52 protein-coding genes and 2 riboswitches (2 of these 54 only partly in view) are annotated in these 56,311 nt (G+C 70.8%); of the genes, 27 read left to right on the forward strand and 25 right to left on the reverse strand.

What is annotated here, in order from left to right; genetic code table 11:
- On the reverse strand, nt 1-662 hold the beginning of the coding sequence (locus MED15_RS32840; RefSeq protein ID WP_112737856.1) for an acyl-CoA dehydrogenase. Its footprint begins 1,141 nt before the window's first position; only the first 662 of its 1,803 coding nucleotides appear in the window; its start codon is at nt 660-662; its stop codon lies off the left edge, out of view.
- A gap of 148 nt (nt 663-810) precedes the next feature.
- Between MED15_RS32840 and MED15_RS32845 the strand changes: the two genes are divergently transcribed.
- The 5 genes from MED15_RS32845 (at nt 811) to MED15_RS32865 (ending at nt 4,317) form a co-directional block, all read left to right on the forward strand.
- On the forward strand, nt 811-1,233 hold the full coding sequence (locus MED15_RS32845) for an MmcQ/YjbR family DNA-binding protein (RefSeq protein ID WP_112737858.1): 423 nt from the start codon (nt 811-813) through the stop codon (nt 1,231-1,233).
- A gap of 153 nt (nt 1,234-1,386) precedes the next feature.
- Nucleotides 1,387-2,424, forward strand: coding sequence for an SMP-30/gluconolactonase/LRE family protein (locus MED15_RS32850; protein ID WP_112737860.1), 1,038 nt, complete (start codon nt 1,387-1,389; stop codon nt 2,422-2,424).
- Between the two features lie 101 nt (nt 2,425-2,525).
- Entirely contained in the window at nt 2,526-3,125 is a 600-nt protein-coding gene (locus tag MED15_RS32855) for a DUF4291 domain-containing protein (protein ID WP_112726408.1), read from the forward strand.
- A 75-nt stretch (nt 3,126-3,200) separates the two neighbouring features.
- On the forward strand, nt 3,201-3,581 hold the full coding sequence (locus tag MED15_RS32860) for a VOC family protein (RefSeq protein ID WP_112589736.1): 381 nt from the start codon (nt 3,201-3,203) through the stop codon (nt 3,579-3,581).
- A 40-nt stretch (nt 3,582-3,621) separates the two neighbouring features.
- Nucleotides 3,622-4,317 carry an alpha/beta fold hydrolase gene (locus MED15_RS32865; RefSeq protein WP_112726270.1) on the forward strand — a complete coding sequence of 232 codons (696 nt, stop codon included), beginning with the start codon at nt 3,622-3,624 and terminating at the stop codon, nt 4,315-4,317.
- Between the two features lie 217 nt (nt 4,318-4,534).
- Here MED15_RS32865 and MED15_RS32870 read toward each other — a convergent pair whose 3' ends face one another.
- From MED15_RS32870 to MED15_RS32880, 3 genes are all read right to left on the reverse strand, one after another.
- Nucleotides 4,535-5,800: an MFS transporter gene (locus tag MED15_RS32870; protein ID WP_112726269.1), complete on the reverse strand. Its 1,266-nt coding sequence runs from the start codon at nt 5,798-5,800 to the stop codon at nt 4,535-4,537.
- The gene (locus MED15_RS32875) at nt 5,797-6,417 is read right to left on the reverse strand and encodes an ArsR/SmtB family transcription factor (RefSeq protein WP_112726268.1); all 621 of its coding nucleotides are present in this window, start codon (nt 6,415-6,417) and stop codon (nt 5,797-5,799) included. The genes MED15_RS32870 and MED15_RS32875 overlap by 4 nt, the downstream gene beginning before the upstream one ends.
- A 64-nt stretch (nt 6,418-6,481) precedes the next feature.
- A complete protein-coding gene (locus MED15_RS32880; protein WP_112737862.1) occupies nt 6,482-8,059 on the reverse strand; it encodes an LLM class flavin-dependent oxidoreductase in 1,578 nt (525 codons plus the stop codon).
- 113 nt (nt 8,060-8,172) lie between these two features.
- Between MED15_RS32880 and MED15_RS32885 the strand changes: the two genes are divergently transcribed.
- Nucleotides 8,173-8,775 (forward strand): MarR family winged helix-turn-helix transcriptional regulator, encoded by a 603-nt coding sequence (locus MED15_RS32885; protein ID WP_112602536.1) that lies wholly within the window; start codon nt 8,173-8,175, stop codon nt 8,773-8,775.
- A gap of 91 nt (nt 8,776-8,866) precedes the next feature.
- Here the strand turns inward: MED15_RS32885 and MED15_RS32890 are convergent, their stop codons facing one another.
- Both MED15_RS32890 and MED15_RS34430 read right to left on the reverse strand, forming a co-directional pair.
- Complete coding sequence (locus tag MED15_RS32890) at nt 8,867-10,378, reverse strand: CehA/McbA family metallohydrolase domain-containing protein (RefSeq protein WP_112589753.1); 1,512 nt, start codon at nt 10,376-10,378, stop codon at nt 8,867-8,869.
- Nucleotides 10,379-10,612: 234 nt separating this feature from the next.
- Nucleotides 10,613-11,275 carry a hypothetical protein gene (locus tag MED15_RS34430; protein ID WP_244220659.1) on the reverse strand — a complete coding sequence of 221 codons (663 nt, stop codon included), beginning with the start codon at nt 11,273-11,275 and terminating at the stop codon, nt 10,613-10,615.
- Between the two features lie 421 nt (nt 11,276-11,696).
- Here MED15_RS34430 and MED15_RS32900 point away from each other — a divergent pair, with 421 nt between their 5' ends.
- The gene (locus tag MED15_RS32900) at nt 11,697-12,659 is read left to right on the forward strand and encodes an AraC family transcriptional regulator (RefSeq protein WP_112602537.1); all 963 of its coding nucleotides are present in this window, start codon (nt 11,697-11,699) and stop codon (nt 12,657-12,659) included.
- Between the two features lie 42 nt (nt 12,660-12,701).
- On the opposite strand, the gene MED15_RS32905 is transcribed toward MED15_RS32900, so the two are convergent.
- Nucleotides 12,702-14,090 (reverse strand): aminotransferase-like domain-containing protein, encoded by a 1,389-nt coding sequence (locus tag MED15_RS32905; protein ID WP_112737864.1) that lies wholly within the window; start codon nt 14,088-14,090, stop codon nt 12,702-12,704.
- On the opposite strand from MED15_RS32905, the gene MED15_RS32910 reads away from it, so the two are divergent.
- A complete protein-coding gene (locus MED15_RS32910) occupies nt 14,089-15,045 on the forward strand; it encodes a DMT family transporter (protein ID WP_112697707.1) in 957 nt (318 codons plus the stop codon). The genes MED15_RS32905 and MED15_RS32910 overlap by 2 nt on opposite strands.
- Here MED15_RS32910 and MED15_RS32915 read toward each other — a convergent pair.
- Nucleotides 15,042-15,437: a winged helix-turn-helix transcriptional regulator gene (locus MED15_RS32915; protein WP_196924914.1), complete on the reverse strand. Its 396-nt coding sequence runs from the start codon at nt 15,435-15,437 to the stop codon at nt 15,042-15,044. The genes MED15_RS32910 and MED15_RS32915 overlap by 4 nt on opposite strands.
- 96 nt (nt 15,438-15,533) lie before the next feature.
- Here MED15_RS32915 and MED15_RS32920 point away from each other — a divergent pair, with 96 nt between their 5' ends.
- Nucleotides 15,534-16,391 (forward strand): SDR family oxidoreductase, encoded by an 858-nt coding sequence (locus MED15_RS32920; protein WP_112737866.1) that lies wholly within the window; start codon nt 15,534-15,536, stop codon nt 16,389-16,391.
- Nucleotides 16,392-16,568: 177 nt separating this feature from the next.
- Nucleotides 16,569-17,033 carry a GNAT family N-acetyltransferase gene (locus MED15_RS32925; RefSeq protein ID WP_208646763.1) on the forward strand — a complete coding sequence of 155 codons (465 nt, stop codon included), beginning with the start codon at nt 16,569-16,571 and terminating at the stop codon, nt 17,031-17,033.
- A 92-nt stretch (nt 17,034-17,125) separates the two neighbouring features.
- Here MED15_RS32925 and MED15_RS32930 read toward each other — a convergent pair whose 3' ends face one another.
- Nucleotides 17,126-17,812 (reverse strand): TetR/AcrR family transcriptional regulator, encoded by a 687-nt coding sequence (locus MED15_RS32930; RefSeq protein WP_112737868.1) that lies wholly within the window; start codon nt 17,810-17,812, stop codon nt 17,126-17,128.
- 220 nt (nt 17,813-18,032) lie between these two features.
- On the opposite strand from MED15_RS32930, the gene MED15_RS32935 reads away from it, so the two are divergent.
- From MED15_RS32935 to MED15_RS32950, 4 genes are all read left to right on the forward strand, one after another.
- A complete protein-coding gene (locus tag MED15_RS32935) occupies nt 18,033-18,980 on the forward strand; it encodes an ion transporter (RefSeq protein WP_112737870.1) in 948 nt (315 codons plus the stop codon).
- Nucleotides 18,981-19,058: 78 nt separating this feature from the next.
- Nucleotides 19,059-20,228: an acyl-CoA dehydrogenase family protein gene (locus tag MED15_RS32940; RefSeq protein ID WP_112737872.1), complete on the forward strand. Its 1,170-nt coding sequence runs from the start codon at nt 19,059-19,061 to the stop codon at nt 20,226-20,228.
- Nucleotides 20,228-21,073, forward strand: a complete 846-nt coding sequence (locus MED15_RS32945; RefSeq protein WP_112737874.1) for a phosphate/phosphite/phosphonate ABC transporter substrate-binding protein — start codon at nt 20,228-20,230, stop codon at nt 21,071-21,073. Before MED15_RS32940 ends, MED15_RS32945 begins: the two co-directional genes overlap by 1 nt.
- Nucleotides 21,070-22,281 (forward strand): ferritin-like domain-containing protein, encoded by a 1,212-nt coding sequence (locus MED15_RS32950; protein ID WP_112737876.1) that lies wholly within the window; start codon nt 21,070-21,072, stop codon nt 22,279-22,281. Before MED15_RS32945 ends, MED15_RS32950 begins: the two co-directional genes overlap by 4 nt.
- Nucleotides 22,282-22,344: 63 nt before the next feature.
- Here the strand turns inward: MED15_RS32950 and MED15_RS32955 are convergent, their stop codons facing one another.
- The gene (locus tag MED15_RS32955) at nt 22,345-22,695 is read right to left on the reverse strand and encodes a DUF1330 domain-containing protein (RefSeq protein WP_112697721.1); all 351 of its coding nucleotides are present in this window, start codon (nt 22,693-22,695) and stop codon (nt 22,345-22,347) included.
- 122 nt (nt 22,696-22,817) lie between these two features.
- Nucleotides 22,818-23,408 (reverse strand): TetR/AcrR family transcriptional regulator, encoded by a 591-nt coding sequence (locus MED15_RS34610; RefSeq protein WP_112697723.1) that lies wholly within the window; start codon nt 23,406-23,408, stop codon nt 22,818-22,820.
- A gap of 118 nt (nt 23,409-23,526) precedes the next feature.
- On the opposite strand from MED15_RS34610, the gene MED15_RS32965 reads away from it, so the two are divergent.
- The gene (locus MED15_RS32965; RefSeq protein WP_112602549.1) at nt 23,527-23,880 is read left to right on the forward strand and encodes a TraR/DksA family transcriptional regulator; all 354 of its coding nucleotides are present in this window, start codon (nt 23,527-23,529) and stop codon (nt 23,878-23,880) included.
- A gap of 195 nt (nt 23,881-24,075) precedes the next feature.
- Here the strand turns inward: MED15_RS32965 and MED15_RS32970 are convergent, their stop codons facing one another.
- Together MED15_RS32970 and MED15_RS32975 are read right to left on the reverse strand one after the other, a co-directional pair.
- The gene (locus tag MED15_RS32970; RefSeq protein WP_112602785.1) at nt 24,076-25,470 is read right to left on the reverse strand and encodes an FAD-dependent oxidoreductase; all 1,395 of its coding nucleotides are present in this window, start codon (nt 25,468-25,470) and stop codon (nt 24,076-24,078) included.
- A gap of 45 nt (nt 25,471-25,515) precedes the next feature.
- Nucleotides 25,516-26,013, reverse strand: coding sequence for a GNAT family N-acetyltransferase (locus MED15_RS32975; protein ID WP_112737878.1), 498 nt, complete (start codon nt 26,011-26,013; stop codon nt 25,516-25,518).
- A gap of 95 nt (nt 26,014-26,108) precedes the next feature.
- On the opposite strand from MED15_RS32975, the gene MED15_RS32980 reads away from it, so the two are divergent.
- The 3 genes from MED15_RS32980 to MED15_RS32990 are packed head-to-tail and all read left to right on the forward strand — an operon-like array spanning nt 26,109 to nt 28,008.
- On the forward strand, nt 26,109-26,462 hold the full coding sequence (locus MED15_RS32980) for an ArsR/SmtB family transcription factor (protein WP_112589799.1): 354 nt from the start codon (nt 26,109-26,111) through the stop codon (nt 26,460-26,462).
- The gene (arsB, locus tag MED15_RS32985; RefSeq protein ID WP_112726255.1) at nt 26,459-27,550 is read left to right on the forward strand and encodes an ACR3 family arsenite efflux transporter; all 1,092 of its coding nucleotides are present in this window, start codon (nt 26,459-26,461) and stop codon (nt 27,548-27,550) included. The genes MED15_RS32980 and arsB overlap by 4 nt, the downstream gene beginning before the upstream one ends.
- Nucleotides 27,551-27,567: 17 nt before the next feature.
- On the forward strand, nt 27,568-28,008 hold the full coding sequence (locus MED15_RS32990; protein ID WP_112737880.1) for an arsenate reductase ArsC: 441 nt from the start codon (nt 27,568-27,570) through the stop codon (nt 28,006-28,008).
- On the opposite strand, the gene eno is transcribed toward MED15_RS32990, so the two are convergent.
- Nucleotides 27,990-29,255 carry a phosphopyruvate hydratase gene (gene eno, locus MED15_RS32995; RefSeq protein ID WP_112602553.1) on the reverse strand — a complete coding sequence of 422 codons (1,266 nt, stop codon included), beginning with the start codon at nt 29,253-29,255 and terminating at the stop codon, nt 27,990-27,992. The two genes, MED15_RS32990 and eno, sit on opposite strands and share 19 nt — an antisense overlap.
- A 118-nt stretch (nt 29,256-29,373) precedes the next feature.
- Between eno and MED15_RS33000 the strand changes: the two genes are divergently transcribed.
- Nucleotides 29,374-30,288: a MerR family transcriptional regulator gene (locus tag MED15_RS33000; RefSeq protein WP_112737882.1), complete on the forward strand. Its 915-nt coding sequence runs from the start codon at nt 29,374-29,376 to the stop codon at nt 30,286-30,288.
- Here the strand turns inward: MED15_RS33000 and MED15_RS33005 are convergent.
- Both MED15_RS33005 and MED15_RS33010 read right to left on the reverse strand, forming a co-directional pair.
- Complete coding sequence (locus MED15_RS33005) at nt 30,285-31,280, reverse strand: ribonucleotide-diphosphate reductase subunit beta (protein ID WP_112589854.1); 996 nt, start codon at nt 31,278-31,280, stop codon at nt 30,285-30,287. The genes MED15_RS33000 and MED15_RS33005 overlap by 4 nt on opposite strands.
- Before the next feature lie 59 nt (nt 31,281-31,339).
- The gene (locus MED15_RS33010) at nt 31,340-33,661 is read right to left on the reverse strand and encodes a ribonucleoside-diphosphate reductase subunit alpha (protein WP_244220663.1); all 2,322 of its coding nucleotides are present in this window, start codon (nt 33,659-33,661) and stop codon (nt 31,340-31,342) included.
- Between the two features lie 192 nt (nt 33,662-33,853).
- Nucleotides 33,854-34,070, reverse strand: a riboswitch (cobalamin riboswitch).
- A gap of 430 nt (nt 34,071-34,500) precedes the next feature.
- On the opposite strand from MED15_RS33010, the gene MED15_RS33015 reads away from it, so the two are divergent.
- Both MED15_RS33015 and MED15_RS33020 read left to right on the forward strand, forming a co-directional pair.
- On the forward strand, nt 34,501-35,898 hold the full coding sequence (locus MED15_RS33015) for an enolase C-terminal domain-like protein (RefSeq protein ID WP_112602554.1): 1,398 nt from the start codon (nt 34,501-34,503) through the stop codon (nt 35,896-35,898).
- A gap of 11 nt (nt 35,899-35,909) precedes the next feature.
- Entirely contained in the window at nt 35,910-36,632 is a 723-nt protein-coding gene (locus MED15_RS33020; protein ID WP_112589820.1) for a FadR/GntR family transcriptional regulator, read from the forward strand.
- 10 nt (nt 36,633-36,642) lie between these two features.
- Here MED15_RS33020 and MED15_RS33025 read toward each other — a convergent pair whose 3' ends face one another.
- The 5 genes from MED15_RS33025 to MED15_RS33045 all read right to left on the reverse strand — a co-directional run bounded on the left by MED15_RS33025 (nt 36,643) and on the right by MED15_RS33045 (nt 41,776).
- Nucleotides 36,643-37,662, reverse strand: coding sequence for an aldo/keto reductase (locus tag MED15_RS33025; protein ID WP_244220660.1), 1,020 nt, complete (start codon nt 37,660-37,662; stop codon nt 36,643-36,645).
- The gene (locus MED15_RS33030; RefSeq protein WP_112589823.1) at nt 37,659-38,477 is read right to left on the reverse strand and encodes an ATP-binding cassette domain-containing protein; all 819 of its coding nucleotides are present in this window, start codon (nt 38,475-38,477) and stop codon (nt 37,659-37,661) included. Before MED15_RS33030 ends, MED15_RS33025 begins: the two co-directional genes overlap by 4 nt.
- Nucleotides 38,477-39,529, reverse strand: coding sequence for an ABC transporter substrate-binding protein (locus MED15_RS33035; RefSeq protein ID WP_112589826.1), 1,053 nt, complete (start codon nt 39,527-39,529; stop codon nt 38,477-38,479). Before MED15_RS33035 ends, MED15_RS33030 begins: the two co-directional genes overlap by 1 nt.
- Nucleotides 39,530-39,569: 40 nt before the next feature.
- On the reverse strand, nt 39,570-40,577 hold the full coding sequence (locus tag MED15_RS33040) for an ABC transporter permease (protein ID WP_091406814.1): 1,008 nt from the start codon (nt 40,575-40,577) through the stop codon (nt 39,570-39,572).
- Between the two features lie 320 nt (nt 40,578-40,897).
- Nucleotides 40,898-41,776, reverse strand: a complete 879-nt coding sequence (locus tag MED15_RS33045; RefSeq protein ID WP_244220661.1) for an amidohydrolase family protein — start codon at nt 41,774-41,776, stop codon at nt 40,898-40,900.
- Between the two features lie 273 nt (nt 41,777-42,049).
- A riboswitch (cobalamin riboswitch) is annotated at nt 42,050-42,193 on the forward strand.
- A gap of 35 nt (nt 42,194-42,228) precedes the next feature.
- Between MED15_RS33045 and MED15_RS33050 the strand changes: the two genes are divergently transcribed.
- Genes MED15_RS33050 through MED15_RS33060 form a run of 3 tightly spaced genes read left to right on the forward strand, consistent with a single transcriptional unit; the run spans nt 42,229 to nt 43,786 of the window.
- The gene (locus tag MED15_RS33050; protein ID WP_112589832.1) at nt 42,229-42,432 is read left to right on the forward strand and encodes a CbtB domain-containing protein; all 204 of its coding nucleotides are present in this window, start codon (nt 42,229-42,231) and stop codon (nt 42,430-42,432) included.
- Nucleotides 42,423-43,193 carry a CbtA family protein gene (locus MED15_RS33055; RefSeq protein ID WP_112589835.1) on the forward strand — a complete coding sequence of 257 codons (771 nt, stop codon included), beginning with the start codon at nt 42,423-42,425 and terminating at the stop codon, nt 43,191-43,193. Before MED15_RS33050 ends, MED15_RS33055 begins: the two co-directional genes overlap by 10 nt.
- Complete coding sequence (locus MED15_RS33060; RefSeq protein ID WP_208646764.1) at nt 43,190-43,786, forward strand: histidine phosphatase family protein; 597 nt, start codon at nt 43,190-43,192, stop codon at nt 43,784-43,786. Before MED15_RS33055 ends, MED15_RS33060 begins: the two co-directional genes overlap by 4 nt.
- 79 nt (nt 43,787-43,865) lie before the next feature.
- Here MED15_RS33060 and MED15_RS33065 read toward each other — a convergent pair whose 3' ends face one another.
- Complete coding sequence (locus MED15_RS33065) at nt 43,866-45,368, reverse strand: MFS transporter (RefSeq protein WP_112602558.1); 1,503 nt, start codon at nt 45,366-45,368, stop codon at nt 43,866-43,868.
- Between the two features lie 180 nt (nt 45,369-45,548).
- On the opposite strand from MED15_RS33065, the gene MED15_RS33070 reads away from it, so the two are divergent.
- A complete protein-coding gene (locus MED15_RS33070; RefSeq protein WP_225854949.1) occupies nt 45,549-46,181 on the forward strand; it encodes a TetR family transcriptional regulator in 633 nt (210 codons plus the stop codon).
- Between the two features lie 25 nt (nt 46,182-46,206).
- Here the strand turns inward: MED15_RS33070 and MED15_RS33075 are convergent, their stop codons facing one another.
- The 3 genes from MED15_RS33075 to MED15_RS33085 form a co-directional block, all read right to left on the reverse strand.
- Nucleotides 46,207-46,866: a phosphotransferase gene (locus MED15_RS33075; protein ID WP_112737886.1), complete on the reverse strand. Its 660-nt coding sequence runs from the start codon at nt 46,864-46,866 to the stop codon at nt 46,207-46,209.
- 95 nt (nt 46,867-46,961) lie between these two features.
- Nucleotides 46,962-52,577, reverse strand: a complete 5,616-nt coding sequence (locus tag MED15_RS33080; protein WP_112737888.1) for a GH92 family glycosyl hydrolase — start codon at nt 52,575-52,577, stop codon at nt 46,962-46,964.
- A 276-nt stretch (nt 52,578-52,853) separates the two neighbouring features.
- Nucleotides 52,854-53,933 (reverse strand): glycoside hydrolase family 19 protein, encoded by a 1,080-nt coding sequence (locus MED15_RS33085; protein ID WP_112737890.1) that lies wholly within the window; start codon nt 53,931-53,933, stop codon nt 52,854-52,856.
- A 441-nt stretch (nt 53,934-54,374) separates the two neighbouring features.
- On the opposite strand from MED15_RS33085, the gene MED15_RS33090 reads away from it, so the two are divergent.
- Both MED15_RS33090 and MED15_RS33095 read left to right on the forward strand, forming a co-directional pair.
- Complete coding sequence (locus MED15_RS33090; RefSeq protein WP_112697745.1) at nt 54,375-55,397, forward strand: polysaccharide deacetylase family protein; 1,023 nt, start codon at nt 54,375-54,377, stop codon at nt 55,395-55,397.
- Between the two features lie 90 nt (nt 55,398-55,487).
- On the forward strand, nt 55,488-56,311 hold the 5' portion of the coding sequence (locus tag MED15_RS33095; RefSeq protein WP_112730954.1) for an acetamidase/formamidase family protein. The gene runs 115 nt beyond the window's last position; 824 of the gene's 939 nt are visible here — the first part of the coding sequence; its start codon is at nt 55,488-55,490; its stop codon lies off the right edge, out of view.

A 56,311-nucleotide genomic window follows, 5' to 3' on the forward strand; every position in this document is an offset into this window, starting at 1 on the left:
GGCGGCGCGCCCGGAATGCGCGCCAGCACCAGGTGGACGATGTTCTCGGCCAACTCGTGGTCGCCACCGGAGATCCACATCTTGGTGCCGAAGAGCCGGTACGTGCCGTCCGCCTGCGGCTCGGCGCGGGTGGTGATGTCGGCCAGCGAGCTGCCGGCGTGCGGCTCGGACAGGCACATGGTGCCGAAGAACCGGCCGTCCAGCATGGGCCGGACGTAGGTGTCCACCTGCTCGGGGCTGCCGTGCGCCAGCAGCAGGTTGGCATTGCCCAGGGTGAGGAACGGGTAGGCCGAGGTGGCCACGTTGGCGGCCTGGAACCAGGTGAAGCAGGCGGCCGCGACGGCGTGCGGCAGTTGCAGGCCACCGACAGTGGCGTCCAGCCCGGCGGTCAGCAGACCCGTCTCGGCGAAGCTGTCCAACGCCGCGCGGACCTGCGGGATCAGCCGCACCCGCTGCCCGTCGAAGGTGGGCTCGGCCAGGTCGGCGGCGCGGTTGTGCGGGGCGAACTGCTCGGTGGCCACCCGCTCGGCGAGATCCAGGGCGTCGTCGAAGGTCTCCCGGGAGTGCTCGGCGTAGCGGGGGCGCTCGACGAGCTCGGACACCCGTAGCCACTCGTGCAGCAGGAAGTCGAGGTCACGGCGGGAGAGCAGGGTTGACGGCACGGCACTCCTCAGCGGGCACGGGGTCGGGCCGGGGCGACGGCCCACTGTCGCCCCGCCCATCCTCGCGGATCGGCAGGGCGGGCACCACCGGCCTGGGTGGCGTTCGAGGAGCGGAACTTGTCACACCGACCGGTTAGCGTCGTTGTCCGTGACCGCACCCGGAGACGTCCCGCCCGAGGTCCTCGACCGGCTGCGGCCGATCTGTCTCGGGCTGCCGGAGACCTACGAGGAGCCCGCCTGGGTTGGCATCCGCTGGCGGATCCGCAAGCGGACCATCGCCCATGTGCTCACCGTCGACCCCGATCGCCAGCCGGTGCACGCGCGGGCTGCCGCAGTCGACCAGCCCGCCTGCCTGCTGACCTTCCGGTCACCACTCGACGAGATCGCCGGGCTCCTCGCCACGGGGCACCCCTTCTACAAACCGGACTGGAGCCCGAACGTGATGGGCATGGTCCTGGACGGAAACACCGACTGGGAGGAGGTGGGTGAGCTGCTCACCGAGAGCTACTGCGTCATGGCCCCGAAGCGGCTCGCCGCCCGGGTCGGCCCCCCGGCACCGCCGACTGGCTGAGCGCCAAGGGCACCCTGCCGCCGGTTGAGCGCCGGCGGTGTCCTGCGACCGGCGGTTTCGGCCGGCACGCTCCGGGGATACCGCGCCGGACGGCCGTAGCCGTCGGTTACCGGCTGAAGCCGAGGCGCCGCCGGGCGGGTGAGGAGCAGGTCGATGTCGTCGCTGCCCACCGAGAAGGATCACCGGTTGACGCCGGTGTTCCAGGAAGACCGGGTGTGCACGGGCGTGACCACAGTGCGCGGGCGGGTGTTCCTGAGCTACCCGTCGGCGGATCGGCCCGGCGTGCAGGTGGTGGAGGCGCTGCCGGACGGCCGTCGTGTCCCCTACCCCGACGCCGCGTGGAACCGTGCCGACCAGCCGCCGAGCGGGGCGTTCGTGCACGTCAACGGGTTGCGCGCCGGCCCGGATGGTCGGTTGTGGATCGTCGACTCGGGTTCGCCGCGGATCGGCGGCGCGCAGGTGCCGGGCGGTGCTCGGCTGATCGCGGTCGACCCGGACGACGACCGCGTGGAGCGGGTCTACCACCTCGACGAGGCGGTGCACCCGGGCAGCTACGTCGACGACGTCCGATTCAACGGCCGGGTGGCGTATTTCAGCGACGCCGGGGCGGCCGGCCTCATCGTGCTCGACCTCGACTCCGGTCGGGCGAGACGGGTGCTGGACGGGCATCCGAGCACGGCGGGCGGCCCGGTGGTCGCCGACGGTCGCGCGCTGCATGACCCGGACGGCACCGAGGTACGCCTGCACGTGGACCAGCTGGAGGTGTCACCGGACGGTCGCTGGCTCTACTACCAGCCGGCCTCCGGCGGGATGCCCCGGATCGCCACCCGCTGGTTGGACGACCCGTTGGCGCCCGCCGACGAGCTGGCCCGGAGGGTCGAACGCTGGTGTGACACACCCAGCACCGGCGGCACGGCCATCGACGCCGCCGGCAGCATCTACCTCAGCGACCTGGAACGACGGCGCGTCCTCGTCCTCGCACCCGACGGCGGCCTACGGACGCTCGTCGCCGACCCCCGACTGGCCTGGGTGGACGCGATGTGGCTCGACGCCGATGCCCGGCTGTGGATGCCGGCGGCCCAGCTGCACCTGACCGCCGGGCTCAACGGCGGGATCTCGACCGTCGAATACCCGGTCCAGATCTACCGGATGCCCGTTGGGATCGGGCCGCCCGCCCGGGACCACGCCTGAGTGCTCAATCCGGCAGCCGCCGGATCCGCACCGCGTCTCCCCCGGCCCGGGGTACGAAATCCCGGTGGAGAGGGTGCGGTCCGATGGGTGAAGATCGCATGGTGTCCGTTCCTGCCCGCCAGATCCGTGCTCGATTCTCGGCCGACACGATCACCGTGTACCAGGCGTACCCACCGGAGATCGCGCTGCCGGCGGTGGCCGCCGGTCGCTTCGTCGCCCCCTTCAAGCGTGAAAGGATGACCTGGATCAAGCCGTCGTTCCTGTGGATGATGTACCGCTGCGGTTGGGCCACCAAGCCCGGGCAGGAGCGCGTGCTGTCCATCGACATCACGCGGGAGGGCTTCGAGTGGGCGCTGGCGCGAGCCTGTCTGAGTCACTACGACCAGGACCTGCACGGTGACCGGGCGACGTGGTCGCGGCAACTCAAGGCCAGCCCGGTACGGGTGCAGTGGGATCCGGAACGGACACTGCACCTGAGCGCGTTGCCCCACCGGTCGTTGCAGGTCGGACTGTCCGGCGAAGCCGTCGCCCGGTACGTCGACGACTGGACGGTCAGCGTCACGGACATCACCCCCACTGTCCACCGCGTACGGGAACTGGTGCGGGCCAAGGACGTGCGGGCGGCCGCGGACCACCTGCCGGCCGAACGAAGCTATCCGCTGCCCAGGCAGATCGCGGCCCACCTCGACGCCACCGGCTGAGTCCGCGCGGTCAACGGCCCTCGGATGCCACGCGCCGTCCAGCAACACATTCACATTCTCGATATCCTGGCCGGCATGCACCGAAGCCGCGTGTACGCGCTACTGATCGACGCTCCCAAGGCGGAGGCCGCCCGGGCGGCGGAGTTCTGGTCGGCGGCGCTCGGCGTCAGCACCCGGTCCGATCCCGCCGAGCCGCAGTTCGTCGGCCTGCACGAGGCGCTGCCAGGGCTGGTCACCGCGGTCCAGGCGGTCGACGATACGCCGCGCTTCCACCTCGACATCGAGACCGACGACGTGCCTGCTGAGACCGAACGGTTGATGGCCCTGGGTGCCACCGAGGTGGCGCAGTGGCTGGAGTGCCGGATCCTGCGGGCGCCCGGTGGCCACCTGCTCTGTGTGCTTCCGGTGGAGAGTCCACCGGAGGTGTTCGCGGCCGAGGCCCGCACCTGGTCCTGACGCACCGGGGCTGTCGGAGGGTGCGGCTAGGGTCCCGCCCATGGCTGAATTCGTACTGGTGGCGGGGGCGTGGCTGGGATCGTCGGCATGGGACGAGGTGGTGGCACCACTTCGGGCGGCCGGCCACGGCACCCACGCGTTGACCCTCTCCGGCCTCGCCGAGAAGCGGGGTGTGCCCGCCGGGCAGCAGACCCACGTGCAGGACATCGTCGACGAGATCGAGCGCGGCGACCTGCGCGACGTGGTGCTGGTGGGGCACAGCTACTCGGGCATTCCGGTGGGTCAGGCCGCCGAGCGGATCGGCGAGCGGTTGGCCCGGGTGGTCTTCGTGGACTCCGAGGTGCCGGTCGACGGTGGGTCGTTCGCCTCCGGCTGGTGGCAGGGTCAGGCGGCCTTCGAGGCGCAGATCGCCGGCAACAACGGTTACTGGGCTCCGCTGGGTGCGGCCGACTTCGACGGTCAGGGTCTCACCGACGAGCAGGTCGCCCGGCTGATCGAGGGCTCCACGCCGCATCCGGGGGCCACGCTGACCGAGCCGGCCGTGCTGACCCGGCTGTTGGGTGAACTGCCGGCGACGTACGTCAAGTGTCTGCTCGACGGGCCTGAGCCCAACGACACTGTGGCGAAACTGCTGACCAGCGATTACTGGCGGTTGGTCACCATGGACACCGGCCACTGGCCGATGTTCTCCCAGCCCGCCGAGCTGGCCCGGATCCTGTTGGCCGAGGCCGCCTGACCCGCGCCGCCTGACCCGGGGCCGGCAGGGCCGCGCTGCCTGACCCGCGCCGGCTGGGCCGCAGGGCCGGGCCGACATGGAGCGAGCTGCTGACAGGGCAGCCGCACGATCAGTCCAACGAGCGGTATACCTCAGTGGCATATTTATGACTCTGAGGTATGTCGCTCGTCCGGGTGGGTGCCGCCCACCGCGGCGCGGTCGAGCGCCGCCGCAGCCCTCAGGCGGCGTCGAGGGTCTGGATGTGGCGCACCGGTGACGCGAGCAACCACAGCACGGCGAGCACGCCGCCCAGGCCGGCGATGGCCAGGGTGGGTCGCAGCCCGATGGTGGTGCCCAACGCACCGCCGACCAGCGCGCCGAGCGGTCGGATGCCGTAGTTGACGGCACTGTAGGCACCGGCCCGGCGTGCCAGCGCGTCTTCGGGTGTCACGGCGATGAGCAGGGCGTTGAGGTTCACGTCCATGAGCATCACGCCGATGCTGGAGACCAGCTCGATGGCCGCCAGCATGGCCACCTTCGTCCAGGTCGGTCCGGACACCAGCGCGGTCAGCGCCAGCGGCGCGGGGAAGAGCACCGCGCCGATCATGGCGGTACGGCCCAGGCCGATGGCGCGTGAGATCCGAGGTGCGAGCGCCGCGCCCGCGAATCCGCCGAGCGCTCCGAAACCGAGGGCGATGCCGATCGCGCCGGCTGACAGGTCGAGTTCGCGGCTGGCGTAGAGCACCAGCAGCGCGCCGGCGATGAAGGTGAAGAAGTTGACAGTGCTGGTGCAGCCGAGGGCGGCCCGCAGCACCGGGTGCCGCAGCACCAGCACGAGCCCTTCGCGGACCAGGCCGAGAGTGGACGTCCGACGCGGCGGGGGCGGGGGCTCGGTCACCGGGATGCGGCTGAGCAGCAGCGCGGAGCCGAGGAATGAGACCGCGTCGACGACGATCGCGACCGGCGCGCTGAGCGCCTGGACCAGCCCACCGCCGACGGCCGGGCCGGCGATGAAGGAGAGCGAGCGGCTCATGCTCAGCTTGCTGTTCGCGTCCACGTACGCCGATCGCGGCACCAGGCCGACGAAGAACGCCTGACGCGCCATCGCGAAGAGCACCGCGCCGAAGCCGGTGAGCAGTGCCACCAGGTAGAGCTGGGTGAGGGTGATCGCGTCGAACAGGTAGGCCACCGGCAAGCTGAGCAGCACCGCGGCGCGGATCAGATCCGCGATGATCAGCAGTCGCCGCTTGTGGGTGCGCTGGTCCACCCAGGCGCCCAGGAACAGGCCCAGCAGGTTGGGCAGCCAGATCAGCGCGGTGAGGACGCTGACCTGCACGGGTGTCGCGGTGAGCAGGGTGACGGCGATCAGCGGTAGGGCCAGCTCACTGATCCGATCGCCGAAGTGGGAGATCGTCTCGCTGATCCAGAAGGTGCGGAACCGCCGGTCACGGTGCAGGGCCGGCGGGGGCCCGGTGTCGGTGGCGGCGTCGGTGGCGGCGGTCACGACGTGGCCGTGTCGTCGTCGCCGGGCTCGGCCGGGGCTTCGTCCCCCGGCTCGGGCAGCAGGTAGCGCAGCATCCGGACGATCCGCGCGTCGGGCGGAGCCGACCCCTCCTTGCGCCGCACGTACGGGGCGATCAGCTCTTCAATGGACTCCTCCAGTTGCCGCAGCTCGTCGGCGGTGGCCACGAACCGCGTGTCGGCCATGCCGGCCAGCGTGCGCCACTCGGGGTCCAGTCGGGGCTCCTCATGCAGCAGCCACTGCTGCGGTGCGTCGGCGTTGCGGGCGAACATCTCGCCGCGTAGCTGCTGGCTGGCGGACTGCCCCTCGGTGCCCTCCGGCACCGTGAAGCGGAAGCCTCGGGCTACCGCCTGCCACCAACGTTCCCGCTTGCTGGTGGCACCGTCCCAGTCGAGGACCAGGCCGAACGTCGCGAGGTGCCGCAGATGCCAGCTGACCACCGACGGTGTGGCGCCGACGTGCGGCGAGAGCCCGGTGGCCGTGGCCGGGCCGTGCCGCTGAAGGTGCTCCAGGATCGCCAGCCGGACCGGGTGGGCCAACGCCCGAAGCGCCTGCGGCTCGCTGATCTCGAAATCCCCATACGGATTCTTGAGAGACATGTTTCGAGAGTAGTCTCTCAGATTGGATCGGGGCAACCCCGAGCCACCGCCTCCGGCGCGTTGATCAGGCGATGCCCAACCGCGCCAACGGCTCGACCAGCTCCCGCTCCTCGTAGCTGAGGTGCGACAGGAGGGCGTCGGTCAGCAGGTCCACCGCGGCCCGCAGCTCGGCGAGGCCGTCCGGAGACCCGACGTACGCGACCAGGGCCCGGTCGACACCCTCCAGCACGTCGTGGATGACGTGATGCTCCTGCTCCAGCCGGTCGACCACCGGGCCGAGTCGGGGGTCACGTGCCCGCAATCTGGGGAAGAACGACTGGTCCTCGATCGTGTGGTGGGTGGTGACGATGCGGCAGTACGACTCGCAGTAGACGCCGAGGGTCCACCGGTTCTGCCTCATGGTCATCGTGTTGATGTGGGACCGCGCCGCGCCGGCGTCGATCTCGCCGGCCGCCACCTGCTCGATCAGGTCGTGAATCTGGGCCAGCTCGGCGCGCAGGCCGTCGTGGATCTGCACGAGATGCGCGCCGGTGGCCTGCTCCTGCGGGGTGTAGGTGCGCTCCGGGTCGGGCGCGGGCCCGGTCGGCCGGGTCGACTCGTCCCACACCTGCTGCTCGCTTCGCCGTACGCCGTCGTCCAGGGTCGGCACCACGGCGAACGCACTACCGGTCGCGGTGGCGCGGCTCGCCCGGACCGGCGGCGCAACGACCGGCTCCGGCTCCGGTTCCGGCGTACGCTCCGGAGTCGCGCCCCGATCACGTTCGGCGGCGACCAGCTCGCGGACGGCAGGGGCCACCTCGCCGGCGAAGCGGCGCAGGTCGTCGGGGTCGTCGCTGCCCAGGATGAAGGTGCCGACGCCCTCCTCCAGTGCCAGTTCGGCCAGTTCCTCGGCCCACTGCTCGGCGGGCCCGTTCAGCGGGCCGCGCCCGACGGTCGAGAACTCTCCGGCGATGTTGAGCAGCCGACGCACGTCCCGCGGGGATCGGCCGGCCTGCTGCGCGGCGTCGTCGATGATCGCGTTGCCCTTGGTCAGGTCACCGGGCTGGAGGTAGCCCAGCGTGGGCAGCCAACCGTCGGCCCGACGACCGGTGAGCTGGAGCATCCGGGGCTTGTACGCACCCAGCCAGATCGGCACCGCGTGGGCCGGAGCGGGACCACGCTTGGCGCCGACGACCCGGTAGAACTCGCCGTCGACCCGCACTCCGCCGCGCGTTTCGACGTCCCAGAGCTGACGGACGACCTCGATGGCCTCCTCCAGCGCTCGAACGCCCTGGCCGGGGGTCAGCCGCCGGCCGCCCATCGCCTCGATGGCATCCCAGAACGCCCCCGCTCCGAGGCCGAGGTTGACCCGGCCACCGCTGAGCAGGTCCAGGCTGGCCACGCTGCGCGCGAGCACCGCCGGCGGACGCAGTGGCAGGTTCGTCACGTTCGCCGCCAGGTGCACCCGGTTGGTGCGGGCCGCCACGAAGCTCAGCAGCGTCCAGGTGTCGAGAAACGCCGGCTGGTAGGGGTGATCCTGAAAGGTGACCAGGTCCAACCCGACCTGCTCGGCCAGGACGGCGACGCCGACCGCACGGCCCGGATTGTCAGCGCTGGGCGTGACGAAGGAGCCGAAGACCAGGTCGTGGCCGTAGTCGCTCATCTGCGAGCCTCCCCATAACTCGACGCCTCGGACGATGCGTCGCAACCGTAACCTTATGCCACACAGAACATCTTCTGCCAACAAGGTCTGCGTCACTGCGCTATTGTCGGGGCATGACGGGTGCCACTCACCGGCCGGACCGGCCCGATCCGCTCGACGACGACCTGGGCTGGATGCTCGGGATCGTCTTCCGCGGCTACGTCCGGGCGGCCGAGCACGCGCTCGCCGACTTCCCCGGTGGCCCGCGCGGCTACCAACTGCTCACCGCGGCCAGCAACGGGCCGGCCCGAAACCAGGGCGCGATCGCCGAGGAGATCGGCATCGACCGCACCGTCCTCACGTACCTGATCGACGACCTGGAGCGGCCCGGGTTCGTCGCCCGGCGCGCGGACCCGGCCGACCGACGCAACCGGCTGGTCGAGGTCACCGACGCCGGCCGTGCTGCCTGGGAGCAGCGGCGGTTGGCACTGCGGCAGGTCGAGTCGCACCTGCTGGGGGCGCTCACTTCAGCCGAGTCGGCGACATTGCGCTCACTGCTTCAGAAGGTCGCCTGCTCGGCCCAGGCGGTGGACCCGTTGCGCGACCTCTGCGAGGTGGTGACACAGGTGCAGGCCGATTCGGCGACGGCGGCGCCCGCTGCCCGCCGGACCGGCGCCGCGACGGTGCGGAGCGGGCGAACCGCCACCCCCCGAGCCCGCCGCAGCAGGCCCGACTGACCTGGATGCAGCGGGGCGGGCCCGCCCGTACCGCCCGACGTCGTCCGTCGAGCGGTGCCGGACAGGCCCGCGATGTCGCTACCGCGCCCGGTCAGCGCACGTGCACGAAGACCGGGTTCGAGTAGAACCACAGGTCGTCCCACGGGCTCTCCAGCCCGTCGGCGAGCGGCTCGGCCTCGTCGGTGCTGGTGCCACGCACCCGCGCGTAGGTGTCCGCCTCGACATTGCGCAAGGTGTGCCGGATGACGTAGCTGTCGCCCTGCCGACGCCAGTCCCGCGGGCCGAACCGCGCCGCCACCTTCGTGGTGGGGTTGGTGTCGGCGTCCAGGCTGGCGCTCGGGCCGGTGATCTGGCCGACGATCAGGTCGACCCTGCGGACCTCGGGCCGGTCGCCGTTCGCGTTCACCCCACCCAGCGGGCGGAAGGTGATCTCGATCTCGACATCGGTACGGCTACGACGGCTCACCGTGATCGTCTCGCCCACCTCGGCGGTCCTGCCCTGGGACGTGGCGGTGACGTCGAGGCTGCGGATCAGGTCACCGGTGGTGACCCAGATCCGGCCGTTGCGCAGGCCGTCCATGATGTCGCCGTAGTCCTGGCGGGCATGCACGTAGGTCTTGCTGTACTCGCCCGGCCAGAAGTCGGAGCCGCCCCGGGTCCAGTGCACGTGCGAGTCCGAGGTCGCGGTGATCCACCAGCGCCGGCCCTCGCCGAGCAGTGAGTCCCACAGGCCGCCGACCCGGGCGGTCATCTGGTCGAAGCCGCCGTAGGTGGGGTGGTTGCCGTAGCCGCCCCGCTTGCCACCGTTGAGCGGGCCGGCCTGGTGACCGGGCGCGCCCTCGAAGCCGATGTAGACGTCCGGCGCGGCGTTGTTGCCGTTGCGGAACTCTCGCGGGGTGTCCTGGCCGTAGACGCCGAGACCCGGCGCCGAACGGGACGCGTGGTGGGCGATCACCAGCGGCTTGTGTGGCATGCCCCGGGCGACCTTGAGGAACTCCACCATCTTGGCCTCGGTGTCGCGGGCCGGGTCGGTGGGGAACGCGTCGTACTTGGCGAACCGGCTCTCCAGCTCGAAGAGCTGCTTCGCCTCGTCCTCGTGGCGCGGGATCATCAGCGTGTGGTGGTCCAGCGAGGGCGCGTCGAACTCCATGCCCCAGAACTGGAGCACCTCGGGGACCAGCTTGCGCGACCGCAGCAGGTCGGGGTACGCCTGCTCGATGTTCACCTTCGAGTGGGTCGGTCCACCGTGGTCGGTGCACATCGCCCAGGTCAGGCCGAAGTTCTTCGCCATGATGGCGTTGGTGACGATCGGGTAGACCGCGTCCGCGCCCTTGTGGAAGACGATCGGGGACTTCGTGGTGTCGAACTCGCCGCTGTACTCGGAGTGGATGTGGTGGTCGCCCGCACGCCACGCCCGGTTCTTGGAGTTGCCCCGGTCGGTCTTGTCGTCGTCACCCGGCCGGCGGTCCTCGTCGGCCCAGGCCGCGCCGGCCCCGACCAGTGGGCTGGCCGCGGCCAGCGTCGCGCCGACGCCCGCGTACTTGACCAGCTTGCGCCGGGACAGCTGCGCGTGCTCGGTCTCTTCGGGATGCTTGTCTCTCACCTGAGAGCCTCTCCTCGATCAAGCGAATGCTCTTTCGATCAAGGAGCCTCGGAGAAGGCGGTGAACAACCGCCGTACGCAGCGGGTGCGCACGATGAACACCCTGCCCCGACCTGCGGGCGACGCCGGGTCGGGCAGCAGCGGGTCACCCCGTGCTCGCGCAGTGTCCAGGCGGCATCGGCAGCGAGCTGTCCGGTTCAGGGCACCGGACGACCGGTGCCCGTCGACGGCCCGGTCAGATCCGGGCGCGCGGCAGCCAGCCCAGGAATCGGAGCCGGACCCGGGGCAGCGGCAACGTGGGCAGGTCCTCAGCGGCGGCGACGAGGCAGGAACCGAGATAGACCGCGAGGGAGGCGCGCGCGCCACCGAACTCGGCGAGCAGTTGGCTCTGCTTGGTGGCGCAGGGCCACTCTCGGCCGCATCCGGTGCAGGTCCAGCTCGGCGGGTTGGGGAGGTGCTCCGGCAGCTTGGTCCGGCGGTACCGACCGACGACGCTGTTGTCCGAGCGCACGTCGCGTCGCCGTGCCGCGGGACTTTCGTTGTGGTGGGCCACCGGACGGGCACCGGGCAGGTAGCGCCCGACGGTGCCGAAGAGCACCCCGACGCGGATCAGGGCGTCCGGTCCGACGTGCTGGGTCAGCAAAGCGGTCATCAGATAGTGCCCCAGCAGGTCGAAGGCGTCACGGTGCAGACCCAGGTCGCGGCAGAGGTCGACGAACTCGGGTGTGGTCACTGGCACCCGGTCGTCGAGTGCGCGGCGCAGCACCTCACGGAGCCCACGCCCGAGCCTCTCCAGCGCGTCTCCCTCGCCCAGACCCAGGCTGTCCTCGTCCGCCACCCGGGCCAGCGCCTCGGCGACGGCCAGCCGAACGACGCGGTCAGGATCGGTACTGTCCAACGCTTCCCCCTCCGTGGGTCGGCCTCCCGGCAGTGACCCGGGTCGTCCTCCGACGAATCATGAACAAGATTTCGCTGTCGGCCACGAGGGTGGCTAGGACAGCAGACGTAGAACCATTTGGCGCGCTAGCCGGAAAACGAAGTCGAGCTGCCGACACAGCACAGTGATTCGCAGGACGGCGCGTCGGTGATTGTCGTATGGTGACATTCCCATCTACAGATATTGCGTCTCAGTCGCTTAATGGTCAGACCAGATCCGACACGCTCAACCGGTCGCTGCCGTCCCGCTCGCGACGTTCCATCCCACCGCACCGCCGGCCAACGATGTGCCGGGTCACCGCCGAGCACCCCGGCACGTCCCGAACCTGCCGTCGGCACCCGTTCCAGCACCCGGCGGCACCTCCACCGGACGGAGACAGCGGATGACGTCATCGCCAGTGCAGACCCACGAGTTCGACAGCCGTGATCCGGCGACGATCCAGGAATTCCTGTCCGCCACGTACGACCCGAAACTGCGTATTCAGAGCAGGAACGGATACCGGCTCACCCACCACCGCGTCGACGCCGGCCCCTTCGCCATCGCGACCACCCGCCAGACCGGGCACCTCGAGATCGATGCCAGTACCCTCGGCGGGCTGGTCATCGCTCACAACCGCACCGCGCACGGCGATCGTTCCTGCGCCGGATCGGCCCACCGGTTCGGCCCCGGCGACGTCTTCCTCGTCACCAGGCCGGAGGAGCCGTGCACCGTTCACTGGCATCCCGGCGAGGTGGAGCTCTGCGTACTGGACCTGTCGGTGCTGGCGCAGGTGGCCACCACCGCGCCGGCCCGTCGGCCGGGTCGGATCGAGTTCACCGAGCTGAGCGCCGCCAGCACTGCCCTCGCCCAGCAGTGGCGCAACACCACCAGCTTCGTCCGCGACGTCGTGTTGAACAGCCCGGCCGCCGGGGCACAGTCGCTCGTGATCGGCAACGCCGCCCGGATGCTGGCCGCGGCGGCGCTCGCGGTCTTCCCCAACACCGCGTTCACCGAACCGACCGCCGCGGACCGGAACGACGCCACCACCGCCACGCTGCGACGGGCGATCACGTTTCTGGAGGAGCACGCCGACCGGGACATCAGCGCTGCCGACATCGCCGGCGCCGCCGGCGTCTCCCTCCGGGCCGTGCAACTCGCCTTCCGCCGTCACCTCGGCACCACCCCGATGGCCTACCTGCGTCGGATCCGGCTCGTCCGGGCACACCACGACCTGGTACGCGCCGATCCGAGACAGGAGACGGTCTCGGCGATCGCCAGTCGGTGGGGATTCGCCAGCCACAGCAGGTTCACCGCGCGATACCACGCCAGCTTCGGTGTGCCGCCACGCGAGACGCTGAACACCTGAGACCCGCCCGCACGACGCCACCCAGCCGGGCGTGCCCAGTGTTCAACGGAGGACGCGGGCGAGGCGTCGAACGGCCTCGTCCATGAGTTCGGGTGCGGCTGCCGCGTAGGTGAGGCGTAGGTGCGGGGCCGGGGGTTCGGCCGCGTACCAGGGCCGGCCCGGAAGGACGGCGACGCCTTCGGCCGCCGCGGCAGCGGCCAGTGCCGCGTCGTCGGTGCCGTCGGCGAGGCGCACCCAGAGGTGCATGCCGCCGCGTGGGATCGACTGTGGAGCAAGGCTTGGCAGATGCCGGCGTAGTGCGGTCAGCAACGCGTCACGGCGCGTCCGGAGGGCTGTGCGCAGTGCCCGGCGATGCCGCGACCACGCCGGAGAGGTGAGGAAGTCGATCGCCGCCTGTTGCAGTGGTCCGGCGACGAAGAAGTCGTCGAGCAGCCGGGCGGCGCGCAGTCGCGCCCCGGCCGGGCCACGGGCTCCGATGGCGGCGACGCGCAGCCCGGGGGCGGTCGACTTGGTCAGCGAACGCAGGTAGATGACGTGACCGTCGGGATCATCGCTGGCCAGTGGTGGCGGAGCCGGATCGTCGATGGTGAGGTCACGGGCGTAGTCGTCCTCGATCAGGAACGCCCCGGCGTCGCGTACGGCCTCGGCGACCTGCGCCCGACGGTGCTCCGCCAGCGTCGCGCCGTGCGGGTTGGCGTACAAGGGCTGGCAGTAGAAGAGCCGGGCGCCGGTGGGGGCGAACGCGGCGGCGAGTTGGTCGGGCCGTACCCCGTCGGCGTCAGCCGGCACGGGCACCACCCGCAGTCCGGCCGCGCGGGCGGCGGCCAACGCACCCAGGTAGGTCGGCGACTCGACGAGCAGGGCGTCGCCGGGCGTGGTGAGCGCCCGCAACGCCGACGACAGGGCGGCCTGCCCACCGGGGCAGATCACCATGTCCTCGGCGTGCAGCCCCGCCCCGGCCTCGCGGGCGAACCAGGCGCGCAGGTCCGCGCGACCCTCGATGGGCCCACGCTGCCAGCTCGCGGGCTGGCGGGCGGCTCGGGTGAGGGCGGCGCCGAGCGCAGCCGCAGGCTGTAGGTCCGCGTGGAGGTAGCCACCGGACAGCGGGATCGTTCCGGCGGGCGTCAGCGCCAACAGCGCCTGCATCTCATCCTGACCGAACCGGCGGGGCCCGAGCGCGACGGTCTGCCAGGACAGGTCGGGTACGCCCGGCTCGTCCGGAGGAGTGGCCACAAAGGTGCCTCGGCCGGGTCGCGCCTCGATCAGCCCCTCGGCCGCCAACTGACGGATCGCCTCGGCGACGGTGACCGGCGAGGCCTGATGTCGGGCGGTCAGCTCGCGTACCGAGGGCAGCCGCGCACCGGGACCGGCGGCGGCCGCGAGACTCCGCAGATCTTGGATAACGCGCTGAGCTGCGTTACCGTTTTCCATGAGGGACAAGAGTAGCGCTACTGCCAGAACCACGGTAACAGCGGATCGGATCTTCGGGCTCGGCCTCGGCGCCCTGGGCGTGCTCGGCTTCAGCCTGTCGCTTCCCGCCACCCGCATCGTCGTGCAGCAACTCGACCCCTGGTTCGTCGCCTTCGGCCGGGCTGTCGGCGCGGGGCTGCTGGCATGGGCGTACCTGCGTGTCACCGGCGCACCGCGGCCTACCCGCGGTCAGTGGCAACGGCTGCCGATCGTCGCCCTCGGAGTCATCGTCGGCTTTCCCCTGTTCACCTCGATGGCGCTTCTCACCCAGACCTCCGCGCACAGCGCTGTCGTCATCGCCGCGCTGCCCGCGATGACGGCCGTGTTCGCGGTGCTGCGGGCCGGCGAACGCCCGCCGCCGCTGTTCTGGATCGTGAGCGCCGGCGGACTGCTGGCGGTGCTCGCCTTTCTTGGCGCCAGCGGCGCGGTAGGCGGGGCCCTCACCCTGCCCGACCTGTTCCTGCTCGCAGCGGTCGTGCTCTGCGGCCTTGGCTACGCCGAGGGCGGCGCGCTCGCCCGCGAGTTGGGCGGCGCTCGGACGATCTGCTGGGCGTTGCTGCTCGCGCTGCCCATCACCGTTCCCATCACGGCCGTTGCCGCCGCCGCCAGTCCGCCCCGGGCCGACGCTCTCGGCTGGTCGGCGTTCGGCTATCTCACCGGGGTCTCGATGTTCCTGGGCTTCTTCGCCTGGTACGCGGGCCTGGCCCGGGGCGGCATAGCGCAGGTGGGCCAGGTCCAACTCGCCCAGCCGGTGCTGACCCTGGGGTGGTCCGCGCTGCTGCTCGGCGAGGTGGTCTCCCCCGCCTCGATCGCGGCGGCGCTGGTGGTGCTGGGATGCGTCGTGGCGAGCCAGCGCATCCGCCAGAGCCCACGGACGGTCGTGGCGCGACGCGAAGCCGGCGCGGGAGCGTCCTAGCCCCGGTCGCGCTCGCGGCTGTCGCGGGCGGTCTGCAACTCGGGCACCGAGGCCTCCAGCAGATCGGCGAGGCCACGCAGTTGCTCGGCGACCCGGGCGCCGAGCGGTGTCAGCGAGTATTCGACGCGCGGTGGGATCGCGGTGAGCACCTCGCGGGTGAGCATTCCGTCGCGTTCGAGGGTCTGCAGGGTCTGGGAGAGCATCCGCTCGCTGACCCCGTCGATGCGGCGACGCAGCGCGTTGAACCGGTAGCGGCCCTCGCCGAGCGCCAACAGGGCCAGCGAGGCCCACTTCGAGGTGACGTCCTCGAAGGCCGCACGGGAGGTGCAACCCCGCGCGAAGACATCGCTGACGAATTCCTGGGTAGGCCCCGCCGGGTCCTGGGCCGGCATGTCGCTCACCTCACCAGCCTATCTCACGCTGCCTATCGGTTAGTGCTGTAGATTCGTAAGTGCTTACTTATCTGTTCCCACCCTCCGGAGGTTCCCATGCCCACCTATGCCGTCACCGGCGCCACCGGCCGGCTGGGCCGCCTGGTGATCGAGCAGTTGCTCGACAGCGGCGTACCCGCCGCCGAGATCGCCGCCATCGTCCGCAGCCCGGAGAAGGCCGCCGACCTGGCCGCACGCGGAGTCGAGATCCGTAAGGCCAGCTACGACGACCCGTCGACGCTGCCCGGTGCCGTGGCCGGCGTACGCCGCCTGCTGCTCATCTCCGGCGACACTCCCGGTCAGCGCGTCGCGCAGCACACCGCGGTCATCGACGCCGCCAAGCTGGCCGGGGTGGAGCGTCTCGTCTACACCAGCATCCTGAGGGCCGACACCACAGCGAACCCGCTCGCCCCGGAGCACAAGGCCACCGAGGAGGTCCTCGCCGCGTCCGGTCTGACCTGCACCGTTCTGCGCAACAGCTGGTACACCGAGAACTACACCGACCAGCTCCCGCAGTACCTGGGGTCCGGCACGATCCTCGGCGCCACCGGCGGCAGCAAGATCTCCGCGGCGACCCGGGCCGACTACGCGGGGGCGGCCGTGGCCGCGCTGACCCGGGAGGAGGACGGCAACGCCGTCTACGAACTGGGCGGCACCGCGTTCACCTTCGACGAGCTGGCCGAGGCCGTCACCGAGGTGACCGGCACCACCGTCGTCCACCAGGACATGTCCGCCGCCGAGCTGGCCTCGGCCCTGGAGAACGTCGGCCTGGACGCGGGCACCGCCGGCTTCGTCGCCGCGCTCGACCACTCGATCGCCAATGGCGAGCTGGCAACCGACAGCGACGACCTCAGCCGGTTGCTCGGCCGGCCGAGCACCCCGCTGCGCGACGCCATCCGGGCCGCGCGGGCCTGACCGGGTTCATCGCCGAAGCGGGCGGCGGGGCCCAGCCGCCGTCGCCCGCCACGCGCTGAACCCCACACGTATCCTCGACGGCATGGTGAGGCACGTCGATGAGCAGCTCTCCCGGCCCGTCGGGTCACCATGTCGGCACGCAATGCGGTCCGACCTGGACACTGCGGCGTCGGCCCGGTGAGCGGCGGCGACTTCGTCGTCCGCGCCGCCGTGGCGCAGGACGACCCCGAGCTGGTCTTCGACGTGCTGTGGCAACTCGCTCCCGACGACGCACGGCCGGACACCGCTCGGCTCGCCACCGCCTGGCGCGACCTGCACGCCCAAGCCGGCCGCCGCCTCCTGCTGGCCGTCGCCGGGGACACCTTCGTGGGCACCCTGGACACCCTCGTCGCCCCCAACCTCACCCATGGCGCGCGACCGTACATGGTGGTGGAGAACGTGGTGGTCGCGCCCGGCTGGCGCCGTCGGGGCGTCGCCCGGGCCCTCATGCTGGCGGCGCTCGACGAGGCGACGGCGGCCGGTTGCTACAAGGTCCAACTGGTGTCGAACGCCGCGCGTGTCGACGCCCACCGGTTCTACGCGTCCATCGGGTTCGCGCAGTCCGCTCACGGCTACCGCCGATATCTCACCACCGCGACCTGACCCCCCGGGTGCGGGCGTTCCCGCGTCCCGCTTCCGCCGCCGACAAGGCGGCGTTCGAAGAACGGCAGACTCCACCGGTACGCCGGAGGCGGTCAGCCCGCCTCGGTCGAATCCCCGAGCAGCAGGCCGGTCAGCAGACTGCGCAGGGTCCGTTCGACGAGGTCCGCCCGGGGTGCCGGTCCGGAGGGTTGACTGAACGCCGCGACCAGGTGCGGGTACGCCGCGAGGTCCACTCCGGCGAAGCTGAACGCCCCGGCGGCGGACTCGCGGCGGGCGAAGAGGCTCACCACGCCGGTCATCATCGCGATGGTCTCGAACTTGGCGGCGACGGGGCAGCGCACGGGTTCCAGGATCCGGATGCAGTTGTCGAACCAGGCCAGGCTCTGCGGGCCGATGCCGGAGGGCCGGTGGATCACGTCGAGCAGCCACGGGTGGGCACCGAACAGCGCCAACTGCCGGCGCCCCAGCAGCACCATCGTCTCCAACCAGTCGCCCTCCACCTGCGGGTACGGGCGCAGCTCCCCCACGGCCCGGTCGGTCATCAGGTCCAGCAGGTCGTCGCGGGACGACAGGTAGCGGTAGAGGGAACCGGCGCCGGTGCCGAGCGCGGCGGCCACGGCGCGCATCGACACCGCGGTCAGCCCTTCGGTGTCGGCCAGGGTGATGGCGGCCGCGACGATGGCGTCCCGGCTGTGCGCCGGAGCGGGGCCGCGGCTGCCGCGCTCGGGCCTGCTCCAGATCGGCTGCCGGTCGGGGCCGCTCGGGGCTGTGTGACTCACTGATCCACTGTAAACCGGAAACGCCGTTCGCGATTTGTGTCGTCGCCGCACGGATGGCGCCGACGCGCAGCGAACGAGTCACGCTGCACGGACGGCGTGGTCGCGCAGCGTCGTTGATCTTGGCTAGGCTGGTGGGCATGCCCGCACACCAGCCGCACCGCCACGACGACGGCCAGAGGTGGGCCCCGGCCCCGGCGCGCCCCATCGAGCCGGCCGACTGGTGAGTGACGCACCCGCGCCCGCCCAGCGGGGTGGTCCGTCCACACCGCCGCCGCACCGCTCGGGTTGGACCGACCGTTGCGACCGGCTCGCCCGGTCGCGGCCCTTCGAGGTCGCCATCGTCGTGGTCATCCTCGCCAACGGCATCGTTCTCGGCCTGGAGACGTACGACGATCTGAGCCCGGCCGGCACCGCGCTGCACGCGCTGGAGCTGTTCTTCCGGGCCGTCTTCGTCGTCGAGATCGCCGTCCGGCTGGCCGCCTACGGCAGGCGCCCACAGGACTTCTTCCGGCACGGCTGGAACGTCTTCGACTTCGTGGTGATCGCGGCGATCTTCATCCCGGGCCTGCACGGCGACCCGGCGCTGCTGCGGGTCGTCCGGGTCGCCCGCCTGGTCCGCCTGGTCCGGTTCTCACCGGGTCTGCGGACCATCGTCTCCGCGCTGTGGCGCAGCCTGCCGGGCGTCACCGGGTTCCTCGCCCTGGCCGTGGTGACGCTCTACGTGTACGGCATGGCCGGCTGGCTGATCTTCGGCAACAGGTATCCGGAGGAGTACGGCGACATCGGCCGATCGCTGCTGACGCTGTTCGTGCTGTTGTCGCTGGAGACGCTGCCGGACCTCATCGAGCAGGGCATGGCGATCTCACCATGGACGCTGCTCTACTACGTCAGCTACGTGGTCATCACCGTCAACCTGCTGCTCAACATCCTCATCGCGGTCATCGTGAACTCCATGGAGGAGGCCCGCCGGTTGGAGATGACCGAGCGGCTGGCTCCCGGGTACGACGAGGACGGCGACGGCGTACCGGACGAGGTGGACCGGATCGCGCTCACCCAACGGCTGGACGACCTGCGGGCGGTCATCACCGAGTTGGAGCGCGAGCTGCGCATTGACCGGGACGACGGGCACGGCCGACCCCACCGGGACAACGCCCGCGCCAGACGGTGATCCGACGCTCGCGCTGCGTCTTCGGGTTCGGATAGTGTCGACGGCGGTCCCATCGGCCTGCCTTGAGGGGTTCCGAGCATGACGACCACTGTCGACAATGCCCAGACCGCCACCGATCCCACGGACGCGCTCGGCACGGTGATCGACGACGTGATCCGCCCACAGGCGCCGATCGTCGACCGGGATGGGGCCTTCCCCCGCCCGGGTGTCGACGCTCTCGCCGCGGCCGGCCTGCTCGGCCTGGCCTCCTCGACCGAGGTCGGCGGCGCCGGCCACGGCATCCGGGCGGTCGCCGAGGTGATCGAGCGGCTGGCCGCCGAGTGCGGGTCCACCGCGATGGTGGTGCTCATGCACTACGCGGCGACCGCCGTCATCGAGGCGCACGGCCCGCACGACGTCCGCGCGGCCATCGCCTCCGGCGATCACCTCACCACGTTGGCGTTCTCCGAGTACGGCTCGCGCAGCCACTTCTGGTCGCCGACCGGCACCGCGACAGCCGCCGACGACGACACCGTCCGCCTCGACGCCCGTAAGAGCTGGGTCACCTCGGCCGGCGAGGCCAACAGCTACGTCTGGTCGAGCCTTCCGCTGACCCGCGACGCCGGCCCGATGACGCTGTGGCTGGTGCCGGCCGACAGCGCCGGCCTGAGCGTGACTGGCGACTTCGACGGGCTGGGCCTGCGGGGCAACGGCTCCCGGCCGATGACCGCCGACGGACTCAGGGTTCTGGCGACGGCGAGGATGGCGGCCGACGGGGCCGGGCTCGACACCGCGCTCGGTGCGGTCCTGCCCTGGTTCCTGGTGCTCAACGCCGCCTTCTGCCTCGGTCTCGCCGACAGCGCGGTGGCCGAGGCCGGCCGGCATCTCACCCGGACCACGCTCACGCACACCGGCGCCGCCCTGCGCGACGCGCCCGTCACCCGACGCGACCTCGCCCGGCTGATGATCCGCACCGACGCGCTGCGAGCCTTCCTGGGCGACACGCTCACCGCACTGGAGACCGGCCGCGACGACGCGATGCTGCGGGTGCTCCAGGTCAAGGCGCTCGCCGGCGAGACCGTCGCCGACGTGACCGATGGCGCGATGCAGCTCTGCGGCGGCAGCGCCTTCCGCAAGGAGCTGGGCCTTGAGCGCCGTTTCCGGGACGCCCGCGCGGCCCGGGTGATGGCGCCGACCACCGACGCGCTGCACGACTTCGTCGGTCGGCTCGCCACCGGGCTGCCGCTGCTCGACGAGGCCAACCGCTGATGCCCGCGCCAACCGTGCTCATGGGCGCGGTCGCGTACGACCCGAAGGTGGTGACCATCTGGGAGGGCTTCCGCACCTGGCTGCGCGGGCGGGGCCTGGATTTCGACTTCGTCCTCTACTCCCACTACGAGCGACAGGTCGAGGACCTCCTCGCCGGGCGGATCGACGCGGCCTGGAACTCTCCCCTGGCCTGGGTACGGGCCGAGCGGCTGGCGACCGCCAACGGCACGGCCGTACGCGCGCTCACCATGCGCGACACCGACCAGGACCTCACCTCGGTCGTGGTGGTTCGCGCGGACTCACCGGTGCGCCAGATCGCGGACCTCACCGGACGGGTGGTCGCCGTCGGGGCGGTCGACAGTCCACAGGCGACGCTGATTCCGCTGGACCACCTCGCGGCGGCCGGGGTGGCTGTCGACGTACGCCGCTTCGACGTGGGTGTCGGCCTGCACGGCGACCACATCGGCGGCGAGCGCGACGCGGCCCGCGCCCTGGTGGCCGGGGAGGTCGACGCCGCCTGCATGATCGACGCCAACCACCTGGCGTTCGTCCAGGAGGGCACGTTACCGCCCGAGAGCACCCGGATCGTGGCGCAGACCGCACGCTACGACCACTGCAACATGACGGTCCGCGTGCCGGAGTCCGACGGGGTCCGGCTCTTCGGCACGCTGCTGCTCGGCATGTCGTACGCCGATCCGCAGGTGCGTCCGCTGCTCGACCTGGAGGGGCTGACGGCCTGGCGGGAGGGCCGCACCACGGGGTATGACGCCCTCGCCGACGCGGTCGACACCAGCGGCTTCTACTCCCTCGACGGGCGGGTGACGGCCACGGACTACCGGCCGTGAGCGCGACACCGGGTGCCGCTGTCGACCTGGGTGACCTGGGTTTCGGCCGGGGCGCGCACCTGCTCGTGCAGCGCGCCCTGGCCGGGTTGCCGCCCGGCGGCCGGTTGGCGGTCTCCGGGCGCGACCCGGCGCTGCGCGTACACCTGCCCGCCTGGTGTCGTGGCCGGGGCCATCGGGTCGAATGGCCGGATCGGGGCGAGCCGAACGAGCTCGTGGCGGTGGTGGTCCGGGGGTCGGCGGATGACGACCGCTGGTTCGGCGCGGAGCGGGCCGGGCCGGCCCTGCCGTCGGCACTCAGCAGCCGTCCACCCGCAAGGTGGGGGCTCGGCGCCCGGGGCGCGCTGCTCGAGGCCGGTGGTCCGGAGGCCCGGTTCGACCTGGACGACCGCGATTTGGTCTGGGCCGACATCGCCCCCCACCTGTACGCGCAGGCTGCCGCCCGACAGTGGGACCCGCAGACCGCGGTGCCGTGGAACGACCCGTTCGCGCTGCCGGCCGACGTCGAGGCAGCGGTGGTGCAGGTGATGACCTACCTGGTCGAGAACGAGCAGGCCGCCCTCGTCGTGCCGGCCCGCTTCGTGGGGCGCATCCATCCGCACTTTCGGGAGGTGGTGCAGCTTCTCGCCGTGCAGATGGCCGACGAGGCCCGGCACATGGAGGTCTTCAGCCGGCGGGCGCTGCTACGGGGCGCCGAGATGGGCACGTCATCCGCGGGCGGCCGGCAGTCGCTGTTCACCCTCGTCGCGGAGTCGGACTTCGCGTTGGCGTCGTTCCTGCTCTCCGTGCTCGGCGAGGGCAGCTTCGTCGACCTGCTCTCGTTCCTGCACGAGAACGCCCCGGACCCGGTCACCCGCCGGATCTGCTGGCTCGCCATGCAGGACGAGCGCCGGCACGTGTTGTTCGGCATGGCACACCTGGAGCATCAGGCGCGGCTGGATCCGCTGCTGCGGGACCGACTGCGGGCGGCCATCCACCGCCGCCACGACGCGCTGGTCGACACGGCGGGGCTCAACGCGGACGTCTTCGACGCGCTGGTGCTGCTCGCGGCGGGTGGTTGGCATCCGGACGACGTGTCCGCCGGCTTCGACCGGGTGCAGGCTCTGCAACACGCGATGGATCAGGGCCGTCAGCGCCGCCTCGTCCGCCTGGGTTTCCGGCCCGACGAGGCGGCGGCGCTCTCCGCCCTGCACACCCGCAACTTCATGTAGCCGATCCCCGCGCACGGCGGGGCGTGCGCGGGGATCGCGGTACGGCAGGTCAGCGGGCGCTGGTCACTGGCCGAGCAGGGTTCGGATCTGACGCGCGTAGCCGGCCACAGTGAAGTCCGGGCCGACGGAGTCCACCAGCACCAGGTCGTTGATGGTGTGATCGACGCGTAGCGCCAGGATCGCCTGGTACTCGGGCGAGTTGTACCAGGTCATGGCGGTCTCCGCGTCCGGGAACTCGATGAGCACGACCGAACCGGGCCAGCTGCCCTCAAGGACCTGCACCTGGGCATCCAGGACGAGCCACCTGGCGCCGTACGCCTCGGTGGTGGCCTGTACCTGCTCCAGGTAACGCAGGGACTCCTCGGTCGGCACTCCGCCCGGGATACGCAGGTGATTGATCAGGTACGTGCTCATGTCTCACTCCTCAATGCGGGTGCTGCTTCCCGGTCGAAGGCGTACGACCGGTCGTCTTGGATTGGGTACGCGCCGCGTCAGATGAAACGACGCGGACTGTTACCGAGGGGACCAGACGCGGATCAGGTGAGGATCCGGGCCGTGGTGATGGTGAAGAACTCGCGCAGGGCGGCCGGGTCACCGGATGCCTTCGCCCGCGCTGCCGCGCCCTCGTAGCTGGAGACGACGAAGCCGGCGAGATCAGCGGCGGGTTCGTCGCCGTGCAGTTCACCGGCAGCCCGCGCCTGCTCGATCACCGTGGCGAGCGCGGCGACCCAGCGGCCGAAGCCGGCGTCGACGGCGTTGCGCAGGACATCGCTGTGCGCCGGGATCTCGGTGGCGAAGTTGCCGAGCAGGCATCCGCGGTCACCCATGGTGTCGCCGAGGCCGGTGATGTAGCTCAGATGAGCGGTGATCCGCTCAAGCGGGGTGCCGCCCTGCTTCTCGTCGAGCATCTCCAGCCCCATCGCTGCGGAGTATCTCGCCACCGAGTCGAGGGCGAGGTCCTCCTTGCTGGCGAAGTGGTTGTAGAAGGTGCCCTTGGGCGCCCCGGCCGCGGCGACGATGTCCTGGACGCTCGTCCCGTTGTAGCCCCGCAGGTGGAACAGGTCCAACGCGGCGTCGGACAACCGTTGCCGGGTCCCGGCGGAGGCCGGCGACTTCGTTCGTGGCATCTCGTGGCACTCCTCTCGCCCGGGGTTCCGGCTGACTGACAGACACCACGATATGACCGGTCGTCTCGGAATGCCAGTGATGTGACCGCCGTCATCCCCCAGGTACTGTGGAACTGCCATGAACAGGGATTCCAGCGCGGTCCGCGAGGAGCTGCTGCGGCTGCGCGAGCAGACCCAAATCCAGGCCACCGCCCTGGACGGCGACCTCCGGAGCCTTTTCGAGGCGTCCCGGTCGTCCAACGCCGATGACGAGCACGACCCTGAGGGCAGCACTATCGCCTTCGAACGCGCGCAGCTCACCGCCGTCCTGGACGCCACCCGCCGACGCCTGGCCGAGCTGGACGTCGCGCTGCGACGGGTTGACGACGGCAGCTACGGCGTGTGCGAACGGTGCGCCCGGCCGATTCCCGCCGAGCGACTCGTCGCCCGCCCGTCCGCGCGTACGTGTGTCGCCTGTGCCAGCCGACGGTGACGGTGCCTGCCTTGGCGGTGGTCCGCCCGGCCGCGCCCCCGGCAGGAGGGGGTCTCACTTCGGGGGGACCGTCCGACTACGCGGGCTGCCCGGCGTCTCGCTCTGACGAGCGGTATACCTGTGGGTCATAAATATGACTCACAGGTATACCGCTCATCGCGGTGAAGCCTCCAGGAGCACCGTCGTAACCGGTGATCAGCTGGCGCAACAACCTCCTGCGGGCGCGGCGTCGAGGGCGATGAGGCTGATCGGTGCGGACAGCAGCCCTCCGGAGATGCCGGTCGACAGTCCGCGCCCTGTCGGTTGCGGCCCACAGCAGTCGTCGCCGCCCGCCGAGACGGCGGAGTCACTGCTGCACACACCGGTTTCGGGCAGGTCGAGCTGGACGTCGCGGGCGGCGGCCCAGTCACCGGCCAGCGCGGCGACCACGGAGCGGACCTGCTCGTAGCCGGTGGCCATGAGGAACGTCGGTGCCCGGCCGTAGGACTTCATACCGACGGCGTAGTAGCCCTGCTCCGGGTGAGCGAGTACGTCCACGCCGTGCGGCGGCACGGTGCCGCAGGAGTGCTCGTTGGGGTCGATCAGCGGTGCCAGGGCACGGGTGGCACCCAGCACCGGGTCGAGGTCCAGCCGCAGCTCGGCGGCGATGCTGTGGTCGGGGCGGAAGCCCGTGGCCGCGACCACACGGTCGACGGTGATCGACTCGACCCTGCCGTCGCCGTGCCGTAGGGCCACACTCACCCGGCCGCCCGTCGGGGTGAGCGTCTGCACGGAGAAGCCGGTGAGCAGCCGGATCCGTCCGGCGTCGACGTGCGCACGCAGCCGTACGCCGAGCGCGCCCCGCGCCGGGAGGGCGTCGGCGTCCCCGCCGCCGTAGGTACGCGTCGGCGCGGCGGCCCGGATGGCCCAGGTGACCTCGGTGCCGGGCTCGACGGCGGCCAGCTCCGCCAGGGACAGCAGGGTGTTCGCGGCCGAGTGACCGGCGCCGACCACCAGGGTGTGGCGTCCGACGAACCGACCCCGGTCGGCGCCGAGGACGTCCGGCAGCGCGTGCTCCAGGTACGCCGCCGCGTCGGCCTCCCCTCGCGCGCGCAGACCGGACGCGCCGAGGACGTTCGGCGTGCTCCAGGTGCCGGAGGCGTCGATGACGGCGCGGGCGACCAGCTCGTCGCCGTCGGCGAGGCGGAGCAGGAACGGTGCGGTGTCGCGTCCGGCGGTACGCAGCCGGTCGAGGCCGAGCCGGCTGATCGCCTCGACGCGTGCCCCGTACCGCACGTGTGGCTTCAGTTGTGGCAGCTGCGCGAGGGGCCGGAGGTAGTCGTCGACCAGCTCCGCGCCGGTGGGCAGTGCCCCCGGGTCGGGGGCGACCCAGCCGGCCTCGTCGAGGAGCCGACGGGCGGCCGGGTCGATGTTGTAACGCCATGGCGAGAAGACCCGCACGTGCCCCCACTGGCGTACCGCGGCACCCGGGGTGTCGCCGGCTTCGAGGACGGTGAAGGGCAGCCCGCGTTCGTGCAGGTGCGCGGCGGCGGCGAGACCGGTCGGGCCGGCGCCGATGACGATGGTGGGAAGGTCGTCCAGAGCGTTCATCAGTGGCTCCTCGGTGTGGTGGCCCGTCTTGAGGGCCACGGCTGGTCAGGTGATGGTGGGGCTGCGACGTTCCAGCAGGATGACGTCGCGCCAGCGGTCGTGATGGCGGCCGACGCGCTCGCGTACGCCGATGACCCGGAAGCCGGCCCGCTGGTGGAGGGTCAGGCTGGCGGTGTTCTCCGGGAAGACTCCGGATTGGATGGTCCAGATGCCGGCTGCCTCGGTGGAGGCGATCAGCGCGGTCAGCAGCAGCCGGGCGACGCCCCGGCCCTGGGCGGCCGGGTCCACGTAGACGGAGTGTTCGACCACTCCGGCGTAGACCGCGCGGGTCGAGGTCGGCGAGACGGCGATCCAGCCGAGGACGGCCCCGTCGGGGTCGACGGCCACGAAACGGTGCGCGCTCAGGCGCGCGGCGTCGAACGCCGCCCAGGTCGGGGCGGTGATCTCGAAGCTGGCATTGCCGGCGTCCAGACCGGCCTGATAGATCGCCAGGACCCGCTCGGCGTCGGCGTCGGTCATGGGGCGCACGGTGATGTCGGCCATCAGCGGGTTGCCTTCCGGAAGAGATCAGCGGACTGTCTCGACGTCTGTCGAATCAGACAGTTGCACACTGATTAGAGAAGTGTCAACCTAGAGGAATGTCGAATCAAGCAGGTCCGACCGTGGACGTGTCGTGCTGCGTCCCGCTGGCCGAGCGACGCGTACCGGCCGAGGCCGCCGCTGTGCTCGCGCCCGCGTTCAAGGCCCTCGGCGACCCGGTGCGGCTGCAACTGCTGTCGATGATCGCCTCCGCCGAGAGCGGGGAGATCTGCGTCTGCGACCTGACCCCCGCGTTCGACCTGACCGGTCCGACCATCTCGCACCACCTCAGGACGCTGCGCGAGGCCGGGCTGGTCGACGCCGAACGCCGGGGCACCTGGGTCTACTACCGCGCCCGGACGGGCATCCTGCGCCAGCTCGCCGCACTGCTCACCGTGGCGCCGGCGACATGACGACGACCCTGCAGAGCGACCCGGCCGAGAGCGCCGTCGTCGGCCGCCTCTCCCGACTCGACCAGTTCCTCCCCGTGTGGATCGGGCTGGCGATGGTCGCCGGCCTGCTCCTCGGTCGGCTGATCCCCGGGTTTAACAGCGTCCTGGACGCGGTGCAGATCGGCGGGATCTCGCTACCCATCGCGGTCGGCCTGCTGATCATGATGTACCCGGTGTTGGCGAAGGTCCGCTACGACCGACTCGACACCGTCACCGGCGACCGGCGGCTGCTGATCTCCTCGCTGGTCCTCAACTGGCTCGTCGGCCCCGCCGTGATGTTCGCCCTGGCCTGGATCTTCCTGGCCGACCAACCCGCGTACCGCACCGGGCTGATCATCGTCGGCCTGGCCCGGTGCATCGCCATGGTCATCATCTGGAACGACCTCGCCTGCGGCGACCGGGAAGCCGCCGCCGTCCTGGTCGCCCTCAACTCCGTCTTCCAGGTCGTCGCCTTCGGCCTGCTCGGCTGGTTCTACCTCTCCGTACTTCCCCAGTGGCTGGGGCTCTCCGGCGCCGATCTGACGGTCTCGGCCTGGGACATCGCCGGTAACGTGCTCATCTTCCTCGGCATCCCACTGCTCGCCGGCTACCTCACCCGCCGCCTCGGCGAGCGCGCCAAGGGCCGCACCTGGTACGAGGCCCGCTTCCTGCCCCGCATCGGCCCGGCCGCCCTCTACGGGCTGCTGTTCACCATCGTGATCCTGTTCGCCCTGCAAGGCGACGCCATCACCAGCCGACCCCTGGACGTCGTCCGCATCGCCCTGCCCCTGCTGGTGTACTTCACCCTCATGTGGGCCGGCTCCTACGCCCTCGGCCGGGCCATCGGCCTCGGCTACCAACGCACCACCACCCTCGCGTTCACCGCCGCCGGCAACAACTTCGAACTCGCCATCGCCGTCGCGATCGGCACCTTCGGCGTCACCTCCGGCCAAGCCCTCGCCGGCGTCGTCGGCCCCCTGATCGAGGTGCCCGTCCTCGTCGGCCTGGTCTACGTCTCCCTGTGGGCGCGGCGCCGCTTCTTCACCCCCACGAACTCCGCAACCGCGTAACCCGGAAGGCACCCGCCGTGAGTGACAAGCCCAGCGTCCTGTTCGTCTGCGTCCACAACGCCGGCCGCTCCCAGATGGCCGCCGGCTGGCTGCGCCACCTCGCCGGCGACACCGTCGAGGTCCGCTCCGCCGGCTCCGCCCCCGCCGACACCGTCAACCCCGCCGCCGTGCAGGCCATGCGGGAAGTCGGCATCGACATCACCGACCAAACCCCGAAACTTCTGGAGTACGCCACGGCGGAGTCGTCCGACGTCATCGTGACGATGGGCTGCGGCGACACCTGCCCGGTCTTCCCCGGCAAACGCTACGAAGACTGGAAGCTCGACGACCCGGCCGGCAAGGGCGTCGACGCCGTGCGCCCGATCCGTGACGAGATCCGGGACCGGGTGGAGAAGCTCCTCACCGACCTGAACCTCGCCACCGGACCGAGGCACACCTCTCAGCGGCCTCCGGCGTAGCGGGCGCGCTCGCCCAGCTCCTCCTCGATGCGGATGAGCTGGTTGTACTTGGCCGTGCGGTCGGAGCGCGACAGCGAGCCGGTCTTGATCTGACCGCAGCCGACGCCCACAGCCAGGTCGGCGATGGTGGTGTCCTCGGTCTCCCCGGATCGGTGCGACATCACCACCCGGTACCCCGCCTTGTGCGCGGCGTCCACCGTCGCCAGGGTCTCGGTGAGGGTGCCGATCTGGTTGACCTTGACCAGGATCGCGTTGGCGTAGCCGCCGTCGATCCCGTCGCGCAGCCGGTCGACGTCGGTGCAGAAGACGTCGTCGCCGACCAGCTGCACGCGCTCCCCCGCCACCGCGGTCAGTCGCTTCCAGCCGGCGATGTCGTCCTCGGCCATCGGATCCTCGATCGAGCTGATCGGGTACCGGGAGACCAGGTCGAGCAGGTAGTCGATGTGCTCCTCGACGGTGCGCCGGCGTCCCTCGCCGACGTAGTCGTAGACGCCCGCGCGGAAGAACTCCGAGCTGGCCGGGTCGAGGCAGATCCGCACGTCGACGCCGGGCTGGTAACCGGAGTCCTCGATGGCGCGCAGCACGAACCGCAGCGCCTCGTCGGCGTCCGTGACGTTCGGCGCGAAGCCGCCCTCGTCACCGACGTTGGTGTTGTGCCCGGCGGCGGCCAGGGACGCCCTGAGGGTGTGGAAGACCTCCGCGCCCATCCGGACCGCCTCGGCAAACGTCTGCGCTCCGACCGGGGCGATCATGAACTCCTGGAAGTCGAGCGGATTGTCGGCGTGCGCGCCACCGTTGATGATGTTCATCATCGGCACCGGCAGCAGGCGGGCGCCGACGCCACCGACGTAGCGGTACAGCGGCTGCCGGTGGGCCAACGCCGCAGCCTTCGCCGTCGCCAGGGACACCGCCAGGATCGCGTTGGCGCCCAGTCGACCCTTGTCCTTGGAACCGTCGAGAGCGATCATCGTCTCGTCGATCAGGGCCTGGTCCTCCGCGTCGAGCCCGAGCACCGCGTCGGCGATCTCGCCGTTGACCGCGGCGACGGCCGTGCTGACGCCCTTGCCGTGAAAACGCGTCCGGTCCCCGTCGCGCAGCTCGACCGCCTCGTTCGCCCCCGTCGACGCGCCGGACGGCACGGCCGCCCGGCCGGTCGACCCGTCGGCGAGGACCACGTCGGCCTCCACTGTCGGGTTGCCCCTGCTGTCGAGGATCTGCCGAGCACGCACCCGACTGATTGCCGTCATCACACACTCCCTGCTCAAGCTGCCTGTTCGCAGCCAGACTGGCAGGAAACGGCGGCCCTGACACCGCGACGATGGACACGTTGACCCGTACCCCGGGGTGCGGGTTTAGGGTCGCGGGATGCGGGTGGGTGAGTTGGCACGCCGGACCGGAACCACGGTCCGGGCACTGCGGTACTACGAGTCGGCCGGGCTGGTCGTACCCCGGCGGCTGAACAACGGCTACCGCGAGTACGACCCGATCGCGGTGCGGCTGGTGGCGCAGATCCGGGAGCTGATGGCGCTCGGCCTCACCGTCGAGGAGACCCGGCCGTTCGTCGAGTCGATCGCCGATGGTTCCGACGACACCGACGTGTGCGCGGCGGCGGTGGCCACGTACCGCAGCACCATCACCAACCTCCAGGAACGGATCGGCAAGCTGACCGCCCAGCGGGACGCGCTGGACGCGCGCCTGGACGCCGCCGCGACCCAGGTCGTGCCCGGCAGTCCCGCCGAAGGCGCCGACCCCACCGCGCTGGTCGGCGTCAGGTTGCCAGCGCTGTCCTTCTACGGCACCGACGGCCGCCCGGTCGATCTCGGCGCGCTCGGCCCCGGCCGCAGCGTCATCTTCGTCTACCCGCTGACCGGACGACCGGGCGTCGACCTGCCCAACGGGCTGCTGGAGATCCACGGCGCGCGCGGCAGCACCGAGCAGGCCGCCTGGTTCCGCGACCACCACGCCGAGCTCCGCGCGGCCGGCGCCGCGCGGGTGTACGGCCTGTCCGCGCAGTCGACCGGGTACCAGCGAGAACTCGCGCACCGACTGCGGCTGCCCTACCCGCTGATCCCCGACCCGAGGCTGACCCTGGCCGACGCGCTGCGGCTGCCGACCCGCACCGCCGGCGACATGACGCTCTACGAGCGGCTGACGCTGATCGTCGCCGACGGCGCTGTCGAACACGTCTTCCACCCGATCCCGGACCCGGCGTCGCACCCACTGCACGTGATGCGGTGGCTCACCAAGCGACGCCAGGCCCCCGGATCGGTTGCCGCCTAGAAATCGTCGTCGAAGGCGACAGTGCCGCTCACCCCGACCTGGTACGCCGACACCCGCCGCTCGAAGAAGTTGGACAGCTCCTGGACGTCCTGCAACTCCATGAAGCCGAACGGGTTGCTCGACCCGTAGTGCGGGGCGATGCCGAGCTGGGCGAGCCGGCGGTCGGCGACGTGCTGGAGGTACTCCCGCATGTCGGCCAACGTCAGACCGGGCACACCATGGCCCAACAGGTCCTCGGCGAACTGCACCTCACACTCGACCGCCTCGGTGAGCATCCGGCGAACCTGGTCGGCGAGGTCGTCGTCGAACAGGTCCGGTTCCTCGGCACGGACGGTGTCGACGACGTCGAACGCGAACGCCATGTGCATGGACTCGTCGCGGAACACCCAGTTGGTGCCCGAGGCGAGGCCGTGCAGCAGGCCGCGGGAGCGCAGGAAGTAGACGTACGCGAACGCGCCGTAGAAGAACAACCCCTCGATGCAGGCGGCGAAGCAGATCAGGTTGAGCAGGAACGTCCGCCGGTCCTCGCGGGACCGCAGCTCCCGCAGGTCGTTCAGTGAGTCGATCCATCGGAAGCAGAACTCGGCCTTGCGACGGATCGAGGGGATGTTCTCGATGGCGGCGAAGGCCTCGAAGCGCTCCGTCTCGTCGGGCACGTACGTGTCGAGCAGGTTGAGATAGAACTGGACGTGCACGGCCTCCTCGAACAGCTGACGGGACAGGTAGAGGCGACCCTCCGGGCTGTTGACGTGCTGGTAGAGGTTGAGCACCAGGTTGTTGGCGACGATCGTGTCACCGGTGGCGAAGAACGCCACCAGGCGGCTGACCAGGTGCCGTTCGGCCGGCGACAGCTTGTCCAGGTCGGCGAGGTCGGCGTGCAGGTCAACCTCCTCGACGGTCCAGGTGTTGCGGATCGCGTCGCGGAACCGGTCGAAGAAGTGCGGGTAGCGCATCGGGCGGAGAGTCAGGTCCATCCCGGGGTCGAGCAGCATGTGCGTGGTCCTCGTGTCGGTGGTGCTGGCGTCGGTGGTGGTGGCGCTGTCGGCGGGGGTCACTGGCAGGCCTCGCACGACTCGGGGTTCTCCAGCGAGCAGGCCAGCGCCTCCGCGTCAACCACGACGGCGGGCGCGACAGCGCTGACGGTGGCCTGCTGGATCCGCGTCGCGGGGCGCGAACGCAGGTAGTAGGTGGTCTTCAGGCCGGCCTTCCAGGCGTACAGGTACATCGAGGAGAGCTTGCCGATGGTCGGCGCGGCCAGGAACAGGTTCAGCGACTGGGACTGGTCGATGAACGGGGCGCGGGCGGCGGCCAGGTCGATCAGCGCCCGCTGCGGCAGCTCCCACGCGGTGCGGAACAGCTCCCGTACGCCGGCCGGCAGCTCGGCGATGTCCTGCACCGACCCCTCCGCCCGCTTGATCGCCGAACGGATCCGCTCGGTCCACAGACCGCGGGCCTTCAGCTCGCGTACCAGAGCGGTGTTGACCTGGAGGAACTCCCCCGACAGAGTCTCGCGCTTGAACAGGTTGGACACCTGCGGCTCGATGCACTCGTAGCACCCGGCGATCGAGGCGATGGTCGCTGTCGGCGCGACCGCCACGAGCAGCGAGTTGCGCAGCCCGTACGCCTCGACCCGCTCACGCAGCGCGTCCCACCGCGCGGTCTGCGTACCCTCGACACCCCACAGGTCGGGCTGGAGCTGTCCCCGCGCGGCCCGGGTCTGCGGGTACGCCGGATGCGCGCCGAAGTCGCGCGCGAGGTCGGCGGAGGTCTCCAGCGCGGTCAGGTACAGCTCCTCGCTGATCAGGGTGGACAGCTCCCGCGCGGCCGGCGAGTCGAACGGCAGCCGTAGCGCGAAGAAGACGTCCTGGAGGCCCATCAGCCCGAGTCCGACCGGCCGCCACCGGGGGTTGCTCGCCGCCGCCTGCGCGGTCGGGTAGTAGTTGATGTCGATGACCCGGTCGAGGAAGGTCACCGCGGTCCGCACCGTGGCGCGCAGCCGCTCCCAGTCGATGCCGCCGTCGGTGAGGTGGGCGGCGAGGTTCACCGAGCCGAGGTTGCACACGGCGGTCTCGGTGTCACTGGACACCTCGACGATCTCGGTGCAGAGGTTCGACAGGTGCACCACGTTGCCCGGCTCGGCGGTCTGGTTGCAGAGTCGGTTGGCGGCGTCCTTGAAGGTCATCCATCCGTTGCCGGTCTGGGCGAGGGTCCGCATCATCTTCCCGTACAGCTCCCGTGCCGGGACCTGCCGCACGTAGCGACAGTGCGCCTCGGCCTCCCGGTACGCGGCGTCGAACCGCTCCCCCCACAGGTCGGGCAGCTCGGGCACCTCGTGCGGGTCGAACAGCGACCACAGCTCGTCGGCCTCGACCCGGCGCATGAACTCGTCCGGGATCCAGTTGGCCAGGTTGAGGTTGTGGGTGCGCCGGGCGTCCTCGCCGGTGTTGTCCCGCAGTTGCAGGAACTCCTCGATGTCCGGGTGCCACGGCTCCAGATAGACGCAGGCCGCGCCCTTGCGCCGGCCACCCTGGTTCACCGCGGCGACGCTCGCGTCCAGCGTGCGCAGCCACGGCACGATCCCGTTGGACTGCCCGTTCGTGCCCCGGATCAGCGCACCCCGGGAACGGACCCGGGAGTACGCGATGCCGATGCCACCGGCGAACTTGGACAGGTTGGCGACCTGGGCGTACCGCTGGTAGATCGAGTCCAGCTCGTCGAGCGGGGAGTCGACCAGGTAGCAGGAGGACATCTGGGTGTGCCGGGTGCCGGAGTTGAACAAGGTCGGTGAGCTGGGCAGGTAGGCCAGGCTGGACATCAGCCGGTAGAAGTCGACCGCCTCGTCGGCCGTCCGGGACAGTCCGCAGGCCACCCGCAGCAGCCAGTACTGGGGGGTCTCCAGCACCAGTCGGCTGGTGGGGTGGCGCAGCAGGTAGCGGTCGTACACGGTGCGCAGGCCGAAGTACTCGAACCGGCGGTCGCCGTCCGGGTCGATGGCGTGGTCGAGGGTCGCGGCGTGCGCGGCGACGAACGCGGCGGTGTCGTCACCGATCAGGCCCTCGGCGTGGCCGACCCGGATCGCCGCGCTGAACGAGGTGATGCCCTGTCGACGCACCTCCTTGTCGACGTAACCGGCCAGCAGCCGCGCGGCGAGGCGCGAGTACTGCGGCTCCTCACCGATCATCTCGGCCGCGGTCTGGATGGACAGCCGGTCCAGTTCGGCAGTGGTCGCGCCGTCGTAGAGGCCGCTGATGGTGCGGGTGGCCACCCGCATCGGGTCGACGTCGGTCAGGTCGTCGGCCCACCGTTCAACCGCTCGGACGATCTTGTTCACGTCCACGGGTTCGGTGCCGCCGTCGCGCTTGCGGACCTGCATCGGCGTCCGCCGCACTGTCGCGTCGCCGCTGGTCGGGACTACCTCGGTGACTGTCACCACTCGCTCCTCGGAGTTCGAGACCTGGTGGCCCGGACGCGAGGAGACAGACACCAACGGACGCCACGCCAGCCCGGCGTGGGTCAGGGGGCGTCAGCCGTCCCACGCGGCCTCGGACCGCCGCCCACCCGGGTACGGGTACGCGGCGCGCTGGCAGGTCTTCGGACTCGCGGGCACGACCGGTGTCGCCGGTCTCCTACTGGCCGTCGCTTCCCAGGCCGATTGGTGGCCCAGTGCTGTTGACGGCGGTCGTTCCCACTCACCGCTGCGGGACAGTCCCGGATTTCCACCGGGTTCCCTGTTGCCTCGACCACCCCGGATGAGCGGCCGAACCAGCTGCGCTCGACACCATATATAGGGACGCAGCCGTTGTCACACCCCACATGTCGTTCTCGGGCGTGTCGGCACCGACTCGGTGACCACCGTCACCACCCCGGCCGGCCACGCCACGCCGACCGACGCCCGGCACCGGAGACGGGCTCTCCGGGCGGGTGTCGACAGTCGACAGAGATTTGACGTATCGAGGCCAGGGTGGCGCAGGCCGCACTCATACGCCACCGTCAATGCCCCGTGATGGGATGGAACATCCAATCTCCACGGACCGCCACTCCCGCCACCTTCACCCGTCAACCGGCACGATGGGCGGCGAGGCGGATCGGCACGGCGAGGCAAACATCATATGTCTGTGGGCCTGCGATGATCGACATCGTTGACGCGCCGGAGCGGCCCTCCGTATACTCCCAGTGATCATCTGATCTTTAGCCTAGCCGGGCGAGGAGCGCATGCCGCAGATCACCGCCGTCACCGTCGAAGACGTCCGCTTCCCCACCTCCCTGACCGCTGACGGGTCAGACGCCATGAACAAGGACGGCGACTACTCGGCGGCCTACGTCGTCCTGCACACCGACGGCGTCGACGGCGTGGGCGCGCCACTCGCGGGGCACGGCCTGACCTTCACCATCGGTCGAGGCAACGACATCGTCGCGGCGGCGGCAGTCCACCAGGCACAGCTTCTGGTGGGCCTGGACGTGGCGACGATGGCAGCGGACATGGGCGCGGTCTACCGCCTCCTCACCTCCGACTCGCAACTGCGCTGGCTCGGCCCCGAGAAGGGCGTCGTCCACCTGTCCCTGGCCGCCGTGCTGAACGCGTCGTGGGACCTGGTCGCCCGGCTCGCCGACAAGCCGCTGTGGCGGCTGCTCGTCGACATGTCCGCCGAGCAACTCGTCGACATCGCGGACCTGCGCTACCTCTCCGACGCGCTGACCCGTGACGAGGCACTGGCCATCCTGCGGGCCAAGGAGGGCACGAAGGCCGCCCGCCTCGCCGAGCTCGACCGGACCGGCTACCCCGCCTACACCACATCCGCGGGTTGGCTCGGCTACGGCGACGACAAGCTGCGCCGGCTCTGTCAGGAAGCGGTGGACACCGGCTACGGCTACGTCAAGCTCAAGGTGGGCGCCAACCTCGACGACGACATCCGCCGATGCGCGATCGCGCGGGAGATCCTCGGGCCGGATCGCAACCTGATGATCGACGCCAACCAGGTGTGGGACGTCGGTCAGGCCATCGAGTGGGTCACCGCCCTCGCCCAGTTCACGCCACTGTGGATCGAGGAGCCGACCAGCCCCGACGACATCCTGGGCCACGCGGCCGTCCGCCGCGCCGTCGCGCCGATCGGCGTCGCCACCGGCGAACACTGCCACAACCGGGTGATGTTCAAGCAGCTGTTCCAGGCCGAGGCCATCGACTTCTGCCAGCTCGACACCGGCAGGTTGGCCAGCATCAACGAGATCGTCGCCGTGCTGCTGCTCGCCGCGAAGTTCGACGTCCCGGTGTGCCCGCACGCCGGCGGTGTCGGGCTGTGCGAGATGGTCCAACACGTGTCGGTGCTCGACTACGTCGCGATCTCGGGGGACCTCACCAACCGGGTCACCGAGTTCGTCGACCACCTGCACGAGCACTTCACCGATCCCTGCATCATCCGGGACACCGGTTCCGGCAGCGGATACGTCCTGCCCAGCCAGCCCGGCTACTCCACCCGGATGCGTCAGGAGTCGGTGGCGCTCTACCGGTTTCCCGACGGCCACTACTGGGCGGCGACAGACCCGACTACCGTGTCATCTCCGGAGGCGGCGTACGTGATCGCGGGTGGGAAGGCCACCCCCGCCGGCCGCTAGGGGGGTCGGTCATGTCTCGCACTGACGAAGTGGTCAACGGCATCAAGCGGATGATCCTCGAAGGGCAGTTCAGGCCCGGGGACCGGTTGCCCATCGAGAAGGACCTCGCCGAGCAGCTCGGTGTCTCGCGGGGGTCCCTGCGCGAGGGGATGTCAGCCCTGTCGATCCTCGGCATCGTCAACATCCGCCAGGGCGACGGCACCTACGTCACCAACCTCGACGCGCCACAACTGCTGGCCCCGATGGGTTTCGTGGTGGACTTCCAGGGCCAGGGCGACCCCCGCCACATCCACACCGTTCGCCGTCTGCTGGAGTGCGAGGCCGCCTGCCTGGCGGCGACCAGGATCACCGACGAGGCCCTGACCCAGGCGGGTGACCTGCTCGACGAGGCGGCCCGGTTGATCGGCCAGTCACCGCCGGACCACGAGCGGATCATGGAGATCGACATCGCCTTCCACCGGATCATCGCGGTGCACGCCGAGAATCCGGTGCTGGTCGGCCTGATCGAAGCCTTCGCCGGGCGCACCATCCGTGGCCGGCTCTGGCGGAGTCTGCACGAGGAGGGCGCGGACCTGCGGACCCATGACGAACACGTGGCGATCCTGAAGGCCCTCGTGGCGCGCGACCCGGAGCGGGCGCGCACCCGGATGGCCAACCACCTGATCGGCGTGGAGGAGTCGTTGCAGGGGTTACCCGACGACGCTGACGCCAGCATCGAGACGGCCCGGTCGTGACGGCCGATCCTCACGGCTGCACGTCGAGCAGCCCCTCGTCGTACAACGCCGTCCAGAGCTGATCCGGGACGTCGACAGCAGATCGACGCAGGGTTTCGGTCACCTGGGCCTCGTCACGCATGCCGACCACCGTCGAGACCACGGCCGGGTGACGACGGACGAACGCCAACGCCGCCTGGGGCAGCGTGACGCCGTACATCTGACAGACCCGCGCTATCCGGCGGGCCTGATCGATCACCTCTGCCGGCGCCTGCTGGTAGTCGTAGACGGCGTCGGTCGGCGGCATGTCCCGGGCCAGCAGCCCGGAGTTGTAGACGCCGGCGACCACCACGCCGACGTGGCGGGCCTGCGCGAGGGGCAGCAGGTCGGTCAGGGCGCCCTGCTCCAGCAGGGTGTACCGGCCGGCGCACATCACCACGTCCACGTCGGTCTCCGCCACGAAGCGGGCCAGCATCGCGGACTGGTTCATCCCGGCCCCGACGGCACCGATCACGCCCTGTTCCCGCAGCTCCACCAATGCCGGGATCGCCTCGCGCGTGGCCTGCTCCCAGTGCTCGTCCGGGTCATGCAGATACACCACGTCGATCCGGTCCAGGCCGGTGCGCCGGAGGCTGGCCTCCAGGGAACGGTGTACGCCGTCGCGGCTGAAGTCCCAGACCCGGCGATGGTCGGCGGGAACGTCGAACCCCTCCGGATCACGCCGGTGCGCCGTCTCCGGTGACGGCACGAGCAGCCGGCCGACCTTCGTTGAGACCACGTACTCGCCGCGCGGGCGGGAGCGCAGGGCCGCGCCCAGGCGCCGTTCGGACAGGCCCAGCCCGTAGTGCGGTGCCGTGTCGAAGTATCGGACGCCGCCTGCCCACGCGGTGTCCACCGCGGCGGCGAACTGCTCGTCCGACGTCGCGCGGTAGAGATTGCCGCCCTGGGAGGCGCCGAAGCCCAGTGGACTCAGCCGCAGCGGCGAACCGACGCCGCTGCGGGTCGTCGGACGGGCGGGATCGCGCGCGCCCCGCTGGACGACAGCCGTCACCGCTCGTCCCGATCCACGTTGGTGCTGCCGGTCATCGCCGCGACCAGATCGTCGGTGGTGACCTCGTCGGCGCGGAGTTGGGCGGCGCGCCGACCGAGGCGCAGGACCTCGACCCGGTCGGCGATCTCGAGCACCTGCGGCATGTTGTGGCTCACCAGCACCACCGACATGCCGGCGTCACGGGCACGCCGAACGACGTCGAGCACCCGCCCGGTCTGGACCACACCCAGGGCCGCGGTGGGCTCGTCGAGGATGACCACGTTGGTTGCCCAGATGATGGCGCGGGCCACCGCCACGCACTGCCGCTGCCCACCTGAGAGCATCGCGATCGGGGTCGTGACCCGGGGGATCCGTACGCCGAGTTCGTCGAGGGCGGCGGCGGCGCCGTGGCGCATGGCGCGCTTGTCCAGCAGCCCGAGCCGGCCGAGCGGTCCGGAGCGGAGGATCTCCCGGCCGAGATACAGGTTGGCGGCCACGCTGAGGTCGTCGGCGACGGCGAGGTCCTGGTAGACCGTCTCCACTCCCGCCCGTCGGGCATCGACCGGAGTGGAGAACTGGACCGGGCGGCCGCCGACCCGGATCTCGCCCTCATCGGGTGGGTGCACACCGGACAGGGTCTTGATCAGGGTGCTCTTGCCGGCGCCGTTGTCACCGATCAGCGCGACGACCTCACCTCGACGGACCGTGAAGTCGGCGCCACGCAACGCCTCCACATGCCCGAATCGCTTGACGATGCCGCGGGCTTCGAGGACCGGCGGTTCCGCGTCGGTGGGTTGCTGATGGCTGTCCGCGGTGGCAGTGGGGATCGCGCCCATCACTGCACCGGCGGGTTGGCGCAGCTGGGCTCGAGCACCGCCTTGATCTCCGCCGAGTCGATGTTCTCCTTGGTGACGAACGTGACGCCGGTGTCGGCCGACGCCAGCGGCGCCTTGTCCCGAAGGTGCTTGACCATCTTGTCGACGCCGAAGTAGCCCATCTTGAACGGGTTCTGCACGACCAGCGCGGAGATCTGGCCGTTGCGCACCCCGGCGATCTCGTCCGGGGCCGCGTCCCAGCCGATGATGACCACCTTGCCGGACTTGCCGGCGGCCTGGATGGCCTGGGCGGCACCGAGCACGCTCGGCTCGTTGGCCGCGAAGACGCCGGCGAGCTTGGGGTTGGCGGTGAGGATGTTCTCGGTGACCCGTCGGGCCTCGTTGACGTCACTGCGGCTCGGCTGCTGGCCGACCAGCTTCAGGTTGGGGTACTGGGCGAGACCGGCCTTGAAGCCGTCGACCCGCTCGGTGTTGGTCTGCGATCCGGGCTGGAACTCGACGAGCGCCACCTCGTGGTTGCCGGGGCCGAGTTCGGTGGCGAGCAGCTTCGCCGCCTCGGTCGCCGACGCGCGGTTGTCGGTGGCGAAGAGGGGCACGTTCGACGGCTGCGGGCTGGTGCCGGAGTCGATCATGGCGACCGGGATGTTGGCGCTGAGTGCCTTGTCGGTCGCCGGTGCCAGCGCGCTGGAGTCGGTCGCCGCGTAGACGATGCCGTCGACCTTCTTGGTGACGAAGTTCTGGATCAGGTTGACCTGGCCCTCGACGTCGGTCTCGGTGGTCACCCCGTCCCACTGGACGGTGACGTCCCCGGCGCGCTGCGCGGCGCACTCGGCGCCCGCCTTGACCGTGTTCCAGTAGTCGGCCCCGACCGCCTTGGGTACGACGGCGAGCTTCAACGGGCCGCTCGCGTCCTTGGTCGCGCCGTCGCCGCCGTCACGGACCTCGACCCCGCCGCAGGCGCTGAGCAGGGCGGTCGCCGCGGCTGCGGCCAGGATCGCCTGCGTGCGCAGGAGTCGTCCTCGCGTCCGCCGGCTGGTGGTGGTGTGTGCCATGGTGTGTGTCCTTCCTCGTTCGGACTCTCGGAATGGCATGTCAACCCCGTGATTCCAGCCGCCGGCGGCGGTACTGGTCGAAGTAGACGGCGGCCCAGATGATCACGCCGACGATCACCTGCTGGTAGTGGATGCTGATGTCGAGCAGGACGGCGCCGTTGCGGACCAGGGCGATGAGGAACGCGCCGATGATGGTCCCGACGATCCGGCCCTGCCCGCCGAACAGGCTGGCCCCGCCGATGACGGCGGCGGCGATGACGTCGAGTTCCAGCGAGATCCCGTAGTTGGGCTGGCCGGAGTTGACCCGGGACGCGGCGATCATGCCGCCCAGCCCGACCAGCACGCCGGCCAGCACGTACACCCCGGTCAGGTGCCGCCCGACCCGGATGCCGGAGCGGCGGGCCGCCTCCAGATTGGAGCCCATCGCGTAGGTGTACTGACCGAAGCGGGTCTGGGAGAGCAGGAAGGCGACCCCGACGGCGACCAGGACGGTGATCACCACGGCGAACGGAATGCCGAGGATCTGCCCGTTGCCGAGCAGTTGGAAGGACCGGGGAAGGCCGTAGACGCCGACCGCTCCGGTGATGATGAAGACCAGGCCCCGACCCACGGACATCGTCCCCAGCGTCGCGATGAACGGCGGAATCCGGGCAACCGTCACCAGCAGGCCGTTCAACAGCCCGGCCAGTGCGCCGACGCCGATCGCGACCGCCGTCGCCGCCCAGAGCGAGAAGCCGAGGTCGCGCACGACCATCGCGCCCAACACGCCGGCGAGCGCGGCGACGGACCCCACGGACAGGTCGATGCCCTTTGTGATGATGACCATCGTCTGGGCCGTGGCGATGATGGCGATCACCGCCGTCTGGGCGCCGATGTTGAAGAGGTTGTCCGCTGTGAGGAAGTAGGGACTCGCGAAGGTCAAGGCGATGAACAGGACGACCAGCGCGGTCGCGGCGGTGAACTCGGAGACGGCGTGGGAGATCCGTTCCCGGAACCAGTCGCTGAGTTCGCCGCGCTGCGTGCCGGCGGTTGCCTCGGCGCTACTCATCGTCGGACCTGACCTCCCCAAGCGCGGCGCCGGCGTCCGACGGGGACCCGCCGACGAGCCGAACGCCTGTGAGCGACCGACCCCGCTCGGACGGTGGTGCGGCTAGATGGCCACACATCCCTTGGAGATAGGTCGGATGTTTCCCACGATCAGGCGTTACCATGCCACGCATTCACGTATGTTGCCAAGGTCTTGCGAGCATGTTTTGCCATCGTTACTTGCACCGCCGAAGGCATACGTCCGACCACATCGACATCGCTGCCGCCGTCAGCGTGTTATCGATAACATGCTATGTCCCCAGTTGGGAAGGCGCTGCCGTCTCAGAACGGGGCCAGCCGGTAGACCCGGCTGGCGGTCTGACGCCAGATCGCGGTCCGCTCGTCGTCGGACAGCGGGTCCAGCAGGTCATTGAGGACTGTGACCCAGCGGGTGTACGAGGTGGCGAGCAGGCACACCGGCCAGTCCGAGCCGAACATCAGCCGATCCGGGCCGAACACGTCCAGGGCGTGCTCGACTGCGGGCCGCAGGTCGGCAGCCGTCCAGGGCTGGCCGTCCACCTCGGTCACCAGGCCGGAGAGCTTCGCCGTCGTGTTGGGCTCGGCCGCGAGGGCCAGCAGGTCGCGCTGCCAGTCACCGAGATCGGCGCGCCCGAGCGGGGGCTTGCCGAGGTGGTCCAGGACGAACCGCACCTGGGGCAGGTCGCGGACGAGCCGGGCGGCCGCCGGCAGCTGATGATGGCGCACCAGGAGGTCGAAGGCGAGGCCGGCGGCACCGACCGCGGCGATGCCGTGCCGCACGTCGGGGCGGTCGAGATAGGTCGGGTCGGGTTCGGACTGGACCAGGTGGCGGATCCCGACCAGCCGTTCGCCGCCGCGGGCCCTGCGTAGCCGGGCGAGGCGACGGTCGACATCGGCGGCGGTGAGGTCGACCCAGCCGACGACCCCGGCGATGAGGGGGTCGTCGGCCGCGATGCCGAGCAGCTCGGGCGTCTCCGACCGAACGGCGACGGACTGGACGACCACGGTCTGGGTGACCCCGGCGGCCCGGGTTGCCGGGGCGAGCTCGACCGGCGTGAAGTCGTCGTCGATCGCGGCCATGGTGTGCGGGTCGATCCAGGGCTGTGGGTGCCGCGCCCGGACCCAGAGGTGATGATGCGCGTCGACAATGCCCTGTCGTCGCGCAACCTCGCCGGTCGTCACCGGCCCCGTCCTGGTGTGTTCGTCCACTCTGCACCCCGCCCCGCCGCTGATCGAAACCCTCCGGGTCGACCCGGAGCCACAGAGCCGATCTGGCAGGTTGACCATGTTAGCGGTAACAGAGTGTTCACGAGTCGCGGAACGCGCGCTACGACCGGCTTGCGGCAGTGTCGCCTTTTGGTCTGACGAATCCGCCGGCACCCTGCGGCTCGGTCGGCTCGTTGACCGAGCGATGGGTGCCGCGTTCGGTGCCCGGGGTCCGGGTTGACCGCCCGAGGCGGCACCGCTACCGTCGACCCACTATCTGCGGCGACGCGAGGGAAGCCGGTGTGAATCCGGCGCGGTCGCGCCACTGTGAGCGGTCCCCAACCACAACTGGGGCCGCGAGCCAGGACGCTCGGTCGTCCGCAGCCTTGCGATGGGGACGCGTCATCCCTGGGGAGGTTCGTGTATTCATGTCTAGCTCCGCTTCCAGCCAGCCGGTGGTGCACCCCGCTGGCAGTGCGCGTCTGATGTGGACGGCTCTGGCGACCGTTGCCGTGCTCACCCTGCTGGCGTACCTCGTCGCCTTCGACCAGGGGGCGGTGTCGCGCAGCGGGATGTACCTGCACGAGCTGATGCACGACGGCCGGCACCTGCTGGGCGTCCCGTGCCACTGAACACCACCGCCGCTCCCCCGTTCCTCGCCGTCCTCGTCCGCGGGCTGCTGGCCGGCCTGATCGCCGGCCTGCTGGCCGGGGCGTTCGCGTACGTCGCTGGCGAACCGCACGTCGAGGCAGCCATCGCCATCGAGGAGGCGGCGACGCACGCCGAGCCCGCCGCCGGTGCGCACGATCACGAGGACGCCCTGGTCGGCCGGTCGGGTCAGCGCGGCGGTCTGTTCCTGGCCACCAGCCTGTTCGGGGCCGCGATGGGTGGCCTGCTGGCCACGGCGTACGTCCTGCTGTCCCGGCGGCGTCGCGGCGACGACGACGGGCGGTCGGGTCTGCTGCTGGCCGGCGGGGCGCTGCTCGGCGCGGTGATCGTGCCGTTCGTCAAGTACCCGGCGAACCCGCCGGCGGTCGGCGACCCGGCCACCATCAACCAACGGACCGTCACCTACCTGTTGATGGTGGTGCTCGGGCTGGTGGCCGTGTGGGCCGGCTCGCTGGGCTACCGGTCGGTCGGTGCCCAGGCGCCGACGTGGCTGCGCGCCGCCGGGGCCACGGGCGGGTTCCTGCTGGTCACGGCAGTGTCGTACGTGGTGATGCCGTCCTTCCAGGAGGTTCCGGCGGACTTCCCGGCGACCCTGCTGTGGAGTTTCCGACTGGCCTCGCTCGGCACCCAGGTCGTGCTCTGGACCGGCATCGGCCTGCTGTTCGCGGCCCTGATGCACCACGAGCGGCGTCGCCGGGCCGGCACCGCACTGCCGAGCACGTGACCGGCACCAGCCTTCGGCTGGTCGCCCACGGTCACACCGCCGCTCTGCGCCGGGCCCGCTTCGGCGGCGCCGACGACGGCCTGGACGAGGGTGGCCTGCGTGCCGCACTCGCCCAGGCCCAGGCGGGCGCAGACCGGCGCGGGCCCCTCGGCGTCAACGCCACCTGCCTGTCCAGCCCCGCGGTGGCCGCCCGACAGACCGCCGACGCCTTCGGCCTGCTGCCGACGATCGAGACCGCGTTGGCCGACTGTGACTACGGGGACTGGTCCGGACGGTCGCTGGAGGAGATCGCTGAATCGCAGCCGCAGGCGCTGCACGACTGGCTGTCCGCACCGGGGTCCGCGCCGCACGGCGGTGAGTCCGTCACGGCCGTGCGGGATCGGGTCGGCAGCTGGCTGGACGAGCAGCAGGAAGCCGGTGGACGCGTCATCGCGGTCACCCACCCACTGGTGATCCGGATCGCGGTGGTGCACGCCCTCGGTCTTCCGATGGCGACGTACCGGCAGGTGGACGTGGAGGCCCTGGCCGTCGTCCGGCTCACCAGCCAGGGCGCGCGCTGGCAGCTCCGACTGGGCGCGCCGCGAGCAGGTTGAGGTCGAACCGAACGGCGCAGGCCGTGGCCACCAGGAGTGGACACGGCCTGCGCTCGTTCGGCGACTGTCAGCCGCCTGCTCAGTGATGCCGGTGGGGCAGGTGCAGCTCGACCGGCTCGGGCGGAAGGTCGTCGACACCGGCGGCGACGGCCTGTTCGTGACGGCGACGCGCCGAGGGCAGGGCCAGTGCCGCGAAGACGGCCAGGACCGCGACGCCCGCGCACACCCAGAAGCCGGCGGTGAACGCCGCGTCGGTGGGCAGCCCCTGCGGGGTGCTGTTCGACGTGATGACGGCCGCCACGACCGCCGCGCCGATGCTGCTGCCGATGGTGCGGGCGATGGTGTTGACGCCGCTCGCCTCGCCGGTCTGCCCCGCCGGGACGCTCTCGATGATGGCGTTGGACATCGCCGCGAACGCCAGGCCGATGCCGGCGCCGGTGAGCACCCCGGAGAGCAGCACCTGCCAGGTCGCGCCGTGCGCGAGAGCCGGCAGCGCGAATGCGACGACGACCGCGACAGTGCCGAGGAACATCGGAACCTTGGGACCGAAGCGACGGTCCAGCAGGCCCGCGAGGGGACCGAAGACCACCATCATCAGGACGGTGGGCAGCAGGAACAGGCCCGCCTGGGACACCGTCTTGCCGAACCCGTACCCGGTGGCGGCGGGAAGTTGCAGCAGGGTCGGCACCAGCACGAACGTCCCGAACATCGCGAAGCCGAGGATCAGGGCGACGAGGTCGGTGGCCCAGACACCGCGAATCCGCATCAGGCGCATGTCGATGAGCGGCTCGCGTACGCGTAGCTCGACCCGGACGAACACCACCATCGCGACCGCGCCGAGCAGGAACAGGCCGATGGTCTTCGGCTCGGTCCAGCCCCAGCCCTGCCCCTTGCTCACGGCCAGCAGCAGCGAGACCAGCGAGACCGACAGGATGGCCGCGCCGAGCATGTCGAGCCGCCCGGGCGTGCGGACCCGCGACTCGGGCATTCCGAAGATGGCTCCGAGCAGCGCGACGACGACGAGGACCAGCGGCAGCCAGAACAGCCAGTGCCACGACAGGTGCTCCACGATCGGGCCCGCGGCCACGATGCCGACACCGGCGCCGACCCCGAAGATCGCCGACAGCAGGCCGACGGTGACGCCGACCTTCTCCCGGGGCAGTTGGTCGCGGACGATGCCGATCGACAACGGCAGGATCGCTCCGGCGGCTCCCTGGAGCGCCCGCGCGACGATCAGCACTGTCAGGTTGGGGGCCAGGGCGGCGAGCAGGGTGCCCGCGGCCAGGGCCGCGAGGACGCCGATGAGGACCCGACGCTTGCCGATCATGTCACCGAGACGTCCGAGAATGGGCGTCAGCACCGAGGCGGCCAACAGGTACGCCGTGAGCACCCAGCTGATGTCTCCGGTCGAGACGCCCAGGTCCCTTCCGATGGTCGACAGCGCGGGCGCCACCAGCGACTGGAGCACCGCGAACGCCAGGCCGCCCAGCGACAGGTACAGCACCAGAAGGGTGCTGTTGGCGCGCGGGGCGGCGCCGGGCGCGGAGCCGAGGCGGGTCGGCTCCTCGATGGTGTGGGTCATGGAATCCCCGAACTAGATGTAAACGTTTGCTGACTTAGCCAGTATGCGCAGCCTGGGACCCATGTCAACAGTCGTTTACGTCACCCTCGGACCGCGCCGGACGTTGCGGTCGACGGAAAGTCAACATATGTTTACTTACTAGGCACCGACGCCGAGCCAGAGCGACAGAGAGGACGCGTCGTGACAGCAGAACCGCCTGTCCCCGCGACCAGCAACACCGCCGGCGAACCGGCCCAGCGTCGCCGTCGGGACGCGGCCGAGACCCGGCAGTTGCTGCTCGACGCCGCTCGCCAACGCTTCGCCCGGGACGGCTACGCGGCCACCACTGTCCGGGACATCGCCGACGACGCGGGCGTCAACGTGGCGCTCATCAGCCGCTACTTCACGTCCAAGGAAGGCCTGTTCGAGGCGTGCCTGCGGGCGGCCGGCGACGAGCTGCGCCGAACCACCGGCCAGACGCCGGCCGACCGGGTGCCCGAGGCCATCGCCCGGCACATCGCCGACCTCGGCGCGGCAGGCCTGTCGAGCCAGCTGTCACTGCTGTTGCGATCGTCCGGAGACGCGGGGGCCGACGAGATCCGGCGCGGCGTGCTGGTCCGTTCCAGTGAACAACTGGCGGCGGCTCGCGGGTGGCGTCCGGGCGAACCGGACAGCGAACAGCTCCTGCTCCGCGCCCAGATGGCCCTCGCCGCCGGCATCGGAGTCGCGGTGCTGCGATCGTCGATCCGGCTGGAACCGCTGAGTTCCGCCACCGAACAGGATCTGGTCGGGCCCCTGCGCGACCTGGTCGACGCGCTGCTGCCACCGCGCTGAGCCCGACTGGGCGCTCGGCTGGGCCTCAGCCCACGCGGGTGTGGACCAGTGCGGCGGCGCGACCCAGGGCGGACTTCTCGACGGCGGACAGCGCGGGGTCGACCCGGCGCAGACCCACCGCACGCCGTAGTTGGCTGGCCCGGGGCGACTCGGCGCGTCGTTGAAAGGCATTGAGGCCGTCCCGAGCAAGATCGGCGAGCTGCGGGTCCGGACCGACCGCCACCTCGGCGAGGATGAGAGCGGTCATGGCCACGTCCAGGTCGGCCGGCCCCTCGGTCGCATTGCGCCAATCGATGACCACCGGCCCGCGCGAGGTCACCATGACGTTCTGTGGGTGCAGGTCGAGGTGCAGGACGCGGTCCGACGGGTCGGCGCTGACCCGGGCCGGCAGGGTGTGGAGGCGGTCGTGCAGGCCCACGAGCAGGTCGGCGGCCGCGCCGATGCCGGTGCGCCCGGTGAGCATCGACACCAGGAGAGTCTCGCCGTCGAGTCGTTCGAGCACCAGGTCGGGCCCATGGGCGTCGTACACCACGGGCACCGGGTAGCCGGCGGCCGCGACGTACGCCATCAACGCCGCCTCGGGCGCGCTGTCCCCGCCCTGGCGGTAGCGGCGCAGCACCCGCGACTCGTCGAGCGCGTAGACGTCGGCGTCGCGCCCTGAGGCGAGCAGCGCGTGATCGGCCATGGCAGACGACGCTAACAGTGGGTTGCGCGACGAGCGCGTGGGGCGGGCCGTGATCACGGCCCGCCCCACGCGGCTGTACTGTCCCCGGCTCGGTGCTAGCCGGTGACGGTGAACGGTCGGGAGACCTTCGTCGCCGACGTGGCGCCGTTCAGCGTGACGCTGGTCGCGCCCGCCTTCGCCGCACCCGGAACGCTGACCGTCGCGCCGGAGATGACGCCGTCACCGTTCGCGCGCACGGTGCTGACCGCCAGTCCGGTCCCGAAGGCGATAGTGACCACCTCGTTCGGCGCGAATCCGGAACCGTCGACCATGATCGACGTGCCGCGCGGGCCCGAGGTCGTCAACAGCGCCACCCGCGGCTGGTAGGTCCGCGCCTCCGGCTCCCCGGTCACCTGGACGGTGGCCGTGGCCGGCGTACGCGAGGACGCGCCCGTCGCGGTGACGGCGTACCGGCCGGGTTGTGCGTCACCGGAGGTCGGCACCGAGGCGCGGACCGTTCCCGACGCGGAGGCCGCGACCTTCATGGTCCGGCCCGGGTCGGTGCCGACGCTGACTGTCACCTGCTCACCGGCGGCGAAGCCGCTGCCGTTGACGGTGATCGCGCCACCGGTGGTGACGGTGCCGGCCGCGGACAGCGCGATCGCCGGCTGCGATCCGCTCCGAGCCACGGTCACGGTGAAGGACCCGGTGCTGCTCGACAGCGTGTCCCACGCGGTGACGCGCACCGTGTAGGTGCCCTCCCGCGCGTAGGTGTGCTGGCCGCTCATCGCGCCGGACGCGCCGATCGTGACGTCGTCCGGAACCGTGCCGTCACCCCACTGGACGCGGGCGCGGTAGCCCGTCGTACCGGGAACGCCGCCGGTCACCGCACCGAGGTTCGCCGCGAGGGCCTGCCCGGCGGTGGCCGTCTGGTTCTTCGGGGCGTCGGTCGTCAGCGCCGGGGCGGGCGTGCCGTCGTTGGCCACGGCGAACACATGGATCCGACCCGCCGAGCGAGGGTCACCGGTCTGCGTCGGCAGAGTCACCGACACCAGCGTCCTGCCCGCCGGAATCTGGTACGGCGCGGTGGCGAAGAGGAACGGCTGGGCGCCGTCGCGGCTCGTGCCCTGCAACCGGTACGCCGTCCGGGCGACGATGACGTTGCCGTAGGACGGGGTGCCGTTGGCGTTGCCGCCCAGCGTCCAGTCGCTCAACTGGATCGGAATGCTGGCCGTGCTGCCGTCGCTGAACGTCGCCGTGCCGGTGGTGCTCTGGTTGCCCTGCGTTCCGGCGCCGATGAACGAGATGCTCTTCGCGTCCTGCGGGAGGTCGAGGACGATGGTCGCCCCGTTGCCGGTGGCGTTGTCCGGCTGCCCGGCCGGGATCACCGGCACTGTGAACCGCAGCGCCGTTCCGGGAACCTGCAGCGGCTGGCCCTGGGTCACACCACCGGCCGCCAGGGCGGCCCGCGAGTACGCCCACGACTTGGCGTCACAGTCCGCCGCCAGGACCCCTTCGTCGCCGACGCAGACGCTGTCGAACGCGGCGGTGAGACCGGAGGCCGGGGCGTACGCCACCTCGACGCCGACCGTCGCGGAGCTCTGGCTTTCGCCGTCGGTCACCGTGACGTTCGCCTGGTGGTAGCCGGGTGTGGCGTAGGTGTGCGATCCGGCGATGCGGTAGACGGCCCGCGAGCTCAACGTCACGGTACCCGCGGTGACCGGCGTGCCGTCACCCCAGTCGATGGTGGCCTGGTAGCCGCTGGCGTCGCCGCCGGTGACGGTGGCCAGCGGCACCGAGACGGGTACGCCGGTGGTCGCGTGCACGCCGTCCGCTGCGGTGACCGTGATGTCGCCGCCCCCGAGGTCGAGGTCACCTCCGGCGAGCAGCTCGACCTCGGCGAGGTTGGTCTGCGCGGCGCCGACGGTCTTCATGACGGCGAGGCGGAACTGGGCGAACCGTCCCGGCTTGTCGATCGAGTACGGGCGGGTCTGGTTGCGCCACGGGAACACCTGGGCGGTGCGGGAGTCCACTGTGGTCCAGGTGAGGCCGTCGTTGGAGCCCTGCAGACGCCAGTCCGCCGGATCGCCGGCACCGGCCCCGGACGTCACCGTGTAGTACTTCGGCTTCTGCTTGCCACCACGGAAGGCCCAGGTGATCTGCGGGGTCGCCGAGGTGAAGGTCAGCTGCGTGGTCGACGAGTCGTCGAACAGCTTCGACGCGTCCTGACCGCCGGTCGCGGTCGCGGTGCCGAGACCGGGGCCGGTGACGTCCTGCAACGGCTTCGGCGCCTCGTCACCCTTGGTCAGCGACGGCGGCGCGTCGTTCTTGCCGCTGCCCCAGGACGACGGCTTGGAGCCCATCTGGAAGTCGATGGTGCCGCCCTTGGCGAGCGTCGCGACGTCCACTGACAGGCCGCGCTGCTTCTTGCCGTTGACCGTCACGCCCTGCACGTAGACGTTCGCCGTGCTGTTGTTCGGCGCGTTGACGACGATGTCGCCGCTGCTGCGGTGCACGGTCATCCGGGTGAACTGCGGGGAGCCGATCGCCCACTCGGACGACCCGGCCTGCAACGGGTAGATACCCAGCGAGCTGAGGATGTACCACGACGACATCTCGCCGTTGTCCTCGTCGCCCAGGTAGCCCTGGCCGATCTCACTGCCGACGTAGAGACGGCGCAGGATCTCCCGTACCGTCTCCTGGGTCCTGGCCGGCGCGCCCGCGACGTTGTACATGTACGGGATGTGGTGCGACGGCTGGTTGCTCATGCCGAGCTGACCCATCCGCACCGCGCGTGCTTCGAGCATCTCGTGGATGACGCCGCCGTACCCACCGGGGCGGTCGGCGTTCTCCGGGGTGGTGAAGAACGCGTCGAGCTTGTCCCGCAGCGCCTTCTGTCCGCCGTACAGGTTGATCAGGCCCTGGCCGTCCTGCTGGGCGGTGAACGCGAAGTTCCACCCGTTGGTCTCGGTGTAGACGCCACCCCAGTCCAGCGGGTCACCGGCGAGGAAGTTGCCGGCGGCGTCGCGGCCCTGGAAGAGCTTGGTCTTCGGGTCGAAGAGGTGGACGTAGTTGCGGGCCCGCTCCAGGAAGTACCGCGATTCCTCCTTGAGACGGGCGCGCTCCGACTTCGGCGTGGCCGGGTCCTTGGCGAGCGCCGCACCCATGTTGCCGATGCCGAAGTCGTTGATGTAGCCCTCCAGCGCCCAGGACACCGACTCTCCGGTGGACGTCGGCGTGTAGCCGAGGAACAGGGAGCTCTCGATGCCCTTGCGCCCGACCGCGCTGCGCCCGGACGCGACGGTCGCGTCCTTGACGGCCGCGTCGTACGCCGCGAGCGGGTCGGGCAGCTTGACCCCGGTGAGGTACGCCTGGGCCAGCGCCACGTTCGCGCTGGTGCCGGTCATCAGGTCGGCGTATCCGGGGGACGACCAGCGGGCGATCCAGCCGCCGTCGCGGTAGTGCTGGACGAACCCGTCGGAGATCTTCGCGGCGACGTCCGGGTACAGCAGCGCGTAGGCGGGCCACACGGTGCGGTAGGTGTCCCAGAAGCCGTTGTTGACGTAGATCTGCCCGTCGACGATTTTCGCGCCGGTCCGGGTGGGGGTCGACGCGCCGGTCGGCGCCGAGACCGGGCTGGCGTACTGCCAGCGCGGCGCGGCGGCGGTGCCGGTGTTCTCCGACTGCGAGTTCGGATAGAGGTTCAGCCGGTACAGGTTCGAGTACATGGTGACCAACTGCGACTCGTTGGCGCCCCGCACCTCGACCCGCCCGAGCCGGTCCTTCCACGCGGCCGTCGCGGCGGCGTGGATCTGGTCGAAGCTCTTGCCGGTGACTTCCAGATCGAGGTTACGGCGCGCCTGGTCGACGGAGAGGAACGACGTGGCGAGACGCATCGTCACCTCCCGCGAGCCGGAGATGTCGAAGGTGGCCGAGGTCGCGGCGGACGCCGTCGGCGCCCGGTCGAAGGCGCCGGAGACGAACATCCGGCTACGACCGGCCGACAGGCCGCTTCCGTTGTCGACCCAACCGGTGAACGTGCCGTCCGTGCCGATGGTGAACGTGCCGTTGTGGAAGACGAGGCTCCCGGTCTGCTGCCCGGTGGGGAAGGTGAACCGCATGATCCCGGCGTGGTCGGTGGGCGACATCTCCGCGACCAGGCCGTTCTGGAGCCTGACCCGGTAGAGGTCCGGCTGCGCCGTCTCGTCGTCGTGGCTGAAGGCGAGCGCACGGCCGGCGGGCTGACCGGTGAGCGGCCCGCCACCGACGACCGGCATGACGGACATCTGGTTGCGGTCACCCATCCAGGGGCTGGGCTCGTGGGAGATCGCGAGGCCCTGGAGCATGGGCAGGTTGGCCTCGTTGTTGATCCGGTGGTACTCGTACTCCCAGGAGTCGGAGGTCGCGTCGGTCACCGGGGTGAAGAAGTTGAACCCGTTCGGCACGGCGGTGATCGGCAGGTTGTTGCCGCGCGAGAAGCCGCCCGTCGAGTTGGTGCCCCGTCGGGTGTCGACGTAGTTGGTCAGCTTCGAGCCGTCGATCGACGCCGGTGTGGCCGTCAGCTCGATGTCGTCGAGCCAACCCTGGAACCGGGTCTCCCCGGTGGCCTGCGGATTGTCGTACGCGAGCAGGATGCGGTCGATCGTCTTGCCGCGCGCGACCGTGCCCAGGTCGGCCTGCACCAGGTTCCACTGGTCGGCGAAGAGCACCTTCGAGGCGCCCTGACCGGCGCCGGTGAGCGGGTAGCCGTGCTGGTCGGCGGGCGAGCGACCACTCAGGTAACTGCCGTCGGTGAAGTGCAGGTCGACGGCGGCGTAGGTGGACGGGTACCGGCCGTCCCCGTTGGTGAACTCGGGGAAGATCTTGTACGACAGCCGGGTCTTCGGCCCGACCGGGATGGTGACGTCGAAGAGCTTGTTTGTCGCGTACGACCGGCCGTTGCCCTCGGCGCCGCCGGAGTAGCGCAGCGCGGCCAGTCCGGTGAACCCGACGTCCGGCTTCGTGGTGTAGCCGCCGTTCGGGCCGGCGGTCGCCTCGCTGACCATGGGGGTGGCCGGCGGGCGGACGTCCGAGCCGTCGCTGATGTTCCAGTCGGCGAGCTGCACGAGCGAGTCACCGGAGTTCGCGGTGATGTTGAGCCGGTAGAAGCCGTAGGCGTTCGGGTTGGTGAAGCTGTACGTGTTGGTGGCGAAGCGCCCGCTGAACTTCTCGCCGGCGCGCTTGTCCAGGTCGGTCCAGGTGCTGCCGTCGTTCGACCCCTGGACGACGAAGTCCCGGGGGTCGCGGGTCGGTGCGTCATTGGCCGCGGTCAGCGAGTAGCGGACCACCGTCGCCGGCTTGGCGAGCTGGTAGGTCACCCAGCCGCTGGACGCGAACACGAGCCACTTGGTCGACGGATCGTCGTCCTTGAGGTTCGCGGCGATCTCTCGCGGCTGGTTCTCGTCGCTTGCGGTCACGGCGCTGACCTGGCCGAGCAGGCTGCCGGGCAGCGTGGAGACCTTGCCGCTCAGGTTGGCCTGGACCGGCTTTCCGTTCGGGCCGACCTCCACGGTGCTGGTGGCGGGCTGCGGGTCGGCGGACTCGAACGAGGAGGTGAAGTTGCCCGGCGGTGCGGGGGTGGGGGCGGCGTTCGCCAGGGGCGCGGCGACGAGCAGGCCAAGCGGTAGCAGGGCGGCTGTCGTCGCCGCGATCAGGCGGGGTGAGAGAGGGCGCGCAAGGGGGGTGTGCGACATGAGGGACGGAGCCTTTCGACTCGAACCGGGTCGAGTACGTCGAACGTCTGGGCAGAGTGGAGCGGGTGGTGGGTCGGGGGGCCCTGACATCGTTGTCATTGGACTTCGTGAACAACGAGGATCGGGGCGGTGGACTGCCGCTGATAGTTCCGGGCGCAGCACGGCCGTGTCAACGGGCTGATCGCGCCGAAACGGCCGGGACCCCCACCGAGGCCCGGCCGCCGATGCGCCGGGCCTCGACTCCGTCCAGGACGTAAGCCGAGGCCCGGCCACGGATCAGCAGTAGAGGTTGGCTCCGGCGGACACCCCGAGGATGCCGACGAACTGCTGGTACCTGGTGACGCGGCTCTGCACCTGGGCGGGGTTTCCGCCGTTGCACTCGATCGAGCCGTTGATGCTGCGGATCGTCTGACCGAACCCGGCGCCGTTGACCATCGCATTGTGGGCGGTCATGGTGCCCGGCCCGTTCTGGGTCATCCAGTACCAGATACCGGTCTTCCAGGCCACCGCGGCGTCGGTCTGCACCAGCCACGGGTTGGTCAGCAGCGGCAGGTTGAGGGCGTTGCCAGCGGCGTTGTAGTTGAAGTTCCAACTGAGCTGGATCGGCCCCCGCCCGTAGTAGGCGGCCTGCCCGGCGGGGCAGCCGTACGGCTGGCCGGGGTCGCAGTAGTGCGGGTAGTTCGCTGTGTTCTGCTCGACGATGTGCACGAGCCCGCCGGTCTCGTGGTAGACGTTCGCCAGGAAGGCCGCGGCCTCCTGGCGCTGAACGGTGGCACTGCCGGTGCGCGCGAACGCCGGGTAGGCGCTGAGCGCGGCGACGAGCCCGGAGTACGTGTAGAAGGAGTTGCGACCCGGGAACATCTGGTTGAACTGGGCCTCGGTGACCACGAAGCCACCCGGGTTGGTGGGAGGCGGGGTGGTCGGTGGCTGACCGCCACAGGTGTAGGGCTCCCAGTACCAGGTGCTGACGACGGGGTCGTACCCCGGATTGTCGTGCTCGGCGATGTAGTAGGAACCGTTGGTGTACCGCACGATCGCTCCGGCGGCGTACCAGGTCCCGGCGGCCCAGTTCGGGTAGGTGCAGGTCCCACCGGTGGGCGGCGTGGTGCCCCCGCCGCACGCGCCGAGGTCCTCCCAGACGCCGGTCGTGCCCGGCGGCGCCTCGTTCTGGGTCCACCACTTCGCCCGGTAGTTGCGGCCGTTGTGGGAGACCTGGGCGTCTCCCCAGTAGACGGCCGAGGCCTGCCACGATGCCGAGCAGGCCGCCGCCGAGGCGGCGGTGGCCGGGATGACCGCAACCAGCCCACCGGCGACGATCAGTGCCGCCAGCGCGACCAGCGCGCGCAGTCTCGTCATGTGCTCACTCCTCTCAGGGACCTCACTGGCCGAAACCCCAGCGGATATCGACCGAAGTGACTGTAACACCTTCTGTTCACAGTCTTTACTATTAGATGTGCGGACGCGACGGTGGGCCCGGAGATCGACGATCGATAGTTCCGGCCACTTTCCGGATCATGCGACGGGTAGACCCATCGATTGATCGGATCGAGGCGGCGTGCGGGCACCGCCCCGGCCGAAGGCACGCCTGCACCAACCGCCGGGCAGCTTCCTGCGTTGTTCCGAGGATGTTCCGGAACTTGTTGACGCGTTGGAATTCTCGCTGTAATACTCCGATCCACTGAGGTCAATGCGATCGGCTTCGTTGCGGTTTCCGCTCCACCTACCCACTCATCCACACCTGTCCGGACTGTGCTGCCCACCCCCGGGCGCGTCCGGGCCTGCGCGAAGGGGCACCAGATGAGCAGGCTCTTCCCCCGCACGGCCCTGTGGTCCAGGCGGTTGCGCGCGGCGCTCGCCGTCCTGGCCACCGCCGTCGCCATGTGCGGCGTCGTCCTCGCGGCCACCTCCACCCCGTCGAACGCCGCCGCCTGCAACGGCTACGTCGGCCTCACCTTCGACGACGGTCCGACCGGCAGCACCAGCGCGCTGCTGAACGTGCTGCGCACCAACGGCGTACGGGCCACCATGTTCAACGTCGGGCAGAACGTCCAGAACAACCGGTCGGCCGCGCAGGCACAGGTGGCCGCCGGCATGTGGGTGGCCAACCACAGCTGGAACCACGCCCACATGACCTCGATGAGCCAGGCTCAGATGCAGTCGGACCTCTCCCAGACCAGCTCGGCGATCCAGTCGGCCACCGGCAGCCGACCGGTGCTGTTCCGGCCGCCGTACGGCGAGACCAACTCCACGTTGCAGTCCGTCGCGTCGTCACTGGGCATGCGCCAGGTGATCTGGGACGTGGACTCCCAGGACTGGAACGGCGCCAGCGTCAGCCAGATCGTGGCCAACGCGAGCCGACTCCAGGCCGGTCAGGTCATCCTGATGCACGACGGGATCCAGAACACCCGCGACGCCATCGGACAGATCATGGCCAACCTGACCAGCCGCAACCTGTGCCCCGGCATGATCTCGCCGTCCACCGGCCGCGCCGTCGCGCCGGACGGCACCACCCCGCCGCCCACCACCACCCCGCCGCCCTCCGGCGGCACCTGCACCGCGACCGCCACGACCCCCAACGTCTGGGGCGACCGGTACAACACGTCGGTGACGGTCAGCGGCGCCAGCACGTGGACGGTGGTCGTTGCCATCACCTCGCCGCAGCGGGTCACCACGATCTGGAACGGCACCGCCACCTGGGACAGCAGCGGCACAGTCATGACCATGCGGTCCAACGGCAGCGGCAACACCTTCGGCTTCACCACGATGACCAACGGCAACAGCAGCGCCCGCCCACAGATCCGCTCCTGCACCTCGGGTTGACATCGCCCAGGTTGAGACGTGCGCGGTGGGTGCGCCCGGCACCCACCGCGCACCTGCCTGCCCGCCGCACGTGGCCACTAGCCTGCACTGATGCGACACACCCTCACGCCCGGGGACGACAGCCTGCACGGCCACTTCTCCCCCGACTTCCCGCCGGTGCTCACCATCGACCCCGGCGACACCGTCACCTATCGCACCCTGGACTGTTGGTGGTCCGCCGGCCCGTACCCCGGGGGACCGAACCGGGACCGCCCCCGGGTCGCACAGCACCGGCCCGACCACGGACACGCGTTGATCGGTCCGGTCGCGGTCCGCGGTGCGCGCGCTGGCCAGACCCTCGCGGTACGCATCGACGCGGTCGTCCCGGGCAGTTGGGGAACCACAGTGGCCGGCGGCTGGCCGAGTGGGTTCAACCAGCGCTACGGCGTGCAGGACCAACCGGTGGTGCACGCCTGGGCGCTGGACCCGGTGACGATGACCGGCCGCAACCAGCACGGCCACACGATCGCGCTGCGGCCCTTCATGGGAGTGCTCGGCATGCCACCCGCGGAGCCGGGGCTTCACTCGACGATCCCACCGCGCCCCTGGGGCGGCAACCTGGACTGTCGGGACCTCACCGCCGGCAGCACCCTCCTACTGCCGATCCCGGTGGACGACGCGCTGTTCTCCGTCGGCGACGGGCACGCCGCACAGGGTGACGGCGAGGTCGGCGGCACCGCGATCGAATGTCCGATGGACGAGGTGACGCTGACCTTCGACGTACGCGACGACTTTCCGGTCACCGGCCCGGTGGCCCGTACCCCCGACGCGTGGCTGACCCTGGGCGTCGGCGCCTCCCTCGACGACGCCACGTTCACCGCGCTGGACTCGATGCTGACAGTGATGCAGCGGCTGCATGGGCTCAGCCGCGCGGA

The organism is Micromonospora noduli, assembly GCF_003264475.1.
GTDB classification, from domain to species: domain Bacteria; phylum Actinomycetota; class Actinomycetes; order Mycobacteriales; family Micromonosporaceae; genus Micromonospora; species Micromonospora noduli.

Excerpts from the sequence above, each read along its gene's own strand:
- MED15_RS32850 (WP_112737860.1), top strand. The coding sequence starts at position 1,387 with ATGTCGTCGCTGCCCACCGAGAAGGATCACCGGTTGACGCCGGTGTTC.
- MED15_RS32860 (WP_112589736.1), top strand. The coding sequence starts at position 3,201 with ATGCACCGAAGCCGCGTGTACGCGCTACTGATCGACGCTCCCAAGGCG.
- MED15_RS32865 (WP_112726270.1), top strand. The coding sequence starts at position 3,622 with ATGGCTGAATTCGTACTGGTGGCGGGGGCGTGGCTGGGATCGTCGGCA.
- MED15_RS32875 (WP_112726268.1), bottom strand. The coding sequence starts at position 6,417 with ATGTCTCTCAAGAATCCGTATGGGGATTTCGAGATCAGCGAGCCGCAG.
- MED15_RS32880 (WP_112737862.1), bottom strand. The coding sequence starts at position 8,059 with ATGAGCGACTACGGCCACGACCTGGTCTTCGGCTCCTTCGTCACGCCC.
- MED15_RS32885 (WP_112602536.1), top strand. The coding sequence starts at position 8,173 with ATGACGGGTGCCACTCACCGGCCGGACCGGCCCGATCCGCTCGACGAC.
- MED15_RS32900 (WP_112602537.1), top strand. The coding sequence starts at position 11,697 with ATGACGTCATCGCCAGTGCAGACCCACGAGTTCGACAGCCGTGATCCG.
- MED15_RS32910 (WP_112697707.1), top strand. The coding sequence starts at position 14,089 with ATGAGGGACAAGAGTAGCGCTACTGCCAGAACCACGGTAACAGCGGAT.
- MED15_RS32905 (WP_112737864.1), bottom strand. The coding sequence starts at position 14,090 with ATGGAAAACGGTAACGCAGCTCAGCGCGTTATCCAAGATCTGCGGAGT.
- MED15_RS32915 (WP_196924914.1), bottom strand. The coding sequence starts at position 15,437 with ATGCCGGCCCAGGACCCGGCGGGGCCTACCCAGGAATTCGTCAGCGAT.
- MED15_RS32920 (WP_112737866.1), top strand. The coding sequence starts at position 15,534 with ATGCCCACCTATGCCGTCACCGGCGCCACCGGCCGGCTGGGCCGCCTG.
- MED15_RS32940 (WP_112737872.1), top strand. The coding sequence starts at position 19,059 with ATGACGACCACTGTCGACAATGCCCAGACCGCCACCGATCCCACGGAC.
- MED15_RS32945 (WP_112737874.1), top strand. The coding sequence starts at position 20,228 with ATGCCCGCGCCAACCGTGCTCATGGGCGCGGTCGCGTACGACCCGAAG.
- MED15_RS32955 (WP_112697721.1), bottom strand. The coding sequence starts at position 22,695 with ATGAGCACGTACCTGATCAATCACCTGCGTATCCCGGGCGGAGTGCCG.
- MED15_RS34610 (WP_112697723.1), bottom strand. The coding sequence starts at position 23,408 with ATGCCACGAACGAAGTCGCCGGCCTCCGCCGGGACCCGGCAACGGTTG.
- MED15_RS32965 (WP_112602549.1), top strand. The coding sequence starts at position 23,527 with ATGAACAGGGATTCCAGCGCGGTCCGCGAGGAGCTGCTGCGGCTGCGC.
- MED15_RS32970 (WP_112602785.1), bottom strand. The coding sequence starts at position 25,470 with ATGAACGCTCTGGACGACCTTCCCACCATCGTCATCGGCGCCGGCCCG.
- MED15_RS32975 (WP_112737878.1), bottom strand. The coding sequence starts at position 26,013 with ATGGCCGACATCACCGTGCGCCCCATGACCGACGCCGACGCCGAGCGG.
- MED15_RS32980 (WP_112589799.1), top strand. The coding sequence starts at position 26,109 with ATGTCGAATCAAGCAGGTCCGACCGTGGACGTGTCGTGCTGCGTCCCG.
- arsB (WP_112726255.1), top strand. The coding sequence starts at position 26,459 with ATGACGACGACCCTGCAGAGCGACCCGGCCGAGAGCGCCGTCGTCGGC.
- eno (WP_112602553.1), bottom strand. The coding sequence starts at position 29,255 with ATGACGGCAATCAGTCGGGTGCGTGCTCGGCAGATCCTCGACAGCAGG.
- MED15_RS33000 (WP_112737882.1), top strand. The coding sequence starts at position 29,374 with ATGCGGGTGGGTGAGTTGGCACGCCGGACCGGAACCACGGTCCGGGCA.
- MED15_RS33005 (WP_112589854.1), bottom strand. The coding sequence starts at position 31,280 with ATGCTGCTCGACCCCGGGATGGACCTGACTCTCCGCCCGATGCGCTAC.
- MED15_RS33010 (WP_244220663.1), bottom strand. The coding sequence starts at position 33,661 with ATGCAGGTCCGCAAGCGCGACGGCGGCACCGAACCCGTGGACGTGAAC.
- MED15_RS33015 (WP_112602554.1), top strand. The coding sequence starts at position 34,501 with ATGCCGCAGATCACCGCCGTCACCGTCGAAGACGTCCGCTTCCCCACC.
- MED15_RS33020 (WP_112589820.1), top strand. The coding sequence starts at position 35,910 with ATGTCTCGCACTGACGAAGTGGTCAACGGCATCAAGCGGATGATCCTC.
- MED15_RS33030 (WP_112589823.1), bottom strand. The coding sequence starts at position 38,477 with ATGGGCGCGATCCCCACTGCCACCGCGGACAGCCATCAGCAACCCACC.
- MED15_RS33035 (WP_112589826.1), bottom strand. The coding sequence starts at position 39,529 with ATGGCACACACCACCACCAGCCGGCGGACGCGAGGACGACTCCTGCGC.
- MED15_RS33040 (WP_091406814.1), bottom strand. The coding sequence starts at position 40,577 with ATGAGTAGCGCCGAGGCAACCGCCGGCACGCAGCGCGGCGAACTCAGC.
- MED15_RS33050 (WP_112589832.1), top strand. The coding sequence starts at position 42,229 with ATGTCTAGCTCCGCTTCCAGCCAGCCGGTGGTGCACCCCGCTGGCAGT.
- MED15_RS33065 (WP_112602558.1), bottom strand. The coding sequence starts at position 45,368 with ATGACCCACACCATCGAGGAGCCGACCCGCCTCGGCTCCGCGCCCGGC.
- MED15_RS33075 (WP_112737886.1), bottom strand. The coding sequence starts at position 46,866 with ATGGCCGATCACGCGCTGCTCGCCTCAGGGCGCGACGCCGACGTCTAC.
- MED15_RS33080 (WP_112737888.1), bottom strand. The coding sequence starts at position 52,577 with ATGTCGCACACCCCCCTTGCGCGCCCTCTCTCACCCCGCCTGATCGCG.
- MED15_RS33085 (WP_112737890.1), bottom strand. The coding sequence starts at position 53,933 with ATGACGAGACTGCGCGCGCTGGTCGCGCTGGCGGCACTGATCGTCGCC.
- MED15_RS33090 (WP_112697745.1), top strand. The coding sequence starts at position 54,375 with ATGAGCAGGCTCTTCCCCCGCACGGCCCTGTGGTCCAGGCGGTTGCGC.